The 44,042-nt window shown below is 70.4% G+C and carries 38 protein-coding genes and 1 pseudogene (1 of these 39 cut by a window edge); 14 read left to right on the forward strand and 25 right to left on the reverse strand.

Annotation, left to right across the window (positions count from 1 at the left end; genetic code table 11):
• A protein-coding gene (locus ABZ906_RS21275) for a hypothetical protein (RefSeq protein WP_361384722.1) crosses the window boundary here: on the forward strand, positions 1-442 show its 3' portion. Its footprint begins 83 nt before the window's first position; only the last 442 of its 525 coding nucleotides appear in the window; the start codon falls outside the window, past its left edge; its stop codon occupies positions 440-442.
• A 686-nt stretch (positions 443-1,128) separates the two neighbouring features.
• Here ABZ906_RS21275 and ABZ906_RS21280 read toward each other — a convergent pair.
• Positions 1,129-2,370 (reverse strand): helix-turn-helix transcriptional regulator, encoded by a 1,242-nt coding sequence (locus ABZ906_RS21280; RefSeq protein ID WP_361384725.1) that lies wholly within the window; start codon positions 2,368-2,370, stop codon positions 1,129-1,131.
• 224 nt (positions 2,371-2,594) lie between these two features.
• Here ABZ906_RS21280 and ABZ906_RS21285 point away from each other — a divergent pair, with 224 nt between their 5' ends.
• The 5 genes from ABZ906_RS21285 (at position 2,595) to ABZ906_RS21305 (ending at position 7,921) form a co-directional block, all read left to right on the forward strand.
• Entirely contained in the window at positions 2,595-2,777 is a 183-nt protein-coding gene (locus ABZ906_RS21285) for a hypothetical protein (protein ID WP_361384880.1), read from the forward strand.
• Positions 2,778-2,949: 172 nt separating this feature from the next.
• Positions 2,950-3,165 carry a hypothetical protein gene (locus ABZ906_RS21290; RefSeq protein ID WP_361384728.1) on the forward strand — a complete coding sequence of 72 codons (216 nt, stop codon included), beginning with the start codon at positions 2,950-2,952 and terminating at the stop codon, positions 3,163-3,165.
• A gap of 689 nt (positions 3,166-3,854) precedes the next feature.
• Positions 3,855-5,180, forward strand: a complete 1,326-nt coding sequence (locus ABZ906_RS21295; protein ID WP_361384731.1) for a VanZ family protein — start codon at positions 3,855-3,857, stop codon at positions 5,178-5,180.
• 354 nt (positions 5,181-5,534) lie between these two features.
• Positions 5,535-5,819: a hypothetical protein gene (locus ABZ906_RS21300; RefSeq protein WP_361384734.1), complete on the forward strand. Its 285-nt coding sequence runs from the start codon at positions 5,535-5,537 to the stop codon at positions 5,817-5,819.
• 1,019 nt (positions 5,820-6,838) lie between these two features.
• Positions 6,839-7,921 carry an AraC family transcriptional regulator gene (locus tag ABZ906_RS21305; RefSeq protein ID WP_361384737.1) on the forward strand — a complete coding sequence of 361 codons (1,083 nt, stop codon included), beginning with the start codon at positions 6,839-6,841 and terminating at the stop codon, positions 7,919-7,921.
• A 46-nt stretch (positions 7,922-7,967) separates the two neighbouring features.
• Here ABZ906_RS21305 and ABZ906_RS21310 read toward each other — a convergent pair whose 3' ends face one another.
• From ABZ906_RS21310 to ABZ906_RS21325, 4 genes are all read right to left on the reverse strand, one after another.
• On the reverse strand, positions 7,968-8,633 hold the full coding sequence (locus ABZ906_RS21310) for a nitroreductase family protein (protein ID WP_361384740.1): 666 nt from the start codon (positions 8,631-8,633) through the stop codon (positions 7,968-7,970).
• 77 nt (positions 8,634-8,710) lie between these two features.
• Positions 8,711-9,457, reverse strand: coding sequence for a sulfite exporter TauE/SafE family protein (locus ABZ906_RS21315; RefSeq protein ID WP_361384882.1), 747 nt, complete (start codon positions 9,455-9,457; stop codon positions 8,711-8,713).
• A gap of 659 nt (positions 9,458-10,116) precedes the next feature.
• Positions 10,117-10,995 carry an amidohydrolase family protein gene (locus tag ABZ906_RS21320; RefSeq protein WP_361384885.1) on the reverse strand — a complete coding sequence of 293 codons (879 nt, stop codon included), beginning with the start codon at positions 10,993-10,995 and terminating at the stop codon, positions 10,117-10,119.
• Positions 10,996-11,219: 224 nt separating this feature from the next.
• Complete coding sequence (locus tag ABZ906_RS21325) at positions 11,220-11,888, reverse strand: HSP18 transcriptional regulator (protein ID WP_361191690.1); 669 nt, start codon at positions 11,886-11,888, stop codon at positions 11,220-11,222.
• Between the two features lie 130 nt (positions 11,889-12,018).
• On the opposite strand from ABZ906_RS21325, the gene ABZ906_RS21330 reads away from it, so the two are divergent.
• Both ABZ906_RS21330 and ABZ906_RS21335 read left to right on the forward strand, forming a co-directional pair.
• Positions 12,019-12,453 (forward strand): Hsp20/alpha crystallin family protein, encoded by a 435-nt coding sequence (locus ABZ906_RS21330; protein WP_361191688.1) that lies wholly within the window; start codon positions 12,019-12,021, stop codon positions 12,451-12,453.
• A 232-nt stretch (positions 12,454-12,685) separates the two neighbouring features.
• Entirely contained in the window at positions 12,686-13,141 is a 456-nt protein-coding gene (locus ABZ906_RS21335; RefSeq protein WP_361191685.1) for a DUF2267 domain-containing protein, read from the forward strand.
• Between the two features lie 207 nt (positions 13,142-13,348).
• Here ABZ906_RS21335 and ABZ906_RS21340 read toward each other — a convergent pair whose 3' ends face one another.
• The 11 genes from ABZ906_RS21340 to ABZ906_RS21390 form a co-directional block, all read right to left on the reverse strand.
• Complete coding sequence (locus ABZ906_RS21340) at positions 13,349-15,523, reverse strand: FUSC family protein (protein WP_361384743.1); 2,175 nt, start codon at positions 15,521-15,523, stop codon at positions 13,349-13,351.
• A gap of 55 nt (positions 15,524-15,578) precedes the next feature.
• Complete coding sequence (locus ABZ906_RS21345; RefSeq protein ID WP_361384746.1) at positions 15,579-16,682, reverse strand: hypothetical protein; 1,104 nt, start codon at positions 16,680-16,682, stop codon at positions 15,579-15,581.
• 210 nt (positions 16,683-16,892) lie between these two features.
• Positions 16,893-18,626 (reverse strand): FAD-dependent oxidoreductase, encoded by a 1,734-nt coding sequence (locus tag ABZ906_RS21350; RefSeq protein WP_361384749.1) that lies wholly within the window; start codon positions 18,624-18,626, stop codon positions 16,893-16,895.
• Positions 18,626-18,889, reverse strand: a complete 264-nt coding sequence (locus ABZ906_RS21355; RefSeq protein ID WP_361191674.1) for a UBP-type zinc finger domain-containing protein — start codon at positions 18,887-18,889, stop codon at positions 18,626-18,628. Before ABZ906_RS21355 ends, ABZ906_RS21350 begins: the two co-directional genes overlap by 1 nt.
• A 71-nt stretch (positions 18,890-18,960) precedes the next feature.
• The gene (gene trxA / locus ABZ906_RS21360) at positions 18,961-19,419 is read right to left on the reverse strand and encodes a thioredoxin (protein WP_361384752.1); all 459 of its coding nucleotides are present in this window, start codon (positions 19,417-19,419) and stop codon (positions 18,961-18,963) included.
• Complete coding sequence (gene clpB / locus ABZ906_RS21365) at positions 19,416-22,055, reverse strand: ATP-dependent chaperone ClpB (RefSeq protein WP_361191668.1); 2,640 nt, start codon at positions 22,053-22,055, stop codon at positions 19,416-19,418. The genes trxA and clpB overlap by 4 nt, the downstream gene beginning before the upstream one ends.
• Positions 22,046-22,453: a chaperone modulator CbpM gene (locus ABZ906_RS21370; RefSeq protein ID WP_361384755.1), complete on the reverse strand. Its 408-nt coding sequence runs from the start codon at positions 22,451-22,453 to the stop codon at positions 22,046-22,048. Before ABZ906_RS21370 ends, clpB begins: the two co-directional genes overlap by 10 nt.
• On the reverse strand, positions 22,450-23,400 hold the full coding sequence (locus ABZ906_RS21375; RefSeq protein ID WP_361384758.1) for a DnaJ C-terminal domain-containing protein: 951 nt from the start codon (positions 23,398-23,400) through the stop codon (positions 22,450-22,452). The genes ABZ906_RS21370 and ABZ906_RS21375 overlap by 4 nt, the downstream gene beginning before the upstream one ends.
• A gap of 6 nt (positions 23,401-23,406) precedes the next feature.
• Entirely contained in the window at positions 23,407-24,030 is a 624-nt protein-coding gene (grpE, locus tag ABZ906_RS21380) for a nucleotide exchange factor GrpE (protein WP_361384760.1), read from the reverse strand.
• 9 nt (positions 24,031-24,039) lie between these two features.
• The gene (dnaK, locus tag ABZ906_RS21385) at positions 24,040-25,938 is read right to left on the reverse strand and encodes a molecular chaperone DnaK (protein WP_361384763.1); all 1,899 of its coding nucleotides are present in this window, start codon (positions 25,936-25,938) and stop codon (positions 24,040-24,042) included.
• Positions 25,939-26,012: 74 nt separating this feature from the next.
• Positions 26,013-26,495 carry a general stress protein gene (locus ABZ906_RS21390; protein ID WP_361384766.1) on the reverse strand — a complete coding sequence of 161 codons (483 nt, stop codon included), beginning with the start codon at positions 26,493-26,495 and terminating at the stop codon, positions 26,013-26,015.
• A gap of 223 nt (positions 26,496-26,718) precedes the next feature.
• Between ABZ906_RS21390 and ABZ906_RS21395 the strand changes: the two genes are divergently transcribed.
• The 3 genes and pseudogenes from ABZ906_RS21395 to ABZ906_RS21405 all read left to right on the forward strand — a co-directional run.
• A complete protein-coding gene (locus tag ABZ906_RS21395) occupies positions 26,719-28,500 on the forward strand; it encodes a helix-turn-helix domain-containing protein (protein ID WP_361384769.1) in 1,782 nt (593 codons plus the stop codon).
• A gap of 224 nt (positions 28,501-28,724) precedes the next feature.
• On the forward strand, positions 28,725-29,495 hold the full coding sequence (locus ABZ906_RS21400) for an isocitrate lyase/phosphoenolpyruvate mutase family protein (RefSeq protein WP_361384772.1): 771 nt from the start codon (positions 28,725-28,727) through the stop codon (positions 29,493-29,495).
• Between the two features lie 288 nt (positions 29,496-29,783).
• Positions 29,784-29,912 (forward strand): annotated as a pseudogene (locus ABZ906_RS21405) (IS630 family transposase); the annotation flags it as partial.
• Positions 29,913-29,999: 87 nt separating this feature from the next.
• Here the strand turns inward: ABZ906_RS21405 and ABZ906_RS21410 are convergent.
• Positions 30,000-31,055 (reverse strand): Lrp/AsnC family transcriptional regulator, encoded by a 1,056-nt coding sequence (locus tag ABZ906_RS21410; protein WP_361384775.1) that lies wholly within the window; start codon positions 31,053-31,055, stop codon positions 30,000-30,002.
• 147 nt (positions 31,056-31,202) lie between these two features.
• Between ABZ906_RS21410 and ABZ906_RS21415 the strand changes: the two genes are divergently transcribed.
• Together ABZ906_RS21415 and ABZ906_RS21420 are read left to right on the forward strand one after the other, a co-directional pair.
• Positions 31,203-32,510, forward strand: coding sequence for an amidohydrolase family protein (locus tag ABZ906_RS21415; RefSeq protein WP_361384778.1), 1,308 nt, complete (start codon positions 31,203-31,205; stop codon positions 32,508-32,510).
• A complete protein-coding gene (locus ABZ906_RS21420; RefSeq protein WP_361384781.1) occupies positions 32,507-34,078 on the forward strand; it encodes an AbgT family transporter in 1,572 nt (523 codons plus the stop codon). The genes ABZ906_RS21415 and ABZ906_RS21420 overlap by 4 nt, the downstream gene beginning before the upstream one ends.
• Before the next feature lie 87 nt (positions 34,079-34,165).
• On the opposite strand, the gene ABZ906_RS21425 is transcribed toward ABZ906_RS21420, so the two are convergent.
• The 8 genes from ABZ906_RS21425 to ABZ906_RS21460 form a co-directional block, all read right to left on the reverse strand.
• Positions 34,166-34,984, reverse strand: coding sequence for an alpha/beta fold hydrolase (locus tag ABZ906_RS21425; protein WP_361384784.1), 819 nt, complete (start codon positions 34,982-34,984; stop codon positions 34,166-34,168).
• Between the two features lie 16 nt (positions 34,985-35,000).
• Positions 35,001-36,041 carry an LLM class flavin-dependent oxidoreductase gene (locus ABZ906_RS21430; protein WP_361384787.1) on the reverse strand — a complete coding sequence of 347 codons (1,041 nt, stop codon included), beginning with the start codon at positions 36,039-36,041 and terminating at the stop codon, positions 35,001-35,003.
• Between the two features lie 49 nt (positions 36,042-36,090).
• Positions 36,091-36,411, reverse strand: coding sequence for a ferredoxin (fdxA, locus tag ABZ906_RS21435; protein ID WP_361384791.1), 321 nt, complete (start codon positions 36,409-36,411; stop codon positions 36,091-36,093).
• Positions 36,412-36,418: 7 nt separating this feature from the next.
• Complete coding sequence (locus tag ABZ906_RS21440; RefSeq protein WP_361384794.1) at positions 36,419-37,423, reverse strand: NAD(P)/FAD-dependent oxidoreductase; 1,005 nt, start codon at positions 37,421-37,423, stop codon at positions 36,419-36,421.
• A 191-nt stretch (positions 37,424-37,614) separates the two neighbouring features.
• Positions 37,615-38,526: an IclR family transcriptional regulator gene (locus ABZ906_RS21445; protein ID WP_361384797.1), complete on the reverse strand. Its 912-nt coding sequence runs from the start codon at positions 38,524-38,526 to the stop codon at positions 37,615-37,617.
• Positions 38,523-39,482 carry a catechol 1,2-dioxygenase gene (locus ABZ906_RS21450; protein ID WP_361384800.1) on the reverse strand — a complete coding sequence of 320 codons (960 nt, stop codon included), beginning with the start codon at positions 39,480-39,482 and terminating at the stop codon, positions 38,523-38,525. The genes ABZ906_RS21445 and ABZ906_RS21450 overlap by 4 nt, the downstream gene beginning before the upstream one ends.
• Positions 39,479-40,873 carry a deacylase gene (locus ABZ906_RS21455; protein WP_361384803.1) on the reverse strand — a complete coding sequence of 465 codons (1,395 nt, stop codon included), beginning with the start codon at positions 40,871-40,873 and terminating at the stop codon, positions 39,479-39,481. The genes ABZ906_RS21450 and ABZ906_RS21455 overlap by 4 nt, the downstream gene beginning before the upstream one ends.
• Before the next feature lie 115 nt (positions 40,874-40,988).
• Complete coding sequence (locus tag ABZ906_RS21460; protein WP_361384806.1) at positions 40,989-42,239, reverse strand: Rieske 2Fe-2S domain-containing protein; 1,251 nt, start codon at positions 42,237-42,239, stop codon at positions 40,989-40,991.
• A 160-nt stretch (positions 42,240-42,399) separates the two neighbouring features.
• On the opposite strand from ABZ906_RS21460, the gene ABZ906_RS21465 reads away from it, so the two are divergent.
• Positions 42,400-43,923: an AMP-binding protein gene (locus ABZ906_RS21465; RefSeq protein ID WP_361384809.1), complete on the forward strand. Its 1,524-nt coding sequence runs from the start codon at positions 42,400-42,402 to the stop codon at positions 43,921-43,923.
• Positions 43,924-44,042: the final 119 nt, after the last annotated feature.

Below are 44,042 nucleotides of genomic sequence, written 5' to 3' on the forward strand. Positions count from 1 at the left end.
TCGTCACGCGTCTCGCCAACTGGCACTAGCCAACGACCAGGAACAACGCCGTGCAGAGAACGCGGCTCTCAACGCAGCCGTCTCGGAGATGGACGTCGTCGAGGAGATCGCGAAAGAGGCGGCGGCCACCGACCTGCCGACCCAGATGCTCACCACAGTGCTGCCGACCATTCACCACATGCACTCGGATCAACAGATGGCTGTGGTCGTCTACTCGCAGAAGGTACTGCGCTACAACGGGCGAGTGCGACGGCTCATCGCATACGGCGCTGCGAAGCGGACGTTCAAGAACCCGGGTGTCGAGAAGCCCAGGGAACACGCCGATGAAGTGCTCCGTGTAGTGACGAACGCCAGGAAGGCCCTGACTGATCATATGGAATCGGCTAGGTACGTCCATGAACAGCGCACGGATGAGGGACGGTTGCACCGGCTTGGGTCCTAGCTGAGCGGCCTCCGGGGGAAGGACGTTCCAGCGAGGACGTGCGGAGCACGCGTGGGTTTCCCCCCGCCCAGCCCTGAACCGAAGCACCGGCCCGGCGAAGTACGAGCAGGGCTTGCCGTCTCCGGGACGGGGGGAACAGCACTGAGGTTTCCCGACTGCTCACACGTCCTGGTCGTTCTCGGTGTCATCGCCCGTGGCGGGCAGGCGGAGCTGAGGTCACGACAGGAGATGTCGACCGCGCATGCCGCGGTCGCGGAACTTTCACCCCAGGAGGTACCTATGGCGTCACCTGACCCGCACGAGCGGGACGAGGTGCTGGAACTTTACCCCGCCCGTCGGGATGGTCCACAAGTCGCTGTCCACCCGGTGCAGCAAGAGGAGGTTCCCTTGCCCATCGCGTACGAAAACCGACGCCGACGTCTTCCGGCTGGTCGGCTTGGGCGCGTTGGGGTCCCTCCAGTAATCAATCATGCGGGTTGCTCTGCTCACGGTGCCTGACCCTCCACGTCGCTTTCGCTGACCACCCGCACCACCTTCGCGACGCATAGCCCTTGGCCAGCGAGGCCTTCGCCGAGATCCGTCGGCACGGTACCGGCTCCGCCGAAGGATGTGCCGTCTATCTGCGGGATATGCAGCGTCGGGGCGCCCATGATTCAGCCCGGTGCCGGTCGGCGGAAGTTCGCCGGTTAGTCGAACTCCCGCAGAGCGTCGACCAGATGACGGCCCTGTGTCGGTGACCTGCGCATAAGAAGGCTCGCTGTGGTGTGCAACTCGTTCCAAGAGTGCGGGCGCCCAACAGCGGCAGCGTCAGGAACGCTCGCCGTGGCCACGGCTACGGCCTGGGTCGACTCCCCGGCTCCGGCGAGCGCGTGCGCGAGGCAGGCGCGGAACCATGCCTTATCGCGCCGGTATTCATCCGGCATCGCGGCGAGCCCGACGGTGAGTTGGTCAACTGCCGAGCGCCAGTCACGCAAGTGCAGCGTCGCCATCCCGCGCTGCAACCTAAACCAGTTCTCGTCGTAAAAGTACATCCAGCTCGGTTGATCCTCGGGATGCTCGGCTGCCTGGCTCATGGTCTCTTGCGCCTCATCGAGAAGACGGTGCGCTTCCTTCGCTTCGCCGTTGAGCGCGTGTCCACGGGCAGCCATCTGCGTGGCCATGCCTTGCACCCCGAGGGATGTGCCCGGAGCCGACCAGCGGGATGCTTCAGCCAGGCGCACGCAGCGGGTCGCGTGCCCCTTGCTCCAAGCCTGGTGCGCCTTCATGTTCAATGTCGTGGCGGCCATGTCGGCGTTTCCGGCTTCCAGCGCCCACTCGTGACTTCTGTCGTACCAAGCCAAGGCGGCGGCCGTCTGGTCCTGGTCCTGAGCCATCCAGGCGAGGAACTGCGCGTGCTCGGAGGCCAGTCGCACGACACGGTCGGCGAGGGGCCCACGGGCACTGCCGTACAGGTCGACGACCGTACGCAGCTGTTGGCGCATTACGTCCACAAGCGGCCGTGAGCCGATCACGTCCTCCGCGCGGCGGTGTTCGGCGAGCAGTCGGTCAAGCCAGTCGAGTGTGGGGGCGTCCACGCGCGTGCGGGAATCGACCACACTCGCGACGCGGGCCAGCAGCTCTTCGTCAGGACCGGGTCCGGGAAGGATGAGGCCGGGCACGGGGGCCGTGGGTCCCGGCGTGTCCCGTTGACTCGGCGCTCCGAGGCCGGCAACGATGCGCGCCTGCACTTCACCGGAGGTCACCTGCCGCCGTCCGCGCTCGATGTCCGAGACGTCGGGCTGGGCGAGGCCGACGAGTTCCCCGATCTTGGTCTGACTGAGTCCGGTGACCTTCCGGTACGCGCGGAAGACCGCACCCCAGTCGCGGCCGGCGAGCGCCGTGAGCAACTGCGGGTGGGACCACGGGTCGAGGGCGGGTTCCCTGTCCATGGTTCGAATATAGGGCGGACCTATAGGCCCGTGGGATGGGAGCGGCAGGTCTCCTGCGCAAGGGTCTTCACGCAAGGACCCCCGCAAGTGGGTGAACACTCCGGGGGCGCGGTCCACCTGATCGAAGGCAGGCGAACGTGTCGAACGATAACCGCGCAGAAGGTGTGAAGGGAACGGCGCCAGGTGTCAGCGAGAAGCACCCCGTGGGCGTCCTGGTCATCGACATGCGGCGCCAGCGTCTGGGCCGGGTGATGGGGCATGAAGGCCCCTACCTGCAACTGCGCCCGCCGGGCGGAGGCCGCGAATGGGACGCTGACCCCGTGCAGGTGCGCGAGGCGAAGGGAGACGAGATCCTTCGTGCGAGCGTGCACGAGGTGAGCCATGCGGCCCCGGGGCGGACGCCGTGAAGATGAACGTGGTGCGCCCTGACGTGCTTCCCGATCCGAAGACACTGAGCAATCTGCAACTCACGGAATAGGCATGCGCGTTGTGCGGCAGGCGTTTGTTCCGTGATCGGTTGCTGGGCTGCGTCACGTACCGGGACCGCCTCTGCAGGAAGGCCACGGCGGAGTTGTGGGCGTGCGCGCCGGCGTGTCCGCGGTGATCAGAACGTGCCGGGAGTGCCGCGAGGACACGGCCGAGCCGATCCCGGTGGGCCTGAAGCCCATGGTCTCCCGCGGCGGACGCGTCCTCTACCTGTGCCCGCCGTGCCGTGCGGATCTCGGAGTCGTGCCCTTGTCGCAGCACCCCGAAGGCACCCTGGGCCAGGTGCTGTACGAGGAGAGCACCCCCTAGACCGGACGGCGGCGAGCCGGCCCCCGAGTCCTCGCCGCCGGCCGTGGCGCCCCCGTTCCCGCGTGCTGCAGACCGATATCGTGGCGGTGCGATTCCGCGCACCCTCGAGCTGCTCAAGAGGTCCCTGGTCGAGCTCGATCAGCGGCCCAGCGCGGTGACGCTGAGACAGCTTGAGGCTTTGCAGTCCCCAGGGGCATGGAACAACAGCCCGTCCCCGTGAAGGAGTTGCAGGCGCCTCGCGCGCGGCGCCCGCGGGAATCCGGCACGCCACGGCGCACCGCAAGCACGCCCGCGTCTATGTGGGGCGCACGTCTCGGCCCGGCCCCAGGAGTGATGACCTACCGAGCCGGGGCACGGGACGGAGCGCGCCGGAGGCCGGAGGGCGAGCCGTGAGGCTGGTCCGGCCCGTGCACGCGGCCGGGACCCGGACCGGCTGCCCAAGCAACCGATCCGGGCCGTAGGCTGACCGCCGCTGCGGTCACACCCTGGGTTGCCATCGGCTCGGAACCGGGCCGGCACCTGGCCGCGGGTCAGGTGCCGCGAGGCCAGCGCACCCCGGTGGCGCGTGCGCGGGCAGTGCCCGGCGCGCGCACCCATCGCCGCGCTCCCCAAAACAACCCACTGATCCATAAAGCTGCAGCTCAGACGGCTATACACTCTATGTATATGCGTTGTGTATAGTCTCGCGCATGACTTCTGCATACCTGTTGCCGATGAAGACAGCAGCAGCGCTCTTCCCGCTCCTCGCGTTGCTGCTGTTCCTCCCGACGGCGGTCGTCCTGTACCGCCGCCACGGCACCGTGTCGCAGTGGCGCGCCCTGTCGCTCCTCGGCTTCCTCTACTACGCGATCACTTCCCTGTGCATGACGCTCGTCCCGCTGCCCCAGCGGACGGCGGACATGTGCAAGGCGTTCGCGGCGGTCGCCCACCCGCAGTGGATCCCGGGCAACACCTTCAGCGACATCTGGAAGGAGGCGCACCACAAAGTCACGCTCAACGCGCTGGTGCTCCAAAACCCCGCCGTCAGCGGTGCGGTCCTGAACCTGGCCCTGCTGCTCCCCCTCGGCGTCTTCGTCCGCTACCACCTGCGGCGCGGCGTCGCCGCTGCGGCCGCCGCGGGCTTCGGCGCCTCGCTGTTCTTCGAGGTCACGCAGGTCACCGGACTGTGGGGCATCTACCCGTGCCCCTACCGCCTGTTCGACGTCGACGACCTGCTGCTCAACACCTCAGGAGCACTGCTCGGCTGGTGTGCGGCCGGGCCGCTGGCCCGACTGCTGCCGGCGTGGGAGGCGCGGGAGGGCGCGAGGCTGGCCCGCCAGTCCGTCACCCCGGGACGGCGCCTGGTGGCGCTGCTGGTCGACCTGACCGGGGTCTCGGCCGCCACCGTTCTCGTGGTGCTGGTAGCGGCGGGAGACATCTACGGCGCATCCCGTCCCGTACCGCAGGTCATGGTCGCGGTCTTCGCCGTGTGGTTCGTCGTACTGCCCTGGCTGACGGGGGCGACTCCGGGCAAGCGGCTTCTCCTGCTGAAGCTGGCGCCCACCGACGGCGACGGGCGCCCGGCGCTGTGGCGGATCGCCGTCCGCGCGTTGCTGCCGGGCGTGGTGACCCTCCCGCTGATGGCGACCCTTGTCGCCGCGTCGATGGTCCTGCTGTACGGGCCCACGTGGGTGGTGCGCCGGGTGCGGGACGCTTCGGCGGCGGACGCACGCGCGATCCAGTGGGAGCTGATCGACCACTTTCCGCAGGTGCTGCTGATCGTTCTCTTCATGGTCCTGCTCGGCGGGTACGCGCTGATGACCCGCCGGAGCAGGCCGGACCTCTGGGTCCACGAGCGGGCGTCGGGAGTGCGGACCGTGGCACTGGCGCACACCCGCGCCGGCACCGGCCCCGCCCCGGGCCCGCGGACGCTCCGCAGGCCCCCGGACCGGGCACCGACGCCTCCCGGACCTCGGCGCCCGCACCGGCCCGTACGGCGTCGGGGCACCGCTGACCCGCTTGCAGATGGCCGCTGAGCGGGCGTCAGCTTCGTGTGGCAGACCCGACCGCAACACCCGTCGCAGGCCGACCCTCCGGGCACCCCAAGGGGAGGGGCTTGCATGCGGGTGGCTCGAGTTGGCTCCGGCAGGTGGCTGCCATCTCGGGCCGGGCAGCCATCCTCGGGATGGAATGGACGGTCGACCAGGACCTGGCCTGAGGCGACAGCGCACAGCCCGCAGTCACCCCCGAGCCTGGGCTGGCTCCGAAGAACGAACCGTGGTGCTACGAGGTCGCCTGGATCTCACCCCGGACGGGGCTGCGGTCCTGGACCTCGACGGCTCACCCATCCTTCTCGACCTCTCCCACCCCGTGCCCGAGAGCACCATCTGATGACCTCCGGCCCCAACCTCAACGGCAGCGGACCCGGATGGCTCGAATCACTCCTGTACAAGATTGTTCCGTCCCAGGGGCCCGAGCAGGGAGCGGAACCTCTGCTGTACGCGGCCACCAGCCCCGGTGCCACGGCCGGCGGTTACTACGGCCCGCGCTGGTCCGTGGTCGGCCCCACTAAGGCCACGTCCCTTCCGCGCAGCGCCCAGGACATGGCCGTCGCCGCCCGTCTGTGGGCCAGGGCCGAAGAACTTACCGGCATCTCGGTAGCCGCAGTCCTCTGAGTCCTGCTGCCAGGGCTTTTCTCCCTGCGCGGGGCGGCATCCGGCGGCCCCCGAACAGCCGGCAGGGCACGCCGCCGTCTCGACGTCCGAACACACGGACCCCTGCGATGCCCGCACCTTCAGATGACCAGCCCACCACATGCCGCCGCGGTGTGCCCGGATGCTGGTGGCCATGGTTCGAGCCGACACGTCCGGAGCGCCCGGGCGCCACACGCCAGACGCGACCGTGGCCGCATCGTGAACGGGCCCAACAGGAGGGCGCGTAGGGCACAGCTCCTAACCATCACCGCCTCTCCTGCGACCGGATGAGGCTGCGAGGATGGGCCGGGCGCCGTCGCTGTGCCGCAGAGTTTGCTGATGAGGCGGCAGTGCGGGATTGATGGTGAAGAAGATGATGGTGTGGGCGCGTCAGGCCCCGCACGAACATCGGGCCGATCACCGACTCTGTGTCACAGGCATGGGCACCCCATAAGGACCGTCAAGGATCTCCCGACGCAGCACGAAGAAGATCCGTGGCCTCGCCAGCACGGTTCAGGAGACTGAATCCGACGTTTGCAAGTTGCTCGTCGATTTGGCTCGCTGCTGCGAACTGCAGGACGCGCTCCACGCGCCGCGAGCCCGGGTGCGGGGTCCGGGCACCCGGGACGCGACGGCCGCGGGCGCACCGAGCGGTGTCCCCTTGGCCGGTACTGCGGAAGGGCTGGAGAGCGCCCCGGTTCCACGTTAGGCGGTGCTCCCTGCGGACACGATCCGGTCAGCGCACCCCATGATCCTTTAAACGCAGCCGTTTCGTCGCTGCGGCGGAGGTTGAGCGGGAACTCAGGTGCCGGGACGGCAGACTTGCATGAATGTCGAACTATTCTGTGGCCGATGCACCGCAGGAATGTGTGATTCCGCCACTCCGGCCTCGGCCTGCCGACCCGGCGTCGGCCCGCGCGCCGGCTGCCGGTGGAAGACCGGGTCCTCGGTCCGGATCGCTCTGTACCAGCCCCGCCCATGTCACAAACGGAGTCACGGCATTGCGCCTAGATGTTGAGACGGACAAGCACCACCTGACGACCGGCGGGCATGAAAGGGGACGGCCGCCGGCCCGCCCGTCCTCTCAGACGGGTGCGGCGCTCCGCGCCGAAGCCACCCGGCCGGTCCGCCTGCGCACCGGTGACCTGGACGAGGCCCGGCAGATCATCGGGCAGAACTTCTACAGCAACACCGTCGACCTGCTCCAGCCAACGGCCGCCCTCTCCGGGCGCTTCGCGGTCAGCCGGCTCCGCGGCGTGACGCTCGGCGTCCTGCAGTTCGGCGCGGACCTGCGGATGCGGTTCGGCGAGTTCGGCGCCTACCACGTCGACATACCCCTTTCTGGGGCCATGGCATGGCACCAGGGACGCGTCGATCCACTTGTGGCGACTGTGGAGGAAGCCGCCGTCTTCCAGCCGGGCCGCACCACGGTGCTGGACCGGTGGAACGGTGACTGCCGGCTGCTTGCGGTGAAGATCGAGCGGCCCGCGCTGGAACTCCAGATGGAGCGTCTGCTCGACGCCCCGATCCGGCTGCCCCTGCGGCTGCGCCCCGCCATGGACGTCTCTCGCGGCCACGGGCGCAGTTGGGTCCGGCTGGCCCAGACGGCGGCGGAGCACGCTCAGGCATCCCAGGGGCTCACCGGGCAGGAACTGGTGGCCGACCGACTGCACGAGGCGTTGCTGATCGGCCTGCTGCTGGCAGCGGATCATCCTTACCGCGAAGAGCTGGCGCGGCCGGTCCGGCCCAGCCGTCCTGCCCCGGTCAAGCGCGCCGTGGACGCAATGGAGGCACACCCGGAGCATCCGTTCACCGTGGCAGCCCTCGCGGAGATCGCCGGGGTGGGCATCCGACGGCTGCAGCAGGGGTTTCGCCAGCACGTGGGCATGTCTCCCATGGATTACCTGCGCCGGGCACGGCTGGCCCGCGTCCACGAGGAGTTGCGCGCGAAGGAACCAGGCCAGGCGACCGTCACTGATGTTGCCTTCCGCTGGGGTTTCACCCACCTGGGCAGGTTCGCTGCCGCCTACCGTCAGCGCTATGGCGTGGCACCCTCGATAACCCTGTCCGAGACGCGCCCTTAGGACCTGTCCTGCCGATCTCGGCCGTCCAACGGTCACGCTCCAACGGTCACACTCCGATGAAGCTCACCGTTTCCGTCATGTCCGCCCGCCCGGTGCGCAGTTGCGGCACCCCCTCCTTCTCGAACCCCACTGAGAGGCCGCAGAACAGCACGAGTCCGTCATCGACCCCGACGGCCCGGCTGACAGTTTCCCGGTACACGGTCCACATCACCTGAGGGCAACTGTGCAGCCCCTCGGCCCTCAGCAACAGCATGACCGTCTGGAGGTACATCCCCGCGTCAGCCCACTGTCCGGGCCCCATCGTCCGGTCGAGGTAGCAGAAGAGGACGGCCGGCGCTCCGAACGCCTCCGAGTTCAAGGTAGCGATCTTCCTGGGCCGGTCCGGGTCGTCGCGCAAGATCCCCAGCGATTCGTACCGCTGGGCGGCGGCAGCAGCAAAGCGGTCCAGATACGGCGAGGCCAGTCCGTCCGGGTACATCGGGTACTCACGCTCGTCGCCGGGGTCCCCCGCCAGTGCCCTGGCTGTTGCGGCCCGCTTGAGTTCCGCCAAGGGTTCACCGGCCACGACGTACAGATGCCACGGCTGGAGGTTCCCGCTGGACGGAGCCCGCGTCGCTGCGGTCAGCACTCGTTCGAGCACCTCCTTGGGCACGGGTTCATCGCTGAACGCCCGCACGGCCCGGCGACTGTCCACGGCCTCATACACATCCACGTCTTCGCCCTCTCATTCAACCGGCCCCTCCACCGTATTAAGCCGTCAGTACGAGCATCGCCGGGGCACGCGACGGGTCAGCGCATCGAGTTGACCGCGTAGAGGGCGCCGAGTGCGGCAGCGAGGGTGCCCAGGAGGAGGCGGAGGAAGGTCTCGGGCAGACGGGGCTGGAGGCGGGCGCCGAGGTAGCCGCCGATGAGGCCGCCGGCGCCGCAACTGAGCCCGAGGGCCCAGTCCGGGGCGATGTCGCCGCTGTGAGCCAGGGCCAGCAGCGCATAGGTGGCGGCTCCGACCACCGAGGTGGCGAAGGTGGAAGCGAGAGCGGCCGGAGCGACCCGGGCCACGGGCATGCCGCGGCCGACGAGGACGGGGCCGAGGATCGAGCCGCCGCCGATGCCGTAGATGCCGCCCACGATCCCGACAACGAGCGCGAGACCGGTCACCGCCGGGGGAGAGGGCTGCGGGCGCGGCTTGTCCGCAGGCCCGGGACGGAGCGTCCGGACAATCAGCCAGGTGCCGAGCGGCAGCAGCAACGCGGCGACCAGGAGACGGAAGACGGCCGGGCCGGGGAGGACGAAGACGCGGACGACGGCCCCCAGGACGACGCCGGGCAAGGTTCCCAGCACCAGCCGACGCACGAGCGGCCCCCTCAAAGCGCCGTCACGTCGGTAACGCAGCAGAGCACCCGGCCCGGCCACCACGTTGTAGAGCAGGTTCGTGGGCGTGACGGCCGGACTGGGCACGGCGAAGACGCTGAGCTGCACCGGCAGCAGGAACACCGCACCGGACACGCCGACCGGGGCGGTCACCACGGCGATCAGCATCCCGACCGCAAGACCCGCCGCGCCCGGCTCCCACGCCACGATGACCCCCTCGTCCCTTAGTACGGCTAGTACGGCTCGAACCCCAGCCCGCAGAGTAGATCGTCAGCCACTGCCCCAGCTCCGAGTGCCGGACCCAAGCAGCGACGACAGGCACCCGGAAGACATGACGGCTGGGCGAGCCGGGCTCTTCCTGTCGGTAAACGATCATGACGACAGGCGGCCGACACCTCTAATAGAGCCGTGCAATCCGGGGGTACGCAGCGGCCCGAATCCATTCAGGTCCGACTGGACGAGGCCGGCATCGAGGACCCGGTCGTCGTCGAGGAGGACCCGGGCACCTCCGGCCGCCTCCCCCCTCCGGCGCCCGAAGGCGGACGCCGTCCCGCTGCTCCAGCCGCTCGACGGCGCCAGGAAGTCCCCGCGGTTTAGGCCCGGCGCAAGGCCCGCCGCGAGTACGAGAACCGGGGCAGTGCCTCATCCCGACCGGACCATGATCCGGGTCGGCGGCCACCGCTGATTTCCGTTCGGCTGTTCTCCGAGGGCCGGCGCCCCGGTCAACCGCCCGTGGCAGCCGCTGCCGACGACGATCCGCCGACGAACGTGTTGGACGGATCACGTCACCGCACTGGAGTAGGGGTATTGGGAGCCGAAAGTTTTCGTCACAGTCCGAACAACGTTGCCGCGTTGTCGTGGCACACGGCTCGCAGCCACTGTGGCCCGAGGCCGAGCCGCTCCAGGGCGTGGAGCTGGTGTACGTAGGGGTAGGGGATGTTGGGAAAGTCGGAACCGAGCAGGATACGGTCGCCGAGCCCGGCGAGCCGGGGCACGGCATGGCGGGGAAACGGCATGAATCCCTCGGTGAAGTCGGTGAACGCCATGGTGGTGTCCAGCCGGACCTCCGCGTACTGCTCGGCGATGCCGAGGAACTCCTCGTACTCGGGCATCCCCAGGTGCGCGACGATCAGCCGCAGCTTCGGGTGCCGCGCCAGTACCTGTGCGATCGGCGCGGGACCGGTGTGCTTGCCCGGGGCGGGACCGGAGCCGCAGTGGATCACCACAGGGACCCCGGCCTCGGCGAGCACTCCCCACGCCCGCTGGACAAGCTCGTCGGCCGGGTCGTAGGCGCCTACTTGTACGTGCGCCTTGAACACGCGCGCGCCCGCTTCGACGGCCTCTCGCACGTACGTCTCGACACCCGGCTCGGGGTAGAGGGTGGCGGTGTGCAGACAGTCGGGGTGGCGGTGGGCGAAGTCCGCTGCCCAGCCATTGAGCCAGCGGGCCATGCCGGGCTTGTGCGGGTAGAGCATCGAAGTGAATGCCCGCACACCGAACGAGCGCAGTACAGCAGCCCGTTCCGCCTCCTGCTGCCGGTAGCTGATCGGCCACTCCAGTCCGCCGGTCAGCGGCCCCTGCGCGTCGAAGTACTCCCAGACCTTGTGCAGGACGCGCTCGGGCATGAAGTGCGTGTGCACGTCGATCAGTCCGGGAAGGCCGAGCCGGTTCCAGAAGCGGCGGACTTCACCGGCCTCTTCTTCCAAGGTCACGTCGTTTGTCGCGTCTCGCGAACCTGTGCGACTGGCGGGTGCCGTTTGGTGATCGTTCACGCCTCCCACGATCAGCCCCGGTGGCGGGGCGGGTCCAGCCCTTGTCCTGCTGGCGGGGTGAGTGATCGGTCACCTAGGTCGCTGATCTTGTGGGCGATGGTCTCTGCGCCTGGAGGCAGGCCGCCCTCAATCGGGAGCAGGCCCCGCTCCGGTGGCGGTCACGTGCTGCGCTGGTCGTGGGCGTCCTGGCGGATCTGGTCGGTCCTGCGGGTCATCGCGTCGATGCGTTCGGCGAGTTGGGAGTCCTGGGGTCGCAGGTGAGCGCGGGTGTCGGCCAGGGGGCGGACGAGGCCGGCCGCGTCGTTGCCGGCCAGGGCCTCGTTCAGGTCGCCGACGGCCGACTGGGCGCTGGTGGGGAGGCCGGTGAGCGAGGTGACCTGGCCGGCGAGGCGGCGCAGGTCGGCTGCGTTGTCGCGGGCCCAGGTGGTGATGTTGCGGTCGGCGGCGCGTGAGTCGCGGGTGGCTTGGACGCGCTGTTCGCCGGTACTGCCCGCGGTGCCGGGGCGAAGGCGCAGGTAGCGGCGTTCGGCGGCCTGGCGGCTTGCGACCCCGAGGGGGCCCGCGAGGTCGGCCCAGCTCGCACCCTGGGCGCGGGCGGTTTCGATCAGGCCGCTTTCCCAGCCGGCGAGTTGTTCGCGGACCTCGCGGAGCATCAGGAGCGCGGCCAGTGCGGGGTGCGGGCCGGGGTCCGCCGTCGGGTCGGTCGCGGCGGTCGGCGGATCGGCCGGTGCTCGCTGTGCGTTCTTCACGACCAGGTCGATGGTCTTCAGTGCCGCGGCGGCGTCAAGGAAGGGAACCTGTGTGCCCGGTTCGGAGGCTTCGTGCATGGCATGCTCCGCAGTCTTTGTCGTCCTTTCGATGACATCTGCGTTGTCATCGTTCCGATGACATGCTACAACGGAAGCACGTTGAAGCGCATTGGCAGTTTCTGCCCGAACCAACTGGAGGTGTTTCGCGATGTTGATGCGCACTGACCCGTTCCGCGAGATGGACCGGATCTTTCAGCAGCTCTCGGGTACGACCGGGACGTGGTCCAAGCCGTCGGTGATGCCGATGGACGCCTACCGCGACGGCGACACGTACGTACTCGCCTTCGACCTCCCCGGCGTCAAGTCCGAGGCGATCGACATCGACGTCGAGCGGAACATGCTGACCGTCAAGGCGGAGCGCCGGCCGGCAGCCAAGGGCGACACTGTGCAGATGGAGCTCTCCGAGCGGCCCCTCGGTGTCTTCTCCCGCCAGGTCGTGCTGGCCGACACCCTCGACACCGAGCGCATCGAAGCGCACTGCGACGCGGGTGTCCTGACCCTGCGCATCCCGATCGCCGAGCGTGCCAAGCCCCGGAAGATCACCGTCAGCGGCGACGCCGAGCACAAGCAGATCGCCGGCTGAACAAGCCCCGCGACGTCGGCGGAGGGCGGGGGAGTCGGTGCCCCGTCGCTCCCGTCCTCCCGCGCCGCCGCACCCTGCCGGGCACACAACGGTTCAGCCCGGCACACGCCGAACGGCACCCTCACGCACGTGACTTGTTCCCACTCCCGCCCGGATGGGCCCTCTTCTCCGGGGGCCCGGCCCGCGGCCACCGACCGCCCACACCTTTGACGAGAAAGGCAACCGTTCCACCATGTACGACCAGCTTCGAGCGCACCCGACCCGTGCGGCCATGACGTTCGACCAGATGTTGGAACGGGTGCGCTACGAGGGCGTCTACCCCACCCGCGAGCGCGCCGCGGAAGCCGTGCACACCGTCTTGGCCGCCCTCGGCCGCCAGCTCACCGGTGACGAACGCGTCGACCTCGCCCAGAGCCTGCCTCTCGAAGCCGCCCTGAGCCTCACCGCCCAGATCCCCGACGCGGAACACCTCACCGGCTGGGGCTTCGTGAAAGACCTGGCCTCGCGTACCGGCGTCACCCCCGCCCTCGCGCGCTGGGACACCGGGGCCGTGCTCACCGTCGTCGCCCGCCTCGCCGGCCCCGATCTCATCGCCCGGATCCTCGGCCAACTCCCCGGCGGCTACGCCCTCCTCTTCGGACAGGCAGAACTGCGCCAACCCCGGCCACGGGCTGATGCGCGGTCGTAGTGCGCCGTACTCCGCGCGTCAGGCGGCGCCGAGCTCCCACCACCGTTGTCATGTCGAAGAAATCGAACTGCCCATCCTGGCAAGGCGTTCCGCGTCATGGCGACAGCGGTATGTGTACGGCGGCGCCCGGCACAGCCGGGAGACTGCTTCACGCTGCGCAAAGCGCGACACTGACGATCGCCGAAACCGACACCGAAACCGAAACCGTCACCCACCCCGGTGCGCGTGTGCCGATTCGTCACCTCCGGCGGCCAAGGCGGCTTGCTCCCGCAGCTGCTCACGAGCAGAACCCATGTCCCGTTCCAGGGGTGCACGGCTCACGGCCGTCGCGAGGTCCTCCAGGGCTTGCTTTTGCAGTTCCGCACCGCGCCGCACCATGGGGCTCCGGTCCACGGCGGCCTCCGGCCACGCGTGGAGCGCCTCCTCCACGCGCCCCACGTGCGGATTCCTGTGCTCGCGCAGGTCGATCGCAGCCTGCGCGGTGTCCGCTTCCAAGGCCTCGGCGAGCCGCTTGGCCTCGGGAGCAGACGGGCTGTCGGCCCGCGGGACGAGGTTCTCCATGAGCATCGCCGCCCTGTCGAACCCCTCGAGCGCGTCCTGCGCGTCCTGGGCCTCGCGCGATGTCATTCCCCTCGGGGGGATCGGTTCGTGTCGTGCCTGGTCGTACGCCTCCTGCCAGGCGGCACGTGCTTTCCTGCTCGCCAGTTGGGCCCGGCGCATGTCGGTGCGATGCTCCCTGGTCGGTTCGGCGTGGCTGCGCAGCACCGCGGCCGCGTAGCGGCCGTTCGCGGCGAGCCAATCCGCAAGCCGGTCCGGCAGCCGGGGGGTCTCCCACGCGGGAAACACCACGTACGCCAGCATCGCCAGGGCCCCGCCCAGCAGAGTGAGCACCACCCGCTCCGGGACCGTCTGCTCCCATGCCTGGCCGCCCATGGCGAGCAGGAAGACGACGTAGGCGGCGGTGAAGCACTGCGAGTAGGCGTAGCCGGTACGGATCAGCGTGTAGGACAGACCTGCCGAGACCACTGCCAGCACGCCGAACACTTGGGCGTCGGGGCCCAGGGCCCGCGCCATCCCGGTGGCGAGCGCGACCCCTGCCAGGGTGCCGGCGAGACGGGCGACGGCACGCGCGGACGTCTGGTGGAAGTCCGGACGCATCACCATGACCGCGGCGATGGGCGCCCAGTAGCCGTGGCCCAGGGGCAGCCGGGTGGCGATGAGATAACCGAGCATGGCTACCGCCGCCAGGCGGACGGCGTGCCGGAACACGGGGGAGTCCCGGCGCAGCTCCCGGCGGACCGATCGCACGACGACCGGGATCAGCCGCAGCATCGTCGGGCGCACCAGGAACTGGTCGCCCGCAGGGCCGTGCGGGGTAGGCGTCCTCCCACGCGTGCTGCCGCTCCCGGCGATCTCAAGCGCCTCGCCGAGCAGTTCCACCAGCCGCTCGGCGGCCTGCCGCGCGTGCCCCTGCAGCACCTCGTGCTCCTCGTCGACACGCAGGACGTCCGCGCTTGCGGGCGGCACCTCTGCCGGAGTGCCCCGGCGGATCGAACGGGCGGCGGCATCCAACACGTCGGCGGCCGCGCCGAGCAGCTCTCGCGCGCGGTCCCGCCCGGGTCCCTCCGCCGGGGCGCCGACGTGCGGGTCGGCGAGCGCGGCGACGGCCGGCGCGATGCGCTCGGCAAGGCCCCGGGGGCCGTGCAGGACGGTGGGCCGGGTGCGCGCCTGTGACGGCGTCACGGCGGCCGCGTCCCTGGCCTTCATCAACGGCTCCGGGTCGAACGGGGCGGTCGGGTCGTGCCGCAACCGGCGGGCGTAGTCCGCCACGGCGGCCAGGGCATCGGCCAGCGCGTCACGATGCGCGCCCCATCGGCGGATCGGGAACAGCAGGATCAGCACGGCCTGCACCACGCCCCCGAGCGCGATGACCCCGGCGTGCTCCAGGGCTCGCCCGGCACTCGTGGGCAGGGTGACGGTCACCAGCATGCTGCCGACCGTCGTCGCCGCGACGATCCCGGCGGTCGATCCGACGGCCCACGCCATCCCCGCGACAAAGGCCCATAGGGCCAGCAGCGGGAGGAACGTCACGAGGCGCCCCGCTGCCAAATAGCCCACGAAGGTGCTGAGCGCGAGACCGGCGCCCGCGCCGAGCGCGATCACCTTGCGTGGACGCCAGGTGCGCTGGAAGGTGGCTGCGCCCGCGGAGTAGGCGCCGAGAGCGGCGGAGGCGGCGTATGCCGGGGAAGCCAGCCACAGCGCCGACCCGATGATGATCGCCATCCCCGCTGCCGTGCGCAGCGCGAGCAGGGGCTCCAGTCGCGTCTCCTCGAGCGTGAGCCCGGATCGCACGACTTCCCGGAGGGCCCGCCGCCACGTCACGGACATGAGCCTAGCCGGATCGCCCTGTCGGGTCGTGCCGACTTGGTCCTGCGGCTCAGGTCACCCGCTGGTCGCCGTGGTCGTCCTTTGCCATCTGGCGTCGTTCCTGTTCCCGCTTGGAATAGGCTGCGGCCCGGATGGCCTCGTCGCTCTCCAGGCCGGAGCCCAGTGCGCCGCCCACTGTCGCAGTCGAAGCGACGAACCATGACAACGTCCAATAGTCCGTTGCGTTCAGCGGGTCGCGTGTCATCGAAGCGAACACCTGGTCGTTGAGGATGAACAGTGCCCAGACCACGTTGATGAGCAGCAAACCCAGGTAGCAGACGAGCACGCCGATCCCGACGGTCAGGACCGTCGACGTGTTGTAGAGCCTGGCCTTCTGCCTCGCCTCCGGCGAGGCAGAAGCTGCGCGGTGCCATAGCTGCGCGTCCACGATCAGCCAGCCGATCATGAGCGCGACCGAACCGACCGTGGCGATCACGAGGCGCGGGGTGCTCAGGGCCTCGGCGAGACTCCAGACGGTGGAGTTCACGGTGGCGACTGCTCCCGTGGCGAGTGCGGCCGCCAGTGCTTTCGACAGCCCCGGCACCAAGCGCCAAGGACGGTTGGCACGGACCATACCGGCGAGCACCCGCAGGTAGCCGCGTGGTCCGCTGACGACGTATCGCAGATCGGCGGTCTCCTCCTCGCCGACCTGGCCCGGCTGGATGGGGGTGATACCAGCGGCAAGCGGTCTCGGATGCCGTTGATTTCGCGGCCGCCCCTCAGCGCCGGTGTCCTGCGGCCCCGCCAAGCCGAGCACGGTTTCTTCCACGGCCCGCCGGGCCCTCGTCTGCAGGCGCAAACCGCCCAGAGAAGGAAGCGACAGCAGCGCCAACCCATGTTCGTGGCTCAGGTCCACAACGACCCTGCCCCCGTGTGCGTGCAGCGGCAGATCAGTGAGGGCCACGACGATGTCCCAGTCCTCCGCGCTTCCGCGGTCCATGATGCGGCGCATCAGGGTACGCGGGTCCTCGGCCCCTGCGGAGAAGGGCTCACTGACCACCTTGACGTCGAACCGCTGCCCCTGGCCCGACTTCTCGGCGAGCCGAACGGACAGTCTCCGGACCATGCGCTGCGCGATTTCCGTCGGCGCGTCCGGATCCGCCAGAAGAGTCACGACCGTAACGTCCCCGGGCGACATATGCACGACCGCGACCCTTCCCGTCGGCTACCTCCGACGATCGCAGGCTCCCACAGGATGCCTGCACGGCAACGGCGGCACTTCGCGCGACACGCCGGCCCCCGCCAGCAGGCGCAGGCGATATCGCGGAGGGCCGGCCGGGGGCCGTCGGGGGCGGTCACTGCCAGGGTGGCGCCGATTGACCCGCTACCGGGCGAGGCCCTCGGGGCCCGCGGACCGGACGAGGTTGCCCGCCTGTTCCCGGTGCTCGTGCACGAGGCGGATCGCCATGGCCCCCTCACCGGTCGCCGAGGCCACCCGTTTGACCGAACCGCTGCGGACATCGCCGGCGGCGAAGACCCCGGGAAGGGTGGTCTCCAGCAGCATCGGATCGCGGCCCAGCGCGTCCCACCGACGCGCATCGGCCACCGCCCGGGCGTCGGCGCCGGTGAGCACGAAGCCCTTCTCGTCCAGGGCCAGCACGCCCTGGAGCCAGTCCGTGCGCGGCCGGGCCCCGATGAACACGAACAGCGCCGCGGCCGGCAGCTCGCGGCGCTCACCGCTCGCGTTGTCCTCCACCGTCAGCGACTCCAGCTTCTCTCTCCCGCCGACGCCTCGTACTTCGGTGTGGAGCAGTACCTCGATCGTGGGGTGCTGCTCCACCTGGTCCACCAGGTAGCGCGACATGTCCGCGTTGAGGTCATCGCCCCGGACGAGGAGGCGGACCCTGGACGCGTGGTGGGCGAGGAACAGCGCCGCCTGCCCGGCGGAGTTGCCGCCGCCGACCACGGCGACCGGATCTGCCTGGCAGAGACTGGCCTCGTGGACCGTCGCCGCGTAGTAGACGCTGACGCCCTCCAGGCGGTCGATGCCGGGCACTTCGAGCCTGCGGTACCACACGCCCGAGGCGAGAATTACGGCGCCCGCTCGGGCCCGGGATCCGTCCGTGAAGGTGACGGCGTACTCATCGTCCTGCTGGGTGAGCCCGCTGACCTCCGCCGGGACCATGAGGCGGGCACCGAACTTGTGGGCCTGGAGCACCGCGCGTTCGATGAGCTCGCCCCCGGAGATGCCCGACGGGAAGCCGAGGTAGTTCTCGATGCGTGAGGAGGTAGCGGCCTGGCCCCCGGTGGCGACCGCGTCGACGGTGACCGTGGTGAGGCCGTCGGAAGCGCTGTACACGGAGGCGGCGAGGCCCGCGGGGCCCGCACCGACGACCAACACGTCGCACCGTCCGGCATCGGAGGAGGGGGCCGGGGCGGGCAGCCCGATGAGCCGGGCCAGTTCGGCGTTGCTCGGATTGCGCAGCACCCGGTCGCCCTTCCAGAGGACCACCGGTGTCTCCTCGGTACGGATGGCGAACCGGCGCAGTAGCGCCTCAGCCTCCTTGTCCTTCTCCAGATCCAGCCAGCGGTGGGGCAACCGGTTGCGTGCGGCGAACTCCCGCAGCCGCAGCGTGTCCGGTGAGTAGCACGATCCCAGGATCCGGAAGCCGGCGCCGAGGCCGATGAGCAGGTACCTGCGGCCCAGGTAGGCGCGGAGAATCAGGTCGCCGAGGACAGGGTCGCGGCCGACCAGTGTGCGTTGCCGCTCCACCGGTACGGCCAGGATCTCGCCCGCCTGGCGCACCACGGCGGTGTCGAACGCCGCCTGTCCCTCAAGGAGACCGAGTTCGCCGAGGAATCTGCCGGGTCCGTGCACGGCCACCGTCCGCTCGTCGGGCCCGCCCTGGTCGTGGAGGATCTCGACGGTCCCGCTGATGATCGCGAGGAACTCGCGGATCGGCCGGCCCTCCCGGTAGAGCACCTCGCCCTCGGCAGTCGGGCGGCGTTCGCCGTGCGCGGTCAGGTCCGCGAGCTGCTCCGGCGTGAGGCGCGGGAATGCTCCGTACCGGTCAGGCGTCTCACCGACCGCACCATGCTCGTGCTCGGTCGTGCTCATCAGACCAGGGCCTCGTGAACGAAGCACCAGCGCCAGTCCTCTCCCGGCTCGAAGGACTGCACGACGGGGTGACCGACGCTTCCGGCGTGCCGTCTGGCGTGCTTGAGGGGAGAGGAGTCGCAGCAGCCGACGTGCCCGCAGGTCAGACAGAGGCGCAGGTGTACCCACGGCGAATTCTCTTTGAGGCATTCCTGGCAGCCGTCGGGGGTGAGCGGGATCACTGGGCGCACCATCGCCAGGTGGGGGTCGGGAATCGTGGTCATGAGGGTTCTCCTTCCGTGCACGGGGCGCCGGGGCTGCGGACTCCTGGCGCTACCGGGTCAACGCAGCGTGCTCATCCGCCTGCTGGGGCTGACCGGCCCGCCATCGCCTGCTCGACCCACTCGCGCAGAACGTGCGCGGGTGCCGCGCCGGCCTGCCGGGCGACCTGCTCGCCCTGGTCCAGAACAAGGAGGGTGGGAACGGCCTGCACTTCGAACCGGCGGCTGAGCTGTGGGTTCTTGTCGACGTCGACCTTGACGAGCTTGATCCGTCCGGCGAGGTCGCGGGCGACCTGTTCGAGGGCGGGGCTGACCATGCGGCAGGGGCCGCACCAGGTGGCCCAGAGATCGACGACCACGGGCACGGAGGCCCGCTCGGCGATCTCGGCGAAGTCGTCGTCGCCGGCGTCCACGAGCCAGGGCAGGGGCTGCTTGCAGTGGCCGCACCTGGGCCGTCCCTCGGCGGCCACCGGAATCCGGTTGCCGCGCCCGCAGTTCGGGCAGGTCACCGTCGTCGTCCGGGTGGTGTTCATGCCGCACTCGCTTCCCGGGCCTCTGCCTGCTGGTCGTAGGTGACCACCAGCTCTCCGTGCTGGGCGTCGACGCGCACCGTGGCACCGTCCTGGACATCGCCGCGCAGCAGGGCGCGCCCGACCAGCGTCTCGACCTCATGGGAGATGTAGCGCCGCAGCGGACGGGCCCCGTACACCGGGTCATAGCCCTGGTGGGCGATCAACTCCCGGGCGGCGTCGGTGAGTGCGACGGTGATGCGGCGCTCGGCGAGCCGCTGGCGCAGCTCGTCGAACTGCAGCTCCACGATCCGCTCGATCTGCCGCTCGCCCAGCGGCTTGAACAGCACGATGTCGTCGACGCGGTTGAGGAATTCCGGGCGGAAGTGCCCGCGCAGCTCGCCCATCACCAGGGCGCGGGCATCAGGGGTGATCTCGCCCTCGGCGGTGGCGCCGTCGAGGAGGTGCTCGGATCCGATGTTGGACGTCATGATGATCACGGTGTTGCGGAAGTCGACGGTGCGGCCCTGGGCGTCGGTGATGCGGCCGTCGTCGAGGATCTGCAGCAGCGTGTTGAAGACATCGGTGTGTGCCTTCTCGATCTCGTCGAACAGCACCACCGAGTACGGCTTGCGGCGTACGGCCTCGGTGAGCTGGCCGCCTTCCTCGTAGCCGACGTATCCGGGCGGGGCGCCCATGAGCCGGCTGACGGTGTGCCGCTCCTGGTATTCGCTCATGTCGAGGCGGACGATGTTCTCCTCGGAGTCGAACAGGGCCCGGGCGAGGGTCTTGGCCAGCTCGGTCTTCCCGACACCGGTGGGGCCGAGGAAGATGAACGAGCCGATGGGGCGGCGCGGGTCGCGGATGCCGGAGCGGGCGCGGATGATGGCGTCGGCGACGAGCTTGACGGCCTCGTCCTGGCCGACGACGCGCTCGCGCAGGATCTCGTCGAGGCGCAGCAGTTTCTCGCGTTCGCCCTCCTGGAGGCGGGCGACGGGAACGCCGGTCCAGGCGGCGACGATCTCGGCGATCTCCTCCTCGGTGACGACCTCGCGCAGCAGCCGGTTCTCCCCTTGTTTGGAGGCCAGTTGCTCCTCCTCCGCGGCGAGCCGGCGCTCGAGGTCCTGCAGGCGGCCGTAGCGGAGTTCGGCGGCGCGGTTGAGGTCGTAGGCGCGTTCGGCCTCCTCCGCCTCGTGGCGGACCTGCTCCAGTTCCTGGCGCAGCTCCTGCACGCGGCGGATCGCCTGCCGTTCGGCCTCCCACTGGGCGTGTTTGGCGTCGGCCTCGCCGCGCAGGTCGGCGAGTTCCTTGCGCAGTTCCTCCAGGCGGGTCTTGCTCGCGGGGTCGGTCTCCTTGGAGAGGGCGGCATCCTCGATCTCCAGGCGGGTGACGCGGCGGGTGATCTCGTCGAGTTCGGCGGGCATGGAGTCGATCTCGGTACGCAGCCGGGCGCACGCCTCGTCCACGAGGTCGATGGCCTTGTCCGGCAGGAACCGGTCGGTGATGTAACGGTGGCTGAGGATGGCCGCGGAGACCAGCGCGGTGTCCTGGATCTTCACGCCGTGGAAGACCTCCAGGCGTTCGCGCAGTCCGCGCAGGATGGAGATGGTGTCCTCCACGCTCGGCTCGTCGACCACCACCTGCTGGAATCGGCGCTCGAGGGCGGCGTCCTTCTCGATGTGCTTGCGGTACTCGTCGAGGGTGGTGGCGCCGATCATGTGGAGTTCTCCGCGCGCGAGCATCGGCTTGAGCATGTTGCCCGCGTCCATGGCTCCTTCGGCGGCACCCGCGCCGACGACGGTGTGCAGTTCGTCGACGAAGAGCAGGATGCGCCCCTGGGCGGCCTTGACCTCGCTGAGCACGGCCTTGAGCCGTTCCTCGAACTCACCGCGGTACTTGGCCCCGGCGACCAGGGAGCCCATGTCGAGGGCGAACACGGTCTTGTCGCGCAGCCCTTCGGGCACGTCGCCGCGGACGATGCGCTGGGCGAGACCCTCGACGATGGCGGTCTTGCCGACGCCGGGGTCACCGATGAGGACGGGGTTGTTCTTGGACTTGCGGCTGAGGATCTGGGTGACGCGGCGGATCTCGGCGTCCCGGCCGATGACCGGGTCGAGGCTGCCGGTCCGTGCCTCGGCGACGAGATCGCGGCCGTACTTCTCCAGCGCCTCGTAGGCCACTTCGGGGTTGGCAGAGGTGACGCGCTGGTTCCCGCGGACCTGGGTGAGCGCGCTCAGGAACGAGTCCCTGGTGACGCCGGCCTCCTTGAGCAGACGCCCGGCGGCGGTCGACGAGCCCTCTTCCGCCAGGGCGAGCACGAGGTGCTCCACCGACACGTATTCGTCCTTGAGGCGTTTGGCCTCCCGTTCGGCGGCATCGAGCAGGCGGGCCAGCCGCTGGGTGACGAAGACCTGGCCGGGGGCCGCGCCGGAGCCGGTGACCTTCGGGCGGCGGGAGAGTTCCTCGCGCACGGCCTCGCGCAGTGCGTCCGGGTCGCTGCCGGCCTGTTGCACCAACCGCGAGATCAGGCCGTCCTCCTGTTCGAGGAGTGCCAGCAGCAGGTGTTCCCCGTCGACCTCGGTCTGCCCCATGCCGACGGCCGCGGTCTGGGCTTCCTGGAGGGCTTCCTGGGACTTCTGGGTGAGACGATTCATGTCCATGGGGGGTTTTCACTCCTCGTGCCGCGCCCTTGCAGGGCGGCTTCGAGCAGACTGATGCGATCGAGCAGGTCGAGCACCAGGCCGATCGAGGCGTAGTTGAGGCAGAGTCCGGAGCGCAGCCGCTGGATGCGAGCCAGCAGCGCCGGGGCCGTGGGGGCGAACACCAGTTGCCCCGCGGCGTCGCGGTCGGCGTCGACCAATCCGAGGGCGACGAACCGGCGGATCAGGTCGGGGTGCAGGCCCGAACGACGGGCCACGGCGTCCAGGGAGAGTCGGCGGACGGGCACGAGCGCGTACCGGACAGCCGTCGTGGCGGTGAGGCCGGTTCCCGCTCGTACCGCAGGGCCGCCCGTGCCGGCCCGGCCGATGCCTGGCGCTCCAGCGGGTCGGTCGTTCATCGCGTCCTCCTGGGGTCGAAGGAAGAGGTGGCGGCGAGCTCCTCGAACAGTTCGCGCTCCCGGTCGCCCAGGGTGGGCGGCACCATGATGCGGAGTTCGGCGTACAGGTCGCCGTCTGCGCCGCGCGGATTGGGCATGCCCTCGCCGCGCAGCCGCAGTCGCCGGCCGCTGGACGAGCCCGCGGGCACGGTGACTTTGGCCGTGCCGCCGCCAGGGGTGGGCACGGGCACGGTCGCGCCCAGGGCCGCTTCCCAGGGGGTGACGGGGACCTGGACATGGACATCGCGGCCATCCAGGCGAAATTGCGGGTGGGGCTGGATACGCACCCGCAGGTACAGGTCGCCTCCGGGGGCATCGCCCCGCCCCCGGCCGCCTTCCCCCGCCAGCCGGATGCGTTGTCCCTCGGTGACGCCCGGCGGCACGTTGACCTCGTACCGCCGCGGCTGCCCGGTGGGCCCGGCCAGCGTGACGGTGCGACGGCCGCCCTTGAACGCCTCCTCCACGGTGAGCGACAGCTCGGCCTCCTGGTCGGCGCCCGGTACACCGCCGCGGGCGGCGCCGGCTCCGAAGAGCGAGCCGAGCAGGTCCTCGATGTCGACACCGTCCGTGGCGAAGTCGTCGCCGAAGCCGGCGTACTGGGCCCGGGGGCCACCCGCGCCCGCCGTCGACCGGGCGCGGAAACCGCCGCCCGCGCCGGCCGCGACCCGTTCGTCGAAGTCCTCGGGGATCTTGCGGAAGTCCTCGCCGAAGCGGTCGTAACGGGCCCGGGTCTTGGGGTCCGACAGAACGCTGTGTGCCTCGTTGAGGTCCTTGAAGCGTTCCTCCGCCCCCGGGTCCTTGTTGACGTCGGGGTGGTATTTGCGGGCGAGCTTGCGATATGCCTGCTGGATCTCGTCCTGGCTCGCGGATCGCGGCACGCCCAGCACCTCGTAGAAGTCCTGTGCCATCGCCGGTCACTCCCGTTTCGCGACAGTCACGGCGGCGGGGCGCAGCTGGTGTTCGCCGTCCCCGTAGCCGGGGCGCAGCACGTCGACGACCGTGCCCGGCGAGGCGTCGAGATCCTCGACGACGCCGATCACCTCGTGCCGGGCCGGGTCGAAGGCGACGCCGGTCTCCGCGTGCCGCGGGTAGCCGAGCAGTTCGAGGACGTTCACCGCCTGGTCGCGGACCGCCTGGACGCCCTCCACGATGGCCCCGGGATCGGCGCCGGCATGGGTCAGGGCGAGTTCGAGGTTGTCCAGGACGGGCAGGAAGGCGGCGGCCGTCCGGGAACGCTCGGCCTTGCGCTCCCGCTCCAGTTCCCTGGCGTGGCGCTTGCGCAGGTTGTCGAGGTCGGCGAGCGCGCGGCGCCAGCGGTCCTGCAGTTCCTGGAGCTCGGCCGAGTACTCGTCCTCGGACGGCGGGGGGCCGGCGCCGGCCGCGTCGGGACCGGTTTCCTCGTCCGTGGCAGGCTCCTCTTGCCCCCTCGGCGGACCCGAGCGCGGAAGATCTCCTGAGGGAGGGTCTACGGCGCCTTCCGGAGCCGGATCGGTGTGCTCGGGTATGGGCGGGTCGGGTTGCTCGGGGTGGATCGCCATGGCGGTTCCTCAGTCCTTGTCGAACTCGGCGTCGATGACGTCGTCGTTGGCGTCACTGCCGCTCGTGGGACCGCCGGTGGTGGCGTCCTGCCCGGGGCCGCCGGTGTCGGCGGAGCCCTGGTGGGCCGCCAGGCCCGCGAGCAACTGCTGGAGTTCGGAGGTCAGGGGCCGCACGCGCGCGACGTCCGCCTCTTCCTTGACCGCCGCCCGGGCATCGGACACGAGCATCTCGGCGCGTGCCTTGTCGTGCGCGGGCGCCGCGTCGCCCAGTTCCGCGAGGCGCTTTTCGACCTGGTAGGCGACGGCATCGAGCTCATTGCGGGCGTCGATGGCCTCGCGCAGTGCGTGGTCCTGGCCCTGGTTCTGCTCGGCCTCCTGGACCATGCGTTCGACCTCACTGCGGTCCAGGTTGGAGCTCTCGCTGATCGTGATGCCCTGTTCCTTGCCGGTGTCGCGATCGCGGGCCGTGACGTTGAGGATTCCGTTGGCGTCGATGTCGAAGGTGACCTCGACCTGCGGCTCGCCGCGCGGCGCCGGCCGGATGTCGGTGAGCTGGAACCGTCCGAGGACCCGGTTGTCGGCGGCCAGCTCGCGCTCGCCCTGGAGGACGACGATGTCGACGGCGGGCTGGTTGTCCTCGGCGGTGGAGAAGGTCTCGGAGCGGCGCACCGGGATGGTGGTGTTCCGCTCGATGATCTTCGTCATCACGCCGCCACGTGTCTCGACACCCAGCGACAGGGGGGTGACATCGAGCAGCAGGACGTCCTTGACCTCGCCCTTGAGCACCCCGGCCTGGATCGCGGCGCCCAAGGCCACGACCTCGTCGGGGTTGACGCTCATGTTGGGTTCCTTGCCGCCGGTCAGCCGGCGCACGAGAGCCTGCACGGCGGGGATGCGCGTGGAGCCGCCGACGAGGATGACCTCGTCGATGTCGCTTTCGCCGACCTTGGCGTCGGTCATGGCCTGCTGGACCGGCCCGAGGCACCGCTCCACCAGGTCGCCGGTGATCTGCTCGAAGGTGGACCGCATGATCGTGTCGGTGAGATGCTTGGGGCCCGAGGCGTCGGCGGTGATGAACGGCAGGCTGACCTGCGTCTGGGTCACCGAACTCAGCTCGGTTTTGGCCTTCTCCGCCGCCTCGAACAACCGTTGCAACGCCTGCGGGTCCTTGCGCAGGTCGATGCCGTTCTCCTTCTGGAAGTCGTCCGCGAGGTGGTCCACCAGGCGCCGGTCGAAGTCGTCGCCGCCCAAGTGGCTGTCACCGGCGGTGGAGCGCACCTCCACCACGCCGTCGCCGACGTCGAGGATGCTCACGTCGAAGGTCCCGCCGCCCAGGTCGAAGACGAGGACGGTCTCGTGCTGCTGCTTGTCCATGCCGTAGGCGAGGGCCGCGGCTGTCGGCTCATTGATGATCCGCAGCACCTCCAGTCCGGCTATCCGGCCGGCGTCCTTGGTGGCCGTGCGCTGGGCGTCGTTGAAGTAGGCGGGCACCGTGATGACCGCCTCCGTGACCCGTTCCCCCAGCTGTTTGGAGGCGTCCTCGGTGAGTTTGCGCAGCACCTGGGCGCTGATCTCCTCAGGCGCGTACAACTTGTCGCGCACCTTGAAGCGGGCCTCGCCGCCGTCGCCCTCGACGACGTCGTACGCGACCGCCTTGGCCTCGTCGGAGACCTCGTCGAAGTGCCGGCCGATGAATCGCTTGGCCGAGTAAATGGTCTCCTTGGGGTTGAGGATCGCCTGGCGCCGGGCCATCTGGCCCACCAGACGCTCGCCGGTGTCGGTGAACGCCACCACGGATGGTGTCGTGCGGTTGCCCTCGCTGTTGGGCACCACGGACGGCTCGCCGCCCTCCCACACGGCGATCACCGAGTTCGTGGTGCCCAGGTCGATACCCACTGCCTTGGCCATGAGGAATCTCCTCCCGGTGCGGCGGTCTCCGCCGTCTCTCCGGATCACGTTTGTTCAGGCCGGATCACGTTCGTTCAGGTACGAGTGGAATCTCCGCCGGTGGTACGCAGCGCGCCGAGCAGCCGCACCGCCTCGTCGGCCACCGCCTCGTCCGCGACGACCTCGTACCGGCCGGGCTGCAGCGAGCTGAGCGAGGCGAAATCCCGGCGGCCGCCCTGCAGCGCGTGCAGCAGTACGCCGAACAGCGCACCGACGATCGCTCCGAAGACCAGCCCGTACACCGCGAGGAGCAGTGCGGAGACGAGGGGGTCGAGCCAGTTCAGCAGGCCGAAAAGCCAGCCGATCAGCGCACCGGGGAGTGCACCGCTCGCCGCTCCGTGAAGCGCGGCCCTGCCGTAGTCCATCCGGCCGGTCACCTGCTCCACCAGGCGCAGGTCCTGACCGATGATCGCCACCCTTTCCACGGGAAACCCCTGGTCAGAGAGATGGTCAACGGTTCGTTCGGCTTCTTCGTACGTTTTGTACGAAGCAATCGGCCTGCGAGGTTGCTCAGTCATCGCCCGGTCCTTCCTGCCGATGCGCGCGGAGGCTGCCAGACGCTGTCCAGGTTCGCTGGCCGGGCGCCCTCGCGCCTGCTCCCCACGGGTCAGAAGTGCACGGGCCCGATAGCCCCGCGAGTATGAGAGAGAGGAATCTGGACATCTCGGATGAGTCGCCCCCGAGTGGGTAGGCATCCGAGCGATCGCCTCCCCGGAGCTGCGGGGAGAACGGAGTGATCCGATGACCGGCAGCCGGTCACACCATGTGTACGGCCGCTGCTCCGACTGGGAGGACAGCCTTCCGCCGGGTAGCGCCGGGCGGCATCCCGCGCATGCACGCAAAAGCCCGCGCCCATCCGCCACGAGCCCGGTTGACGAGGCCCTCCACGAGCTGGTGGCCCTCTCCCGCGCCCTGCTCGCGGCCCCGGACGCAGGCGAGATCCTGCGCCTGGCCATGCAGCACATCGCCGCCGCCGGGCCATACAGTGCCGAAGCCGGATACCTCGAGGTGGACGGCGACCTGGTCCCCAGCCCCAGGAACGGGCCGACCCATGCCGCAGCCGTGGACCGCAGGGTTCGGGAGCTGGAGGGGCAGGACGGCCCCGTGACCGTTCCCGGCAGGCCCTGGGGCCGGGCCCTGGCGCTGCGCGGGCTGGAGGGACTTCACGGCTACCTTGTGGTGACGTCCCGGACCCGCCCCACAGGGGCCCAGCGAAACCGGCTCGCCACGCTCGTCTGGCACACCGCCGCTGCTCTGTCCGTCGCTTTCGCGCAGCGCCGCCAACGCGAGGACGCGGCGGAGCTGCACCGGGTCAAGGAGGAACGTGCGACTCTTCAGCAGCAGCTGATCTCCGTGGTGGCTGAGCTGGGATACCAGGGGGCCGTTCACGCGCTCATGGCCGACATCGCCGCCTCGGGCGGCGGTGAGGAGGCCGTGACCCGCGCACTGCACGAGCTCACCGGATTTCCCGCGCTGGTCGAAGACCGTTTCGGACGGCTGAAGGCCTGGTCAGGCCCCGGCCGACCCGACCCCTACCCGGAGCCGGACCCCGCCGGCCACAACGACATGCTGCACGCCGTCGCCCGGGAGGCCGGGCCCGTACGGATCAAGGACCGGCTGATCACCCTGGTCCGCCCACACGGCGAGATCCTGGGCGTGCTGGCGCTGGTCGACGCCCTGAGCGCGGCCGACGAACACACCGTGTTCGCGCTGGAACACGCCGCCGCGACGCTCGCCCTGGAGCTGGCGCACCTGCGCAATCTGGCCGAAGTGGAACTGAGGCTGCACCGTGAGCTGGCCGACGACCTCCTGGCCGGGACGGACACCGCGAGCGCCTACGCCCGGTCCGAGGCAGTCGGCCACGACCTGCACCGCAGCCACTACGTCGTCGTCGTGAAGTGGTCGAACCGGACCGCAGACGATGCATTCGCCCGGACCGTAGCCCGCGCGGCCTCTGCTGTCGGCATGCACTCGCTGCTGACCCGACGCCCCGACCACATCGTCCTGGTCGCTGACGACAGGCCGCCCGCTCGCGCGCTGCACGAGGCGCTCGCCCGGGAGACCGGAACACCGTCCGGGACGATCGGGGTGAGCGCCCCCTCCGACTCCGTGCCCGACATCCCCCAGCGCTACCAGGAGGCCCAGCGTGCCCTCGAGGTGCGCCTCAGCTCCCGCGAGCGGTACGGCACCACCTTCTTCCACGACCTCGGCCTGTACCGCATCCTGGGACCTGGCGCCGATCACCAGGAACTGGAGACGTTCGTCCACGAGTGGCTCGGGCAGCTCATCGACTACGACGCCCGACATCACGCAACCATGGTGGAGACCCTCTCCCGGTACTTCGACTGCGGCGGCAACTACGACGAGGCCGCCGCGTCCCTGGCGATCCACCGCAGCACGCTGCGCTACCGGCTGCAGCGCATCCGCGAGATCAGCGGCAACGACCTCGCGAACGTCGAAAGCCGGCTCAACCTCCAGGTGGCGACCCGAGTGTGGAAGATCGTGCTGGGCGGATCCGGCTGATGTCCCGCGGTGGCGTACTGCCCGGAAGGGAGTGCCACCGGCTCCGGCGGCCACAGCTCCCCCTTCGGGCGCTCCCGCTCCCGCTCCCGCTCCCGCTGCCGCTGCCGTGGCCTTGTGCGACGCCGTCCGGTGCGCCGCGGCGGCGAGGTCGACTTCGGGCCGGTGCGTTGCCTACGCCCTGTCGGCACCTTGCTTGTGGGGATCCGAGAGGTAGCGTCCTCAACATGGATTTTCACACCGCCGTTGAGCGCGCTCAGCGCCTGAAGCAGCTGCATGCCGATCACAAGCCGCTCGTTCTGCCCACCGTCTGGGACGTCTGGTCCGCACGGACGGCAGCCGGAGCCGGGTTCCACGCGCTGACCATCGGCAGCCATCCCCTCGCCGACTCCCGCGGGGCCGACGACCACGAGGGGCAGACCTTCGAGGAGGTACTGGCCGCCGTCCGGCCGATCATCGCGGCGGTCGACATCCCCGTATCGGTGGACCTGGAGGCCGGGTACGGACAGGAGCCCGCGGATCTGATCGCCGGACTCATCGAGGTCGGCGGCGTCGGTCTCAACCTCGAGGACACCGTCCACTCGGACGGAGGCCGCGTGCGCAGCACACAAGAGCACGCGGACTACATCGCCGGCCTGCGCGCAGCGGCCGACAAGGCCGGCGTCGCGGTATGGGTCAACGGGCGCACCGACCTCTTCCTGCACGCGGACGATCCCGCCGGCGTCCTCGACGAGGCGATCGAGCGGCTGCGGGCCATGGAGCAGGCCGGCGCCGACAGCGTCTACCCGGTGCGTATCCAGGACGACGACGAGCTGCTCACGGCGGTCACCGGCGCCGTCGCCGTGCCCGTGAACTCCACGGCTCACCCCGTCAAGCACGACCTTGAGCGCTTCCGCCGCCTCGGGGTCGGCCGGCTCACCTACGGGCCGCTGCTGCAACTCGCGCTGACGGATGGGATGAAGGACATGCTCGGACCTTGGGCGCCCCAGAAGAGCTGATTCAGCGGTCGGGGCGCCCTGGCACAGGGCGCCCCGACCGCCGTTGGCGCCAGATCAGCGCCCCTCTCCCACAAACCCCGCGCCGCCTCGTCAGCCGGCGGCCGGCGTACCTCCCGGCAGATCTCCTCGGCGGGTACGGGCAGGTACATGTTCTGGTGCGTGCTGTCGATGTCGTACTCCTTCACGGCACCGGTGATGTGGCCGCGCCACAGGTCTGCGTACGAGCCGTGCACGCCTCGGGGTCACCGGCGCTGCGCGGTGGACGCGGTCAGGGCCAGGACGAAGGCCGGACGTCGCAGCTTCTCCTGGACCGACTACCGCGACCTGCTCAAGGCCACACACCAGCAGCTCGGCGGCCCATTCGTTCTGGTGTGGGACAACCGCAACACCCAACGAGCGGCGAACTGTCGGGACTTCGTCGCCGCCCACGAATGGGTCAACGGGGCCGGCCACTGGGCTCGACGTCGAAATCGCCGTCGCGACGCCCTTTGGCCAGCCCCTTCGTCACCCCTCTGGATGGTGCAGCGGCACGACCCCGACACTGTGCCCGTCGTGGTCGAGGAGCCGGCCCATGTGCTTGACCGTGCGAAGGACCACGGAACGGTCGCCGACGCTCAGGTGGGGGAGGGCACGGGAGAGGTGGGCCTCGAAGGCGTGCACGTCGTGCAGGGTGCGCAGCCACACGTCGACGACCAGGTTGTGGGGGCCTGCCGTGATCGAGCAGGACCGGACCTCGGGCACGCGGGAGAGCACCCGGCTGGTCTCCTCCAGGTGTTGGCCGGGTACGGAAGCGAAGTACACCGCGGACAGCGGCCAGCCGGACAGCGGCCGTGCCAGGTCGCAGCGGAACAGCAGACGCGCCCCGTCCGCCGACCTCATGTGACGGCGAACCGTGGTGAGCGGCGTGCCGGTGGCGTCCGACAGATCACGTAGGGACATCCGCCCGTCCACGCTGAGGAGTTCGAGCAGTCGGGCGTCGAGGGCGTCCCAGCGCGGCGCGACCTTCCGGCCTGCCCGTGGGCCCTTCTCCAGTTGGGCGGTCTGCGCCGCGTCGAGGCTGCGCAGCCGCCATCGGCTGCCCTCGGTCGGCAGCCCCGTCGACACGTGGGTGCGGGTCGCGCGCACGCCGTCGGTGCGGCGGAACAACGACGAGGTGAGAGCGGACAGCTCGTCGAGGCTCCGGGTCTGCACGGAGGCCACCACGTCACGGCCCCCGGCGGTCAGCTTGACGTTCGGGACCGCCGGGTGCCGGGCGAGCGCCTCGGCCACCTCCTCCGCGGCTCCGGGCTCGGTGTCGACCTCGATCACACCCGTCACGACGAGCCGCGCGTCGTTGAGGTGCGGATAGGCGGTCACCCAGGCGAGCCCGGCTTGTTCCAGACGGCGCCAGCGCCGCGCAGCCGTCACGGGATCGACCCCGAGCACCTTGCCGACCAACGTCCAGGACGCCCTCGGCCGGATCTGCAGAGCCTGGATGACACTGCGGTCCAGCTCGTCCAGTTCGTACGTGGCGCGAGAAGCCGTCCGCGTCCCGGTGGCGGCGCGATCCTGCACCGTCATCGGCGGCACTTCTCTGCGCGTTTCGACGGATCGGGCCACAGATCCTGCGCTGTCCCTCTGATGCGACACGAGCATTCGACACTCCCCTCCAACTGTTCCACCAAAGGTGTTGCGACACCGCCGAACGCGCAGGAGTGAACACACGCCATGACGCACCCCATCACGTCCCGGGCATCCCGGGTCCCGATGCGGATCCACCACACCCGGCTCATCGACGGAACCGGCGCGTCCCCCGTGGAGGACGCCGTCGTGACCGTGGACGCCGAAGGGATCATCACCTACGCGGGACCGGCCGCGACAGCACCCGAGTCCGCAGGGCAGAACGGCACCGGCGCCATCCGCACCGTCGACGCCGGCGGGCGCACCCTGCTGCCCGGCTTCTTCGACTGCCACGTCCACATGTCCTACGCCCACGGCGCCCACCCCGGACGCCGCGCCGAACTCGACCAGGTCCTGGTCACCCTCGACACCGCCACCCGGCTGCGGCAGACCCTCGACGCGGGCATCACCACGGCCCGGGACCTGGCAGGCCTGGCGGCCGGCTACCGTACGGCCGTCGAGACCGGCCGGATCGTCGGCCCGCGGCTGCAGACCGCCGTCCGCGTCATCAGCCACACCGGCGGCCACGGCGACGTACGCCTGCCGGACGGCACCGATCTGAGCGACGGCATGTCGGAACTCGCCGACACCACCGACGAGGCCCGGCTCGCCGTGCGCCGGGTGATCCGCGAGGGCGCCGACCTGGTCAAGGTCTGTGCCACCGGCGGGATGGGCAGTCCGTACGACGACCCCGACGACGAGGGGCTCCTGGAGGAGGAGATCCGCGCCGTCGTCGACGAGGCCCGTCGGCACGGCGGACGGCCGGTCGCCGCGCACGCCCAGGGCAACGCGGGCATCCTGAACGCGATCCGCGGCGGCGTCACCAGCATCGAGCACGGTTACGGCCTCGACGACCGGACCATCGATCTGGCGGGCGAAGGCGGAGTCTTCGTTGTACCGACGCTGTCCACCGTGTACGCGGGCATCAACAAGGACACGATGCCGGACTACCACTACCAGAAGAAGACCCGCTGGTCCGGACTGACCAAGGAGAACATCGCGCGGGCCATCGAGCGCGGCTCGCGGATCGCGCTCGGCACGGACGCCGCGGTCGGTCCGCACGGCGTGAACCTGATGGAGCTGTCCTACCTGGTTGACCTGGGCATGGACCCGATGGCCGCGATCGTCGCCGGAACGCGGACGTCGGCCGAACTCCTCGGCGTCGCGGACCGGCTGGGCACGGTGACCGAGGGGCGCGTCGCCGACCTCGTGCTGTGCGACGGCGATCCGCTGGCCGACATCGGCGTGCTCGGTGACCCCGGCAACGTCGTCTGCGTCGTGCAGGAGGGCATCGTCCGCAAGGATCTCCCGGGGCTCGCCGACGGCGCGGCGTGTGCGGACGGGCGGCGGCCATGACGTCCTCGGTGAAGGAACTGCCCGCATCCGGGCAGGGCGCGGGCGGAGAGGGCAAGCCGCGCGGTGTCGACCGGGTGCTCTCCTGGATCGAGCGGGCCGGCAACGCCCTGCCCCACCCGGTGGTCCTGTTCACGGCGTTGTTCGTGGTCGTCGCCGTGGTCTCCACGGCCCTCGCCCTCGCCGACGTGTCCGTCACCGTGCCGGGTACGGAAGACACCCAGCACGTCTCCGGCCTGCTCACCGGCGAGGGTGTGCGCTGGCTGGTGGAGAACCTGGTCACCAACTTCGCGGGGTTCCCGCCCATCGCCGCCGTCCTGCTCATGATCATGGCGGTGGGGGTCGCGGAGAAGGCCGGTCTCCTTGAGACCGCGATGCGGGCCACGCTGGCCCGCGCGCCGCGCGCCTTCCTGCCGTACCTGGTGGCGCTGGTCGCCTGCCAGGCGCACATGATGAGCGACGTGGCGGCCATCGTGCTGCCCCCGCTGGCCGCCGTCGTGTTCAAGAGCGCGGGCCGGCATCCGGCGGCGGGCCTGATCGGCGGCTTCGCCTGCGTCACCGCCGGATACGCGGCCGGGTTCACGATCGGCTCGCTCGACGCCCTCTACACGGGCATCACGCAGAAGGCCGTCGACGTCCTGCCCGCCTCGCACCACGCCGACGTCAACATCCTTGCGAACTACTTCTTCACCGCCAGCAGCAGCCTCGTCCTCGGCCTGCTCGGCGGCTTCCTGATCAGCCGCGTCCTCGAACCGCGCCTGCCCGCCCACGAGCCCGACGACGACGCGGCGGCGGACGACATCCGGCTGACCTCGGCCCAGCGCCGCGGACTGCTGTTCACCGCCCTGACCGTCGTCGCGTACGCGGCCGTGGTGCTGTCCCTGTGGCTGCCCGTCGGCGCGCCTCTGCGCGGCGACGGCGGCGCGCTGGTGCCGTCGCCGCTGCTGTCCGGCATCGTTCCGGTCCTCTTCGGCGCGTTCCTGCTCGCGGGGATGGTCTACGGATTCACGGTGAAGACGCTGAGCGGCTCGGAAGGCGTCGTCACCGCGATGACCGACTCGGTGAAGAACATGGCGGGGTACGTCGTCATGATGTTCGTCGCCGCGCAGGTGATCGCCGTGTTCAACTGGTCGAACCTGGGTGTGCTCCTCGCCGTAAAAGCCGCGGCGTTCTTGGAGTCCATCGGGCTGACCGGCTTCGGCGCCCTGGTTGCCTTCGTTCTGCTGGTCTCGTGCCTCAACATGGTCGTCATCTCCGGCTCGGCGCTGTGGTCCCTGATCGGGCCGGTGTTCGTCCCCGCGTTCATGCTCCTCGGCATGAACCCGGCACTCAGCCAGGCGGCGTTCCGCATCGGGGACTCGGCGACCGCGGTCATCACCCCGATGAACCCGTACGTGTTCCTGCTCCTGGCCCTGCTCCAACGTTACGAACCGGAGGCGCGTCTGGGCACGCTCATCTCCCGCCTGGCGATCTTCGTGGTGCCGTTCCTCGTGGTCTGGCTCGGCATCCTCGCCGTGTTCTACGGGTTCGGTCTGCCGTTGGGACCGGGGGCGGACATCGGCCTCAAGTGACCGCCGGGCCGCAGGGCGGGCACAACGACGGTGACCCACCAGAACTCTCCGGTGGGCCACCATCGTTGTGCCGGTAGCGGTGAGCCTTCAGTCCCGGCCCACCCACGCGAGGATCGTCTGCGCGAACTCGACCGGCACCTGCTCCGGCGCCGCCACATGTCCGTCGGACAGCACACGTGTCTCGCAGCCGAGCGCGGCCGCGAACTTCGGGAGGGAGGGGAGCGAGAAGTGGTCGCCCGAAGCGCAGACGGCGAGGGTGCGCGCGGTGATATGCGGCAGACGCGGCTCCATCACATAGCGGCGCAGCGACTCGTGCCCCTCCTCGACCCGGTCGAGGACGGTCAACGCGTCGATGACGTAACGGGTCAGGGCTTCTTCCTCGCCCGGCCGGTAGAAGCGCCTCCGCCTGTCCCACAGCTCTTGCAGATGGGAGCCATCAGCCTTCGGGTCGACGTGGTCGACACGGCCGTGCCCGCCCACGCCGCTGCGCTTGTCGTCGTCGACGAACGCCGCCGCCGACAGCATCAGGCTCGCCACCCGGTCCTGGAAGCGGGCCGCCACCTCGACGGCGATCACCCCGCCGGTGTGATGGCCGACGAGGTGGAACCGGTCGAGGCCGAGCGCCTCGACCAGATCGCCCACGGCATCCGCGAACCGTTCGACGGAGTGGGGGCCCTCGGGCTTCGCGGAGGCCCCGTAGCCCAGGGTGTCCATCGCGATGGCCCGGTACCGGGCACCGACCAAGGGGAGCACGGCGCGGTACTCCGTCCAGGAGCGGGGCGTCTGGTGGAGCATCAGCACAGGCTCGCCGTCGCCGGACTCCACGTAGTGCAACTGGCCGAAGCGGCTGGGGACGTAGCCTTTCCGCAGCGTGTTCGTGAGCGCCGTATTCGTCGTGTCCGTCATACGTGGGTCGCTTTCGTCACAGGGCCGGCAGCACCGAAGCGCCGACGGCTTCGATGAGGTCGGTGGGCGGGTCGTACGAGCCGACGTGCTGAAGGAACACCCCGCTCACTCCGTCGGCGTGCAGGGCGCGCAGCCGACGAGCGATCTCGTCGGCGGTGCCGAACAGGCAGAACTCCTCGGCGAACCGCAGCGCCGCCGCGTCGTCGACCCACGCGGAGGCGACCCTCACTGCGGCGTCCCAGTCCTCGGCGTGGACCAGATCCGGGTACACGTCGTCGACGACGTCGGGCACGGTGACCTCGATGCCGGCCAGGGCGAGGAACGGGGCGCCGCCGTTCCGGGCGATCGCGGCGCAGATGGGTTTGATCCGGCGGGCCGCCGCCTTGATGTCGTCGGTCACCTCGCAGTACGCGGACACCGTGAGCGGCACCGCCTGCGCCGCCCGTCCCGCCGCCTCAGCGCCTTCCCGCACCCGGGCCGTCGCGCCCGCCAAGGTGCGGGACGAGACGCCGCTGAGCAGGATGACGCCGTCGGCCACCTCTCCGGCGAGCCGGAGGTTCCTCGGTCCGCTCGCCGCCAAGTGCAGCGGAACGGCGGGGTGCGGATCGCGCAGCCGGGAGCGGACCGGTCCCGCCGGGCCCGTGAACTCCTGCTCGTCACCGCTCAGCAGCGCACGCAGCACGGTGAGACCCTCGCGCATCTCGGCGGTCGTGCTCTGGCGCAGGCCGACGGGCCCGACCGAGCTGTCGCCCACGCCGAGCCCCAGAGTGAAGCGCCCGGGGGCCAGTTCGGCGACGCTGCGCGCGGCGGAGGCGACGACTGCCGGGTGGCGGGTCACCAGATTAGTGACCGCGGTGCCCAGCCCTATCCGCTCCGTGCCGAGCGCGGCGGCGGTCAGCGTGGTGAACACATCGCGCCACAGGAGCTGAGAGTCGGGGAACCACGCATTGTCGAAGCCGAGTTCCTCCGCTCTGCGCACCGAGGTCACGATCCGGTCGGCGCGGTCGCAGGGCGGAATCCGGACACCGACCGCCAACCGGCCCGGTGCGGTGCTCATGTGCCGCCCCGCATGCCGTATGCGGCGTCGATGTCGCCCTCGGCGGCGCTCACCGAGCATTCACCAGCGGAGTGTCGACGCCCACCGGGCCCAGGGGGGTCGCCCCGCCGGGGGAGCCGAGCGCGCTGTCCCGGCCCGGCAGCGCTTCGGTGAAGAAGGTCCGGTTGTCCTCGCGGAAGTCGGGGTCCGCCTTACGGTCCACCGTGATCGCCTGCTCCGGGCAAGCGACCTCGCAGGCCCCGCAGTCGATGCACTCCATGGGGTTGATGTAGAGCTTGCGCTCGCCCTCGTAGATGCAGTCGACCGGGCACTCCTCCATGCAGGACCGGTCCATGATGTCGACGCAGGAGGCGCCGATGACGTACGCCATGGTGTGTTCAGTGCTCCTTCTCGGTGGAGTGCCCGGGGAACAGGGCAGCCTCCGGGTCGATGACGGTGGCCGCGTTATTGACGGCGGTGGCGGCCTCGCCGAAGCCGACCGAGATGAGGCGGACCTTGCCGGGGTAGTCGGTGATGTCGCCCGCGGCGAAAACCCGGGGCAGGTTGGTCGCCATGTGGGTGTCGACGGTGATGTTCCGGGCCTGGAGGTCGAGGCCCCAGTGCTGAAGCGGACCGAGGTCGGCGAGGAAGCCGAGCGCGGCGACGACGGTCCCGGCCGGGACGAGGCGGGTCTCCTTGGTGACGCGGTGGCGGATCTCGGCCTGCTCCACCCGGTCGGCACCGGTGAGCCGGCTCACCTCGCAGTCGGTGACGATCTCCACGCCGAGGGTGCGGACCTTCTCGACGGACGCCGCGTGGGCGCGGAAGCGGGCGGTGCGGTGCACGAGGGTGACCGAGCGGGCGATCGGCGCGAGGAGGGCCGCCCAGTCGAAGGCGCTGTCACCGCCGCCGACGACGACCACGTCGCGATCCGCGTGCACGGACGGATCCGGCACGAAGTACTCCAGGCCGCGCCCCAGGAACTCCTCCCCGGCGGGCAGCGGGCGCGGAGTGAACGTTCCCACCCCGCCGGTGATGACGACGGCCCTGGTCCGCACCGTCGCCCCCTGGTCGCTGCGGACGACCGGCAGCCCTTCGGCGTCATGCGTCAGCTCGGCGGCCCGGTGGCCCAGGAGATAGCGCGGAGAGTACGGCTCGGCCTGGGCGACGAGACCGTCCACCAGATCGCGGCCGCGCACGGACAGGAAGCCGGCGATGTCGAAGATCGGCTTCTCGGGATACATCGCGCTGATCTGCCCGCCGAGCTGCGGCAGGACGTCCATGACGGTGACGGTCAGGCCGCGGAACCCTGCGTAGTAGGCCCCGTAGAGGCCCGCCGGGCCGGCGCCGATGATCAGGACGTCGGTGGTCAGGACGCCGGTGTCGTCGGTGAGTTGGCTCATGGTGTGAGCGTAGGAACGAGGTGGCGGTTCTCCCTATGGAGTCGTTCCGGTGAGCAGGACGCGGCTGGTCGGGTGGGCGCGCGGCGGGTGCGTCGGGGCTCCGGAACGCGGCGAGGGGCCCGCCGTCCGGCGGGCCCCTGCGCTCTCGTCCTGCGTTTCCTGCATCTCCCTCCGCCTGCCCGGCGGAGCGCTCAGGTCAGTGACCGTCCGATGCCCAGCGCGGCGGTCCGCAGCGCCGTCGCGTACCCCGCCGCGTCCATCCGGTAGGTGGGCGCCGTGATGGACAGCGCGCCCACCAGCGTGGTGCCCCCGGCGAACACCGGAACGGCCAGGCTCGCGTACCCGAGTCTGATCTCCTCGGACTCCAGGACGATGCCCTCCTCCCGGATCCGGTCGAGCTGGGCGCGCAGGCGGCCCGGCGAGATCACCGTGTGCCGGGTGATCGGCTTGAGGCCGCCCCGGACCACGTCGACGAAGAGCGACGGCGGCGAGTGGGCAAGGATCGCCTTGCCGGTGCCCGTGCAGTACAGGGGCAACCGGCCCGCCACCCGGGACTCGGCGTTCAGCCCGCGGTGCGGGAAGATCTTGTCGAGGTAGACGACGTCCAGACTGTCGTGGATGGCGAAGTGGATGGTCTCCCGGGTGATCAGCAGAAGATCCTCCATGTACGGCTGCACTGCCTCGCGCAGGATGCGCTGCCGATGGACGCGCTGCCCCAGCTCGAACAGGCGCAGCCCGAGCCGGTAGTCGCACCCCTCCCGCTCCAACAGCCCCCAGGTGACCAGCTCTTGGGCCAGCCGGTGCACCGTGGCCTTGGCCGCCCCCGAACGACGCACCAGCTCGGCCAGCGAGAGGGCGGCGTCGTCGGAGGTGAAGGCCTCCAGGATCGGACGGACCTTCCCCAGCACGGAGTTCATGGGGTCGACTCCGCCCGCCTCGATTCCGCCCGCCCCGGACCCGCCCGTATCGGTCCTGCCCGCACCGACCTCGGGCCCCGGCGCGGCGCGGCGTGCCGAGAGCACGAGGCCCTGCGGCGCCGGGTGCGCGACCGGGTGCGCGAGGGAGCGGTGACCGGCCGGCGCCACATCGGCCGGCGCTTTCATGCCGAGCGCCCCGCGTCCACGGCCGCCGGGTCGATGACCGCGACGCCCATCCCGGTGAGCCACTCGGGCATCGGCTCGTACGCCAGACGCCGTGCGGGCGCATGATCCAGAGCGGCGGCCATCAGCAGCCACGTCCGCAGTTCCTGCGCGCCGTTGCCCGCGGCCTTCTCCAGTTCCTCGGTCGTGTAGTCAGTGAGGCGGTGTGCCTCGCCGCGCTCCAGGAGGGTGAGGAACTCGTTGTCGAACTCCGGGGTGAGGGATGCTTCGGCGGCCCGGATGATCTCGCGGCGGCGGGCGTCGTAGTCCTGCCAGTTCTCGCGGCCGTTGAGCCATGCGCCGACCATGAACTCCTCGTCCTCGCCGTGCGGTTCGCGCCAGTCAGGCCAGGGCAGCCGGTGCGAGAGGCCGCCCGAGCCGACCACCGCGACCCGCCGGTCACCGGGGAAGGCGAGCACGGCCTCGCGAATCGCGTGCCCCAACTGCTCGCACCGCTCCAGCGTCGGCAGCGGCTGAGCGAAGACGTTCACCACCAGCGGCACGATCTCCACGTCGAGCCCGTCGAGCAGGTACTGGATGGCGTGCGACTGCCCGTGGTCGATCTGGAGCCTGGCGGAGAATGCCGGATCGAACCGGCCGCTCTCCACCAACGAGTCGGCGATGTGCTGCGCGAGCGGCACGTCCACCGGCTGCGGGCCCTTCGGCGTCCCGGACTCGCCGCTCGCAATACACTCCCCGACGCCCAGCGTGAACGGCGGGATCAGATCGAGCCAGAACCCGCGGAAATGGTTCGAGCCGATCAGGACGACGGTGTCGGGACGGGTGCGCGCCAGTTCGTCGCGGGCCACACCGAGCGCGTCACGAAAGCGTTCGGCGCGGTCCTTGTGAAGGGTCTCCTCCCAGTGCGTGTTCATCAGGGTGCTGTGGGAGGCCCCCACGCCGAGCACGATCTCGCTCATGCCGTTACTCCTTCCGGCTCCACGACGGGCCCGGACTTTCCGGCGGAGGCGCACTCCGCGCGGGAACGGGTCACGGTGTCGACCGCCGTGCGGATCAGATGGCGGGTCAGTTTCTGCATCTCCCGTACGGAGACGGTGTTCATGCCGCGGGCGAAGTCGATGTCAAAGGGCGCCTCGGCCACCTTCGGCATGCCGATGCGGACGGTCGGGATGCCGCGTCCGCGCAGGATGTTCGCGTCGGTCGCGCCGCTGTTGCCGACCACGACCTCGTGCGGGCGCCCTTCGAGGGCCTCCCATCCGGCGACCGCGCTGCGAAAGACCCAGCTCTCCCGGCTGGTGGTGGTCCCCGGGATGGCGAGGACCATCTCGACCGACGCGTCGAGCCCGGGCATCGAGCGCTTCAACTCGGCCACAGCCGCGAGGAATTCACGCTTCGCCTGCATGGGCGTCGTCTCCGGGGCGATGCGCAGGTCGACCCGCAGCGTGCAGGCCGCCGTGGTCACCGCGGCCATGCGCGGCCAGCCGCCCCGCACCGACGACACGATGCCCTGCGGCGCGACAGTGCCGCCGGTGTGCCGCTTCGCGTACGCGGCGAACCACTCCTCGAGGTGCCGTACGACGTCACCGGCGCGGTTGATCGCGTTGTCGTAGGGGAGCCGGTGGCGCGAGCCCACGTAGGTGTGGGTGCCGTGCACCGTCACCTCGAACCAGACCAGGCCGACCTCGTCCCACGACACGGTCCAGCCCGGCTTGGCGATGACCGCGTAGTCGGTGTACACGCCCTGCTCGAGGAGGAACGAACAGCCCGCCCCCTGGCCGGTGTTGAGCCGGCAGCTGCCGGGACGGGCGTTGGTGGGCATGCCGCCGGCGCCGAACGCGGCCACCAGATCCCCGGTCAAAGGGACCCCGGCCAGCGCGATCGCCTCGGCGGCCATCATCACGCAGGCCGCGTGCCCTTTGGGGTTGGAGGCTCCGAGGCCGGTCACCAGGTCGTCGTAGACGGTGGCCTCGGGGCGCATGTCCTCGCGCAGCTTCGGCCCGATCCACGGCACGTCCTCGCTCGCGTCGCCCACGGTGAGGGTGTCGATGGGTGCGTACAGCATCAGATCGGGTCCGGTGCCGTCGCCTTCGAGGCGGGCCCAGGCGTTCGCCTGGCGGGCGTCGAGGGGCTGGCAGGCCGCGCGCAGGCCGACCGAGGCGAGGGCTCCGGCGATGTGTTCGGCGAGCGGCCGCTCGTCACCGGTCGGACTGGCGATCCCGACGAGGCCGACGATCAGCTCACGCAGCCGCTCGTCGGTGACATGCGCCCAGGCCTCCGTCACCCAGGCGCGACGCCGGTCGTCGAGCCCGGAGAGTCCCAAGGGCCCGTCGACGGGCTGATCGCCGCTCACTGGTTGACCCGGTGCACCTGGGTCAACGTCGTCTCCGCGAAGCGCTTCTTGGCGCGGGGGAGTGCCACCGCGACGGCGGCACCGAGCAGGATCTTGAGCAGGGTGCGGGCCATGATCAGGCCTCCGTTTCCGTGGTGTCCGTGGTGGGTTCGGTGACGCCGGCGGCGGCGAGCTTCTTCGCGTACTCCTCCTCGCTGAGGTTGCGCCAGGCGGTCAGCGACACGTCGGGGCGGTAGAGCTTCTCCGGGGGCGCGTCGGTCACGTCGACCATCCAGGCGTCCTGGCCGGAGAACTGGCCGTGGAACAGCCAGCGGATGGCGCCGAGGTACTTGCCGTAGAAGCGGAGGGTGTCCCAGCCCTGCTTGAAGTTGACCATCACGCCCACGTACATGTGGTGGTCGGCGTCGATCGGCACGTAGAACTCGTAGTGCATGAAGTTGGGGTAGGCGATTCGCAGCATGCCCGGCATCGACAGGGACGCGAAGCCGGGGAAATCCTGGGACTCGATCACCGGGTCGACGTCGTCGGTCTTGCCGGTGTTGCCGAGGTTGAACGTCCCCTCCGGCGGCTGCTTCATCCACCACCGCTTGTTGGTCCAGCGGCCCACGCCCGGGAAGTCGGCATCCCAGTAGACCTCGTCCTGGACGCGGTAGATCCAGCGGCCCTTCGGCACGATCCGCGTGATGTTCCACGTCGGCATCGGCTTGAACAGTCGCCACAGTGCCGTCCGGTGGAGGTACTTGGCGTGCCCTTCGTCGAAGCCGTTCTCGCAGGCGAAGCGCCAGTTGCCGCCACGCGGATCGAAGCGGCCGCCCATCACGAAGGCGTTCGACACCAGCTCCTCGGGCAGCTGCTCGTCGATCGGGTGCGGCTCCTCCTCGGCGATCGGCATGTACACCCAGACCATGCCGAGCCGCTCCTCGACGGCGTACGTGCGCACGCCCAGCTTGCCCGTGAGGCGGCAGCCGGGACCGTCGGTGATGACCGCGGACAGATTGCCCGTGGGCAGGTCGAAGGTCCAGCCGTGATACGGGCAACTGACGGTGCCGGGAAACTGCTGGTTGCCCTCGGAGAGCGGGACGCCGCGGTGCGGGCAGCGGTTGTGCAGCGCGTACACCTTGCCGCTGTCGCGGATCAGCGTGATCTTCTCGCCGCAGAGCGTGAACGGTTTTGGGTCGCCGGTAATGTGGCTCGCCCAGGTGACCGGGTACCAGTAGCCGCGGAACCCGGACGCCGCCTTGTCGTAGTGGGGCCAGGACGACCAGTCCTGCCGGCCGATCTTCTCGGCGGACGCGGCGCGGGGTGCCTTGGCGGTCTCCTTCGCTGCGGTCTTCCGTGCGGCGGGGGATCGTTCGCTCGTCGTCATCTCGTCGTGGCCTCCTGCTTCGGTGGGTGTGCGGCACGAGCATCCGGCGCGGTGCGACGCCTGCCTATGAACCTGTTCCGGTGAACGGACCGTGGCCGGGCGGACCGGTCAGCGAACCATCGAGCTGGATCACTCAGGGGCGGCCGGGCAGCATCCGTCCATGAACCGGATGACGCTTCCCGGCCTGGTCGACACGGCGGCCGTACTTCACGGCGAACGGGCCTTCCTCACCGTCGACGGAACCCGGCGCACCTACGCGCAGACGCGCACGGCCGCGGCCACGATGGCCGGCGCGCTGGCGGCCCGGGGCTGCCGCCCGGGGGACCGGGTCGCCGCGCTCCTGTCCAACCGCATCGAACTGATCGATCTGGTCCTTGGCTGTGCCTGGCTCGGCGCGGTCGTGGCCCCGCTCAACACGGCACTGCACGGGCGGCTGCTCCGGCATGCGCTGGACGAGTCGGAACCCCGGTTCCTGTACGTGGAGGGGGAGCTGGCCGCGCGGGTGCGAGAGGTGGGATACGCGGGGGAGGTGTGGGTGACCGGTTCGCCGGAGGCACCTGTCCCCGGCATCGAAGAGGCGCTCGACGCGCACCCGTCCCGCCCCGGTGAGACGGCGGCCATCCTGTTCACCTCCGGCACGACCGGTCCCTCCCGTGGTGTGCGCTGCCCGCACGCGCAGTTCGCCTGGTGGGGCCGGAACGTGGCGGACTCGCTGCGCCTGACCGCCGACGACACCCTCTACACCTGCCTGCCCCTGTTCCACACCAACGCGCTCAACACGCTGGTGCAGGCGATGACGGTGGGGGCCTCCATGGCGGTGGACCGCCGGTTCTCGGCCTCGCGCCACTGGGCACGGGCCGCCGAGACGGGAGCCACCTGCGTGTATGTGCTCGGCGCGGTGGTGCCGATGCTGCTCGCACAGCCGCCCGGGCCCGCCGACCGCGCACACCGGGCCTGGCGTGGACTCGGACCGGGCACGCCCGGCCCGCTCTGGGACGCTTTCCGCCAGCGGTTCGGCGTCACCCTCGTCGACGGGTTCGGCTCCACGGAGACCAACCTGGTCATCGGCTCCGCACCGGAGGACTGCCGTCCCGGGTACATGGGCACGGTGCGTGACGGCTTCGAGGCACGGATCGTCGACGCGGACCTCTCGTCCGTGCCGGACGGAACGCCCGGGGAACTCCTCGTCCGCACCGACCAGGAACATGCCTTCGCCACGGGCTACCTGGGCGAGGTGACACCGGATCCGGGTGCGTGGCGCCGCACCGGGGACCGTGTGGTGCGCGAGCCCGACGGCTGGTTCCGCTTCGTCGACCGCGTCAAGGACAGCATCCGGCGCCGCGGCGAGAACATCTCCTCGTACGAGGTCGAGACCGCGCTGCGGGCACATCCCGATATCGCCGAGGCGGCCGCGTTCCCGGTCCCGTCCACGCTCGCCGAGGACGAGGTGATGGTGGCGGTCGTCCCGCGCGCAGGCCGCACGCTCGACCCGGCGCACGTGGCGCGGCACTGTGCGGGAGAGCTTCCCGCGTTCGCGGTGCCGCGGTACGTGGATGTGGTCGCGGCGTTGCCGCTCACGGAGACGGGCAAGGTACGCAAGTCCATGCTGCGGGAGCGGGGGGTGACCGGGGGGACGTGGGACCGGTGCAGACACGACCCGGACCCTGGCCCAAGGCACGAATGACCAAAGGCACGCTTGACCACGACACGAGGGCACCCCCCGCGGCGGCGACGGGGGCACGGGCATGGCGGGGCTCGCGGACCGGCTCGGCGCGGTCGACGGCCGGTTCGTGATCGAGTCGC

Origin of the sequence: Streptomyces sp. NPDC046925, from assembly GCF_040644915.1 — a bacterium.
In the GTDB taxonomy this organism is placed as follows: Bacteria; Actinomycetota; Actinomycetes; order Streptomycetales; family Streptomycetaceae; genus Streptomyces.

What these genes read in the sequence shown, in the direction of transcription:
- ABZ906_RS21450 (WP_361384800.1), bottom strand. Translation starts at nt 39,482, where the DNA reads ATGAGCGAGATCGTGCTCGGCGTGGGGGCCTCCCACAGCACCCTGATG.
- ABZ906_RS21445 (WP_361384797.1), bottom strand. Translation starts at nt 38,526, where the DNA reads ATGAAAGCGCCGGCCGATGTGGCGCCGGCCGGTCACCGCTCCCTCGCG.
- ABZ906_RS21280 (WP_361384725.1), bottom strand. Translation starts at nt 2,370, where the DNA reads ATGGACAGGGAACCCGCCCTCGACCCGTGGTCCCACCCGCAGTTGCTC.
- ABZ906_RS21415 (WP_361384778.1), top strand. Translation starts at nt 31,203, where the DNA reads ATGACGCACCCCATCACGTCCCGGGCATCCCGGGTCCCGATGCGGATC.
- ABZ906_RS21375 (WP_361384758.1), bottom strand. Translation starts at nt 23,400, where the DNA reads ATGGCACAGGACTTCTACGAGGTGCTGGGCGTGCCGCGATCCGCGAGC.
- ABZ906_RS21440 (WP_361384794.1), bottom strand. Translation starts at nt 37,423, where the DNA reads ATGAGCCAACTCACCGACGACACCGGCGTCCTGACCACCGACGTCCTG.
- fdxA (WP_361384791.1), bottom strand. Translation starts at nt 36,411, where the DNA reads ATGGCGTACGTCATCGGCGCCTCCTGCGTCGACATCATGGACCGGTCC.
- ABZ906_RS21425 (WP_361384784.1), bottom strand. Translation starts at nt 34,984, where the DNA reads ATGACGGACACGACGAATACGGCGCTCACGAACACGCTGCGGAAAGGC.
- ABZ906_RS21350 (WP_361384749.1), bottom strand. Translation starts at nt 18,626, where the DNA reads ATGAGCACGACCGAGCACGAGCATGGTGCGGTCGGTGAGACGCCTGAC.
- ABZ906_RS21460 (WP_361384806.1), bottom strand. Translation starts at nt 42,239, where the DNA reads ATGACGACGAGCGAACGATCCCCCGCCGCACGGAAGACCGCAGCGAAG.
- ABZ906_RS21410 (WP_361384775.1), bottom strand. Translation starts at nt 31,055, where the DNA reads ATGACGGTGCAGGATCGCGCCGCCACCGGGACGCGGACGGCTTCTCGC.
- ABZ906_RS21465 (WP_361384809.1), top strand. Translation starts at nt 42,400, where the DNA reads ATGAACCGGATGACGCTTCCCGGCCTGGTCGACACGGCGGCCGTACTT.
- grpE (WP_361384760.1), bottom strand. Translation starts at nt 24,030, where the DNA reads ATGGCGATCCACCCCGAGCAACCCGACCCGCCCATACCCGAGCACACC.
- ABZ906_RS21300 (WP_361384734.1), top strand. Translation starts at nt 5,535, where the DNA reads ATGACCTCCGGCCCCAACCTCAACGGCAGCGGACCCGGATGGCTCGAA.
- clpB (WP_361191668.1), bottom strand. Translation starts at nt 22,055, where the DNA reads ATGGACATGAATCGTCTCACCCAGAAGTCCCAGGAAGCCCTCCAGGAA.
- ABZ906_RS21400 (WP_361384772.1), top strand. Translation starts at nt 28,725, where the DNA reads ATGGATTTTCACACCGCCGTTGAGCGCGCTCAGCGCCTGAAGCAGCTG.
- ABZ906_RS21370 (WP_361384755.1), bottom strand. Translation starts at nt 22,453, where the DNA reads ATGAACGACCGACCCGCTGGAGCGCCAGGCATCGGCCGGGCCGGCACG.
- ABZ906_RS21325 (WP_361191690.1), bottom strand. Translation starts at nt 11,888, where the DNA reads ATGCACGAAGCCTCCGAACCGGGCACACAGGTTCCCTTCCTTGACGCC.
- ABZ906_RS21285 (WP_361384880.1), top strand. Translation starts at nt 2,595, where the DNA reads ATGCGGCGCCAGCGTCTGGGCCGGGTGATGGGGCATGAAGGCCCCTAC.
- ABZ906_RS21355 (WP_361191674.1), bottom strand. Translation starts at nt 18,889, where the DNA reads ATGACCACGATTCCCGACCCCCACCTGGCGATGGTGCGCCCAGTGATC.
- ABZ906_RS21330 (WP_361191688.1), top strand. Translation starts at nt 12,019, where the DNA reads ATGTTGATGCGCACTGACCCGTTCCGCGAGATGGACCGGATCTTTCAG.
- ABZ906_RS21390 (WP_361384766.1), bottom strand. Translation starts at nt 26,495, where the DNA reads ATGACTGAGCAACCTCGCAGGCCGATTGCTTCGTACAAAACGTACGAA.
- ABZ906_RS21335 (WP_361191685.1), top strand. Translation starts at nt 12,686, where the DNA reads ATGTACGACCAGCTTCGAGCGCACCCGACCCGTGCGGCCATGACGTTC.
- dnaK (WP_361384763.1), bottom strand. Translation starts at nt 25,938, where the DNA reads ATGGCCAAGGCAGTGGGTATCGACCTGGGCACCACGAACTCGGTGATC.
- ABZ906_RS21395 (WP_361384769.1), top strand. Translation starts at nt 26,719, where the DNA reads ATGACCGGCAGCCGGTCACACCATGTGTACGGCCGCTGCTCCGACTGG.
- ABZ906_RS21430 (WP_361384787.1), bottom strand. Translation starts at nt 36,041, where the DNA reads ATGAGCACCGCACCGGGCCGGTTGGCGGTCGGTGTCCGGATTCCGCCC.
- ABZ906_RS21295 (WP_361384731.1), top strand. Translation starts at nt 3,855, where the DNA reads ATGACTTCTGCATACCTGTTGCCGATGAAGACAGCAGCAGCGCTCTTC.
- ABZ906_RS21315 (WP_361384882.1), bottom strand. Translation starts at nt 9,457, where the DNA reads ATGCTGATCGCCGTGGTGACCGCCCCGGTCGGCGTGTCCGGTGCGGTG.
- trxA (WP_361384752.1), bottom strand. Translation starts at nt 19,419, where the DNA reads ATGAACACCACCCGGACGACGACGGTGACCTGCCCGAACTGCGGGCGC.
- ABZ906_RS21420 (WP_361384781.1), top strand. Translation starts at nt 32,507, where the DNA reads ATGACGTCCTCGGTGAAGGAACTGCCCGCATCCGGGCAGGGCGCGGGC.